The 57,671-nt window shown below is 49.2% G+C and carries 40 protein-coding genes and 3 pseudogenes (2 of these 43 running past the window's edge); 24 read left to right on the top strand and 19 right to left on the bottom strand.

The features are described from left to right. The 4 genes from CXB77_RS13165 to CXB77_RS13150 all read left to right on the top strand — a co-directional run. A protein-coding gene (locus CXB77_RS13165; RefSeq protein WP_105074268.1) for a phosphatase PAP2 family protein crosses the window boundary here: on the top strand, positions 1-282 show its final stretch. The gene continues 525 nt to the left of window position 1, outside the view; 282 of the gene's 807 nt are visible here — the last part of the coding sequence; its start codon lies off the left edge, out of view; its stop codon occupies positions 280-282. Between the two features lie 2 nt (positions 283-284). Further along, positions 285-2,963, top strand: a complete 2,679-nt coding sequence (locus tag CXB77_RS13160) for a bifunctional acetate--CoA ligase family protein/GNAT family N-acetyltransferase (RefSeq protein WP_105074267.1) — start codon at positions 285-287, stop codon at positions 2,961-2,963. Positions 2,964-3,080: 117 nt separating this feature from the next. Next, positions 3,081-9,029, top strand: a complete 5,949-nt coding sequence (locus CXB77_RS13155; RefSeq protein ID WP_105074266.1) for a Calx-beta domain-containing protein — start codon at positions 3,081-3,083, stop codon at positions 9,027-9,029. Positions 9,030-9,337: 308 nt separating this feature from the next. Continuing rightward, entirely contained in the window at positions 9,338-10,483 is a 1,146-nt protein-coding gene (locus tag CXB77_RS13150) for a DNA adenine methylase (protein WP_105074760.1), read from the top strand. Between the two features lie 148 nt (positions 10,484-10,631). Here the strand turns inward: CXB77_RS13150 and guaA are convergent, their stop codons facing one another. Continuing rightward, positions 10,632-12,206 (bottom strand): glutamine-hydrolyzing GMP synthase, encoded by a 1,575-nt coding sequence (guaA, locus tag CXB77_RS13145; RefSeq protein ID WP_105074265.1) that lies wholly within the window; start codon positions 12,204-12,206, stop codon positions 10,632-10,634. Between the two features lie 25 nt (positions 12,207-12,231). Continuing rightward, entirely contained in the window at positions 12,232-16,176 is a 3,945-nt protein-coding gene (gene mutS, locus CXB77_RS19815; protein ID WP_172452666.1) for a DNA mismatch repair protein MutS, read from the bottom strand. Between the two features lie 107 nt (positions 16,177-16,283). On the opposite strand from mutS, the gene recJ reads away from it, so the two are divergent. Next, complete coding sequence (gene recJ, locus CXB77_RS13135) at positions 16,284-17,993, top strand: single-stranded-DNA-specific exonuclease RecJ (RefSeq protein ID WP_242445705.1); 1,710 nt, start codon at positions 16,284-16,286, stop codon at positions 17,991-17,993. A 17-nt stretch (positions 17,994-18,010) separates the two neighbouring features. After that, positions 18,011-18,529 carry a ribosome biogenesis factor YjgA gene (yjgA, locus tag CXB77_RS13130; RefSeq protein ID WP_105074263.1) on the top strand — a complete coding sequence of 173 codons (519 nt, stop codon included), beginning with the start codon at positions 18,011-18,013 and terminating at the stop codon, positions 18,527-18,529. A 32-nt stretch (positions 18,530-18,561) separates the two neighbouring features. Here yjgA and argE read toward each other — a convergent pair whose 3' ends face one another. Further along, complete coding sequence (argE, locus tag CXB77_RS13125) at positions 18,562-19,716, bottom strand: acetylornithine deacetylase (protein ID WP_105074262.1); 1,155 nt, start codon at positions 19,714-19,716, stop codon at positions 18,562-18,564. 173 nt (positions 19,717-19,889) lie between these two features. Between argE and CXB77_RS13120 the strand changes: the two genes are divergently transcribed. From CXB77_RS13120 to CXB77_RS13090, 6 genes and pseudogenes are all read left to right on the top strand, one after another. Continuing rightward, a complete protein-coding gene (locus CXB77_RS13120) occupies positions 19,890-21,008 on the top strand; it encodes a GNAT family N-acetyltransferase/peptidase C39 family protein (protein WP_105074261.1) in 1,119 nt (372 codons plus the stop codon). Continuing rightward, positions 21,001-22,485: a RimK family protein gene (locus CXB77_RS13115; protein WP_105074260.1), complete on the top strand. Its 1,485-nt coding sequence runs from the start codon at positions 21,001-21,003 to the stop codon at positions 22,483-22,485. The genes CXB77_RS13120 and CXB77_RS13115 overlap by 8 nt, the downstream gene beginning before the upstream one ends. A gap of 45 nt (positions 22,486-22,530) precedes the next feature. Then, positions 22,531-24,483: a PAS domain S-box protein gene (locus CXB77_RS13110; protein WP_105074259.1), complete on the top strand. Its 1,953-nt coding sequence runs from the start codon at positions 22,531-22,533 to the stop codon at positions 24,481-24,483. Positions 24,484-24,486: 3 nt separating this feature from the next. Then, on the top strand, positions 24,487-25,809 hold the full coding sequence (locus CXB77_RS13105; RefSeq protein ID WP_105074258.1) for a transporter substrate-binding domain-containing protein: 1,323 nt from the start codon (positions 24,487-24,489) through the stop codon (positions 25,807-25,809). A 90-nt stretch (positions 25,810-25,899) separates the two neighbouring features. Continuing rightward, positions 25,900-28,412 (top strand): annotated as a pseudogene (locus CXB77_RS13100) (ATP-binding protein). Continuing rightward, positions 28,393-29,598 (top strand): exo-beta-N-acetylmuramidase NamZ family protein, encoded by a 1,206-nt coding sequence (locus CXB77_RS13090; RefSeq protein ID WP_105072435.1) that lies wholly within the window; start codon positions 28,393-28,395, stop codon positions 29,596-29,598. The pseudogene CXB77_RS13100 and the gene CXB77_RS13090 overlap by 20 nt, the downstream one beginning before the upstream one ends. Here the strand turns inward: CXB77_RS13090 and CXB77_RS13085 are convergent. Together CXB77_RS13085 and CXB77_RS13080 are read right to left on the bottom strand one after the other, a co-directional pair. After that, entirely contained in the window at positions 29,595-30,326 is a 732-nt protein-coding gene (locus CXB77_RS13085) for a tRNA threonylcarbamoyladenosine dehydratase (protein WP_105074255.1), read from the bottom strand. The two genes, CXB77_RS13090 and CXB77_RS13085, sit on opposite strands and share 4 nt — an antisense overlap. After that, complete coding sequence (locus tag CXB77_RS13080) at positions 30,323-31,099, bottom strand: TatD family hydrolase (protein ID WP_105074254.1); 777 nt, start codon at positions 31,097-31,099, stop codon at positions 30,323-30,325. The genes CXB77_RS13085 and CXB77_RS13080 overlap by 4 nt, the downstream gene beginning before the upstream one ends. 120 nt (positions 31,100-31,219) lie before the next feature. Between CXB77_RS13080 and groES the strand changes: the two genes are divergently transcribed. The 4 genes from groES (at position 31,220) to CXB77_RS13060 (ending at position 35,371) form a co-directional block, all read left to right on the top strand. After that, the gene (groES, locus tag CXB77_RS13075) at positions 31,220-31,510 is read left to right on the top strand and encodes a co-chaperone GroES (protein WP_105072442.1); all 291 of its coding nucleotides are present in this window, start codon (positions 31,220-31,222) and stop codon (positions 31,508-31,510) included. Between the two features lie 65 nt (positions 31,511-31,575). After that, a complete protein-coding gene (gene groL, locus CXB77_RS13070) occupies positions 31,576-33,225 on the top strand; it encodes a chaperonin GroEL (protein WP_105074253.1) in 1,650 nt (549 codons plus the stop codon). Between the two features lie 478 nt (positions 33,226-33,703). Beyond that, positions 33,704-34,378 carry a PEP-CTERM sorting domain-containing protein gene (locus CXB77_RS13065; protein ID WP_105074252.1) on the top strand — a complete coding sequence of 225 codons (675 nt, stop codon included), beginning with the start codon at positions 33,704-33,706 and terminating at the stop codon, positions 34,376-34,378. A 357-nt stretch (positions 34,379-34,735) separates the two neighbouring features. Beyond that, entirely contained in the window at positions 34,736-35,371 is a 636-nt protein-coding gene (locus CXB77_RS13060; RefSeq protein ID WP_146108822.1) for a hypothetical protein, read from the top strand. A gap of 198 nt (positions 35,372-35,569) precedes the next feature. Here CXB77_RS13060 and CXB77_RS13055 read toward each other — a convergent pair whose 3' ends face one another. Both CXB77_RS13055 and CXB77_RS13050 read right to left on the bottom strand, forming a co-directional pair. Then, on the bottom strand, positions 35,570-36,373 hold the full coding sequence (locus tag CXB77_RS13055) for a Rha family transcriptional regulator (protein WP_105074250.1): 804 nt from the start codon (positions 36,371-36,373) through the stop codon (positions 35,570-35,572). A 259-nt stretch (positions 36,374-36,632) separates the two neighbouring features. Continuing rightward, positions 36,633-39,602, bottom strand: a complete 2,970-nt coding sequence (locus tag CXB77_RS13050; protein ID WP_105074249.1) for a class I SAM-dependent DNA methyltransferase — start codon at positions 39,600-39,602, stop codon at positions 36,633-36,635. A gap of 373 nt (positions 39,603-39,975) precedes the next feature. On the opposite strand from CXB77_RS13050, the gene ndk reads away from it, so the two are divergent. The 8 genes from ndk to der all read left to right on the top strand — a co-directional run bounded on the left by ndk (position 39,976) and on the right by der (position 48,181). After that, positions 39,976-40,404, top strand: a complete 429-nt coding sequence (gene ndk, locus CXB77_RS13045) for a nucleoside-diphosphate kinase (RefSeq protein ID WP_105072431.1) — start codon at positions 39,976-39,978, stop codon at positions 40,402-40,404. Between the two features lie 14 nt (positions 40,405-40,418). Next, positions 40,419-41,489: a 23S rRNA (adenine(2503)-C(2))-methyltransferase RlmN gene (rlmN, locus tag CXB77_RS13040; RefSeq protein WP_197710942.1), complete on the top strand. Its 1,071-nt coding sequence runs from the start codon at positions 40,419-40,421 to the stop codon at positions 41,487-41,489. Continuing rightward, positions 41,486-42,283, top strand: coding sequence for a type IV pilus biogenesis/stability protein PilW (gene pilW, locus CXB77_RS13035; protein ID WP_105072429.1), 798 nt, complete (start codon positions 41,486-41,488; stop codon positions 42,281-42,283). Before rlmN ends, pilW begins: the two co-directional genes overlap by 4 nt. 170 nt (positions 42,284-42,453) lie before the next feature. Next, on the top strand, positions 42,454-43,578 hold the full coding sequence (locus tag CXB77_RS13030) for a helix-turn-helix domain-containing protein (RefSeq protein WP_105072428.1): 1,125 nt from the start codon (positions 42,454-42,456) through the stop codon (positions 43,576-43,578). Next, positions 43,571-44,833 carry a histidine--tRNA ligase gene (hisS, locus tag CXB77_RS13025; RefSeq protein WP_105072427.1) on the top strand — a complete coding sequence of 421 codons (1,263 nt, stop codon included), beginning with the start codon at positions 43,571-43,573 and terminating at the stop codon, positions 44,831-44,833. Before CXB77_RS13030 ends, hisS begins: the two co-directional genes overlap by 8 nt. Continuing rightward, on the top strand, positions 44,830-45,459 hold the full coding sequence (locus CXB77_RS13020) for a YfgM family protein (RefSeq protein ID WP_105072426.1): 630 nt from the start codon (positions 44,830-44,832) through the stop codon (positions 45,457-45,459). The genes hisS and CXB77_RS13020 overlap by 4 nt, the downstream gene beginning before the upstream one ends. Positions 45,460-45,463: 4 nt before the next feature. After that, positions 45,464-46,726 (top strand): outer membrane protein assembly factor BamB, encoded by a 1,263-nt coding sequence (gene bamB, locus CXB77_RS13015; protein ID WP_105074248.1) that lies wholly within the window; start codon positions 45,464-45,466, stop codon positions 46,724-46,726. A 57-nt stretch (positions 46,727-46,783) separates the two neighbouring features. After that, on the top strand, positions 46,784-48,181 hold the full coding sequence (der, locus tag CXB77_RS13010; protein ID WP_105074247.1) for a ribosome biogenesis GTPase Der: 1,398 nt from the start codon (positions 46,784-46,786) through the stop codon (positions 48,179-48,181). Here the strand turns inward: der and CXB77_RS22110 are convergent. The 12 genes and pseudogenes from CXB77_RS22110 to CXB77_RS23170 all read right to left on the bottom strand — a co-directional run. Continuing rightward, complete coding sequence (locus tag CXB77_RS22110; RefSeq protein WP_242445704.1) at positions 48,162-48,374, bottom strand: hypothetical protein; 213 nt, start codon at positions 48,372-48,374, stop codon at positions 48,162-48,164. The two genes, der and CXB77_RS22110, sit on opposite strands and share 20 nt — an antisense overlap. Beyond that, complete coding sequence (locus tag CXB77_RS13005; RefSeq protein WP_242445703.1) at positions 48,371-49,255, bottom strand: phosphotransferase enzyme family protein; 885 nt, start codon at positions 49,253-49,255, stop codon at positions 48,371-48,373. Before CXB77_RS13005 ends, CXB77_RS22110 begins: the two co-directional genes overlap by 4 nt. After that, positions 49,255-49,881: pseudogene (locus CXB77_RS13000) on the bottom strand (flavin prenyltransferase UbiX). The gene CXB77_RS13005 and the pseudogene CXB77_RS13000 overlap by 1 nt, the downstream one beginning before the upstream one ends. Positions 49,882-49,944: 63 nt before the next feature. Continuing rightward, a pseudogene (gene mpl / locus CXB77_RS12995) lies at positions 49,945-51,289 on the bottom strand (UDP-N-acetylmuramate:L-alanyl-gamma-D-glutamyl-meso-diaminopimelate ligase); the annotation flags it as partial. A 34-nt stretch (positions 51,290-51,323) separates the two neighbouring features. After that, positions 51,324-51,833 (bottom strand): hypothetical protein, encoded by a 510-nt coding sequence (locus tag CXB77_RS12990; protein WP_105074246.1) that lies wholly within the window; start codon positions 51,831-51,833, stop codon positions 51,324-51,326. A gap of 26 nt (positions 51,834-51,859) precedes the next feature. Then, complete coding sequence (gene gcvPA, locus CXB77_RS12985; protein WP_105074759.1) at positions 51,860-53,233, bottom strand: aminomethyl-transferring glycine dehydrogenase subunit GcvPA; 1,374 nt, start codon at positions 53,231-53,233, stop codon at positions 51,860-51,862. A gap of 115 nt (positions 53,234-53,348) precedes the next feature. After that, the gene (locus CXB77_RS12980; protein WP_172452665.1) at positions 53,349-55,508 is read right to left on the bottom strand and encodes a methyl-accepting chemotaxis protein; all 2,160 of its coding nucleotides are present in this window, start codon (positions 55,506-55,508) and stop codon (positions 53,349-53,351) included. A 118-nt stretch (positions 55,509-55,626) separates the two neighbouring features. Then, complete coding sequence (locus CXB77_RS12975; protein WP_197711061.1) at positions 55,627-56,487, bottom strand: methyl-accepting chemotaxis protein; 861 nt, start codon at positions 56,485-56,487, stop codon at positions 55,627-55,629. Beyond that, on the bottom strand, positions 56,484-56,606 hold the full coding sequence (locus CXB77_RS23180) for a hypothetical protein (RefSeq protein WP_277949405.1): 123 nt from the start codon (positions 56,604-56,606) through the stop codon (positions 56,484-56,486). The genes CXB77_RS12975 and CXB77_RS23180 overlap by 4 nt, the downstream gene beginning before the upstream one ends. After that, positions 56,578-56,781, bottom strand: a complete 204-nt coding sequence (locus CXB77_RS12970) for a hypothetical protein (protein ID WP_146108821.1) — start codon at positions 56,779-56,781, stop codon at positions 56,578-56,580. The genes CXB77_RS23180 and CXB77_RS12970 overlap by 29 nt, the downstream gene beginning before the upstream one ends. After that, positions 56,778-57,659 carry a Cache 3/Cache 2 fusion domain-containing protein gene (locus CXB77_RS23175; RefSeq protein ID WP_146108820.1) on the bottom strand — a complete coding sequence of 294 codons (882 nt, stop codon included), beginning with the start codon at positions 57,657-57,659 and terminating at the stop codon, positions 56,778-56,780. Before CXB77_RS23175 ends, CXB77_RS12970 begins: the two co-directional genes overlap by 4 nt. A 5-nt stretch (positions 57,660-57,664) precedes the next feature. After that, positions 57,665-57,671: the final stretch of a Cache 3/Cache 2 fusion domain-containing protein gene (locus tag CXB77_RS23170; RefSeq protein WP_105074241.1), read on the bottom strand. 590 nt of this gene lie beyond the right edge of the window; the window shows 7 of its 597 coding nt (coding positions 591-597); the start codon falls outside the window, past its right edge — the gene reads right to left on this strand; its stop codon occupies positions 57,665-57,667.

The raw sequence follows: 57,671 nt of genomic DNA, 5'->3' as shown, positions 1-57,671 counted from the left end.
AGCCGCATCGCCGTCGGTGTGCATTGGCCGGTTGATGTCGCAGCGGGATTGCTGGGCGGAACGCTGGCCGCGTGGTTGGGCTGTTGGCTGGCGCAACGCTGGCCGCAACCGGCAAGCTGGCTCGCGGTGCATTTCAGCGTTGCCGGAATTGCCACGCTCTGCGCGATCAACTTATTCATCAACGATTGCGGCTACCCACAAGCCGCGCCATTTCTGCACTTTATTGCTCTCAGCGCCCTCATCGGCGGTTTCAGCCAATTTTTCGCATTTTCAAAGAGATAATCATGCGTCTGTCCGATATTGACCAACTGTTTACTCCCAGCGCCGTCGCCGTATTTGGCGCCAGCGACAGCGCCGGCTCCATCGGCGGAATGGTGTTTCGCAACCTGCTCGCCGGTGATTTCCACGGCGCGAGTTACGCGATCAATCCGAAATACGAGCAGGTCGCCGATCAACCCTGTTATCCGAATCTAAAAGCGTTGGATAAACAAATTGATTTGGCGCTCATCGCCGCGCCCGCCGAAGCGGTTCCGGCAATTCTCGATCAATGCGGCGGTTACGGCGTCAAGGTTGCTGTCGTGCATTCCGCTGGGTTTGGCGAGCACGGCGAGCGCGGCGTCTTTCTTCAGGAAAAAATGGTGGAAGCAGCGCGGCGCAATGGGATTCGCGCACTCGGCCCGAACTGTCTCGGCGTGATGCGTCCGCAGCACGGGCTGAATGCCAGCGTCGGGCAGGATTTGCCGCATCAGGGCAACGTCGCGCTGGTGTCGCAATCGGGCGCGATTTGCACCGCGATGATCGACTGGTCGGAGCGGCGAAAAGTGGGATTTTCCGCCGTCGTGTCGCTGGGCGCAGCGGCGGATGTCGATTTTGGCGACATTCTTGATTACCTCGCGCTCGACACTCAGACCCAGTGCATTTTGTTGTATGTCGAAGGCGTGCGTCATGCGCGGCATTTTATGAGCGGATTGCGGGCGGCAGCGCGGCTCAAACCGGTGATTGTGGTGAAAGCTGGGCGGCATCCCGCTGGCACTCGCGCCATCAAATCGCACACTGGCGGTTTTGTCGGTTCGCCGGACGTATTTCGCGCCGTCACCGAGCGGGCGGGCGTGGTGCAGGTTTCCGATTTAGATCAACTGTTTGCGGCAGCGCAAGTTTTTGGAACACGGCGACGGCTGGCGGGAGATCGCATTGCCATCATCACCAACGGCGGCGGACCGGGCGTGTTGGCAGCGGATCGCATGGTGGAATTGGGTTTGACGCTGGCGCAGTTCAGCGATGCGACGCGGCAGACGCTGGAGCAGGGTTTACCCGGCTATTGGTCGCACGGCAATCCGGTTGACATCATTGGCGACGCGCCACCGGAACGGTATCGGCTGGCGCTGGATGCCTGTCTCGCCGACAGCGAAGTGGACGGCGTGTTGTGCATTCTCGCGCCGCTGGTGTTCGGCGATCCGATCACCACTGCGAACCAAATTATTGACGCCGCACACGGCAGCCGCAAGCCGGTGCTCGCGTGTTGGATGGGCGGGAAGCGCGTCGCCGAGGCGCAGGCGCTGCTGGCCGAACATGACGTGCCGCAATTCGACAGCCCGGAAGCAGCGGCGGAAGCGTTTTCCTTTCTCGCCACCCATCACCGCAATCAGAAATTGCTGATGCAGTCGCCGGCGCCGTTGTCGCACGAAGACCCGCCGGATGTGGAAGGAGCGCGGTTGATTATCGAGGGCGTGATGGCGGAGGGGCGCAAAACGCTGGGCACAGTCGAAGCGAAGGCGATTCTGGCAGCGTTTCGGATTCCGACCATGCAGGCGATTGTGACGCGCACCCCGAATGAGGCGCTGATGGCCGCCGAAGTGCTGGGTTTTCCCGTGGTGATGAAAATCAATTCGCCTGATTTAGAACACAAATCGGATGTAGACGGCGTGCGACTGAATATCGACGACGCACTGTCGGTGCGGCGCATCTTCACCGAAATCGTAGATCGTGCACGGCGACTGCGCCCGGATGCGCGGTTGGAAGGCATCACCGTTGAGCACATGGCGTCCACGCGAGCAGCGCGGGAAATGATGATCGGCGTGTTCCGCGACAAGATTTTTGGGCCTGTCATCAGCTTCGGCGCGGGCGGAACCAAGGTGGAAGTGCTGGAAGATCGGGCGCTGGGTTTGCCACCGCTCAACGCTTTCATCATCGAAACCATGATTGACCACACCCGCATCGTGCGGCTGATGGGCGCGTTTCAGCACATGCCACCGATGAACCGGCTGGCGCTGGCCAAGATTCTCCAGCGCGTTTCGGAAATGGTGTGCGAGCTGCCGGAAATCATTCGCATGGACATCAACCCATTGATTGGCAACGATAAAAACGTGATTGCCGTCGATGCGCGAATTCATGTTGATTATCGCCCGCCGCAGCAGACGATGTATGGACACATGGCGATTCATCCGTATCCGAGTCATTTAATTGAACGGGTGCAATTGCCTGATGGGAAGGATTTAGTGATTCGTCCGATTCGCCCGGAAGATGCCGAATTGGAGCAGGAATTTGTGCGCAGTTTATCGGAGCAAACGAAATACTTTCGGTTTATGCAAACGATTAAAGAGTTATCGCCAGAAATGCTGGTGCGCTTTACACAAATTGATTACGACCGTGAAATGGCGTTAATTGGCGTGGTGGAGCAAGAGGAGCATGAAGTTGAGGTTGGAGTGGCGCGATATATGTCGCGTCCGGGTGGTGAGGATTGCGAATTTGCAATTGTGGTTTCAGATAGTTGGCGCAATTTGGGAATTGGAGCGCGGTTAATGCGTTCGCTGATGCAAAATGCGCGGTCGCGGGGTTTTCGCGTGATGGACGGTGAAGTATTAACAGCGAATACGCGAATGCTGGCGCTGGTGAAATCGCTGGGTTTTCGGATTGAAAGCGATCCGCAGGATTTGGCGATTAAGTTGGTGAGCAAGGTATTATAACTCGTCGCTTGCGAAATGATCGCAATGAAATTTTGTTGATCAATTCGAAAATAGTCTAAAATTGCTGCATCAACATCGTTGGCTGTATAACATCCTCAACACCATCGGAGGCTCATCATGTTTGCATCCCGTGCCCACGCTGTTCTTATCACTGATGCGCAACTTCAAGACCTCGATCAACTGCTTGCTGGTTTGGATGCAGACGTTGAGCCTTGGCTCGTTGCATCCAATCAAGACGCAATGCCATTGATTTTCAAAGCGTTGGCGCATCCGGATTTAACCCAACTACACCTGCTCGCACATGGCGCACCTGGTGAAATTCGACTTGGTGAGCGAGCACTAACTGCTGCCGATTTCCGCCAGTATCTCAACGGCGCTGCCATGCGTGATTTATCAATTAATTTCTGGTCGTGTCATACCGGCGCGGGTGAAATGGGTACTGAATTTACTCACGCGGTGGCGGCAGCAACCGGAGCGCGGGTGTTAGCGGCAGAGGGATTGATTGGAGCAGCGAATAAACAGGGCTCTTGGGAATTGAACGGCATTACTGCGCCGTTTAGTGAGACGGCGCGAGCGGGTTATGCGAATGTACTTGCCGTCCGAGATCGCTTCGAGGACAACGACACGGCAGCAACTGCAACCAACCTCGGCACCATCACCAGTACGCGAACCGAAACCGGACTCAGCATCGAAACAAATGATCCTGACTGGTTCCAGTTCACGCTAGGTTCCACCGGCACTTCCGCTTCCAATGTTGCAATTGATTTCAGCAACGCATTGGGAGACTTAGATATTTTTCTTTATGATGCTGCTGGGAATGCACTTCAGGGTACTTATGGCAGTAATGATCACGAGCAGATTAGTTTGTCTGGTCTTGCGGCTGGTAGTTATTTGATCAAGGTACGCGATTGGACATCTTTAGATGGTGGAGAAAACCCTAATTACACGTTAACCCTGATTGGTTCAGGCGAAGTTTCTCCGACAGTTTCTTATCCAACGCTTGATTATATGCCAGATTTGACCTCTTCCCAGATGTCGGGAGCTCGTTCACTAACATTTGCCCCCTATACGTCTACATCTTGGGACAGCAAAGCTGGTGCTTACGGCAGTGAGAGTGGTGCAAGTTCACACTCAATTTACACAATAACTGCCACTGCGGGTCAAGTTTATGATTTGTATTCAGTGAGCTATTTTGACCCATATAGCCTTACTGTTTATGACAGTCTTGGTAATGCCATCGTAACAAATGCGGAATCGGATGACCCTGCTGATTATAATTTGGGCGATGCTTATTATGGAGTCGACTGGCTCAATGACTGGACTGCGCCTTATTCGGGTACTTACTACGTTGATGCGAGTTGGCATCAAGGGAGTTACTTCACTTTTTACGACTTGATGATTTATAAAAACAAGTCAACAACAGTATTACCAACGCTTTCACTGTCATCGCTCAGTCCTTCCTCGGTTTCCGAAGGCAACAGCGGTTCCACATCAATGATGGTCAACGTCACTCGCACTGGTGATCTCAGCAGCACCTCAAGTGCAAGTTGGTCAGTGGTGGGTGCTGCCGCTACTGCCTCTGATTTTCTCAGCGGCGTATTGCCAACGGGTACCGTGAATTTTGCTGCTGGTCAAGCGAGTGCCACCGCCACAATTAATATCGCTGGCGACACTACAATCGAGTCAGATGAAAATTTTACTGTAACGCTATCCAATCCTGTTAGTGCGACACTGGACATCAGTAGTGCAACTGGAACAATTGTCAATGATGATGTTTCTCCTCCAGTTCCCTATCCAACACTTGATTATATTCCTGATTTAAAATCTTCTCAGATGTATGAGGCAGACCTTTTAGCTTTTTTGCCCGTTACATCATCTGTATATTACGACATGGAGGCATATGACTATGGTCTTACTAGCAACGCTAGTTTGCATTCACTTTATCAGTTTAATGCTACCACTGGAGTTCTTTACGATATTTACTCCATCAGCTATTTAGATCCCACGGAGTTGACCATTTATGATCAATTCGGTAACGCCATTGCGATAAATAACGAATCGGACGACCCTGATAATTCTACTTTGAGTTGGGTAGACGATGGTGGTAGTTACAGTTTTGACGCAATTTGGGAGTGGTCAGCACCTTACTCAGGGACTTTTTATGTTGATTCTGGTTGGAATCAGGGCAGCTTTTTCACTTACTGGGACGTGAGTGTTTACCGAAATAAATCGACAACACCATCGCTTCCAACGCTTTCACTGTCATCACTCACTCCAACCTCGATTTCTGAAGGCAACAGCGGCTACACTCCCATCACTTTTACCGTCAACCGTGACGGTGATTTGAGCGGCACGTCCCGCGTATTTTTCGCGGTAACTGGCACCGGTACGAACCCAGTGAATGCTGCCGATTTTCGTGATGGTGTTCTGCCTTCGGACTGGATTGACTTTGACTCTGGAGCGGTGAGTGCCACTATCACCAGCTATGTCGTGGCGGGTGATACCACGCCGGAGCCGAATGAAAACTTCACCGTGACGTTGAGTAGTCCCACTGGTGCCACGCTGGGAACCAGCACTAGCGTAATTGGTACGATTACCAACGATGATAGTTTGCCCTTACCCACAATTTCGTTATCACCATTAAGTCCTTCAATTATAACGGAAGGCCATAGCGGCTACACTCCCGTGAATATCGTCGTGACACGCGGCGGTGATCTTAGCAGCACATCTTCTGCAACTTGGACTGTAGTCGGCACGGGCGTGGCTCCTGTCACTGCCGATGATTTTGGCGGCTTCCTGCCTTCGGGCATCATTAGCTTGGCTGCTGGAGTGGCAACTGCTACCGTTTCCATCAATATCCTTGGTGATACCACAGTTGAATCGAATGAAGATTTTACTGTGATGCTGTCAAATCCTAGCGGCGCAACGCTGATTCCTAACACAGTAACGGGCACGATCACTAATGACGATGTGATTTTACCCACGCTTTCGTTGGCGTCGTTAACTCCGTCGATTATTATGGAAGGGAATAGCGGCTTTACGCCCATGACTGTCACTATCACCCGCAGCGGCGATTTATCGGGAACATCTGCTGCAAATTGGTCAGTTATAGGTGCGGGCGCTACTGCTGATGATTTCATCGGCGGTGTTTTGCCTTCAGGCACCATTTCTTTTCCTGCTTGGCAAGCAACGACTACCGCAACAATCAATATCTTTGGCGATACCCTCGTTGAATCCAACGAAAATTTCAGTGTAGTGCTGGCTGCTCCAGTCGGTGCAACGCTGGGAACCAGCACAAGCGCGATGGGAACGATCAATAATGATGACACCTTGCCCACGATAAATGTTGCGCCAGTGTATGCTATTACTGAAGGCAATAGCGGTTCTACCACAGTGAATGTCACCGTTAATCGAACGGGCGATTTATCAACTGCCTCCAGTGCGAATTGGTCAGTTGCCGGAAGCGGTACTACTCCAGCGATTGGTGCTGATTTCACCGGCGGCGTATTACCGACGGGAACGGTGAACTTTGCTGCTGGGATAGCCACTGCCAGCATTGCCATTAACGTTGCTGGTGATACGGTATTTGAGCAGAATGAAAACTTTACTGTGAGCTTGAATACGCCCGTGAATGCAACGCTGGGCGCTAGTGTGAATACTACGGGCACGATCAATAATGATGACACCTTGCCTGTGCTAAATGTTGCGCCAGTGTTAGCTATTACTGAAGGCAATAGCGGTTCTACCGCCGTGAATATCACCGTTAATCGAACGGGCGATTTATCCACTGCCTCCAGTACGAATTGGTCAGTCGCAGGTAGTGGCACTAATCCGGTGATTGGCGCAGATTTCACGGGTGGCGTATTGCCGACGGGAACAGTGAACTTTGCTGCTGGAGTAGCAACCGCCACCATTGCCATTAACGTTGCTGGCGATACAACATTTGAGCCGAATGAAGATTTCACTGTGAGCTTGAATACACCCGTGAATGCAACACTGGACGCCAGTGTGAATACTACGGGCACGATCAATAATGATGACACCTTGCCTGTGCTAAATGTTGCGCCAGTGTTAGCTATTACTGAAGGCAATAGCGGTTCTACCGCCGTGAATGTCACCGTTAATCGAACGGGCGATTTATCCACTGCTTCTAGTGCAAATTGGTCAGTCGCAGGTAGTGGCACTAATCCGGTGATTGGTGCGGATTTCATGGGTGGTGTATTGCCGATGGGCACGGTGAATTTTGCTGCTGGATTGGCAACCGCCACCATTGCCATTAACGTTGCTGGCGATACAACATTTGAGCCGAATGAAGATTTCACTGTGAGCTTGAATACACCCGTGAATGCAACACTGGACGCCAGTGTGAATACTACGGGCACGATCAATAATGATGACACCTTGCCTGTGCTAAATGTTGCGCCAGTGTTAGCTATTACTGAAGGCAATAGCGGTTCTACCGCCGTGAATGTCACCGTTAATCGAACGGGCGATTTATCAACTGCCTCCAGTGCGAATTGGTCAGTTGCCGGAAGCGGTACTAATCCAGCGATTGGTGCTGATTTCACCGGCGGCGTATTACCGACGGGTATGGTGAATTTTGCTGCTGGGATAGCCACTGCCAGCATTGCCATTAACGTTGCTGGTGATACGGTATTTGAGCAGAATGAAAACTTTACTGTAAGCTTGAATACGCCCGTGAATGCAACGCTGGGCAGCAGTGTGAATACTACGGGCACGATCAATAATGATGACACCTTGCCTGTGCTAAATGTTGCGCCAGTGTTAGCTATTACTGAAGGCAATAGCGGTTCTACCGCCGTGAATATCACTGTTAATAGAACAGGTGATTTATCCACTGCCTCCAGTGCGAATTGGTCAGTCGCAGGTAGTGGCACTAATCCGGTGATTGGCGCAGATTTCACGGGTGGCGTATTGCCGACGGGAACAGTGAACTTTGCTGCTGGAGTGGCAACCGCTACCATTGCCATTAACGTCGCTGGTGATACGTTATTTGAGCAGAACGAAAACTTTACCGTAAGCTTGAATACGCCCGTGAATGCGACTCTGGGAACCAGCACAAGCGCAATGGGAACAATCAATAATGATGATTCAATCGCTATTGTTGGCACGAGTAACAACGATCGTTTAAAAGGAACTATTAAGAGCGACCAACTTGATGGTTTGGCAGGCGACGATTACTTTTTTGGTCTTGGTGGTAATGACACTCTTAATGGTGGTGCGGGCAATGATACGATGCGAGGTGGAACTGGTCTTGATAGTATGATTGGCGGGGATGGCAATGATCTCTACTATGTTGAAGAAATTGGAGATATTGTTGTTGAAACAGCAACGGGTGGAATTGATACTGTCAACAGCAGCCTCAATAATTATATGCTCAACGCGGCAGTTGAAAATGGGCGCATTTCTATTCCCGGAACTGCTAGTATTACCGGTAACGATCTGGATAATATATTGTTTGCTGGAGTTGGAAATAACACCATTGATGGTGGCACAGGTACAGATACGGTAGTTTATTCCGCTCTGAAAACTAGTGTTGGTTCAACACTGGGAGTGAAAGTGAATCTGATGAACACTGCCATTCAAATAACTGGCAGTTCTGGAAGTGATTTATTGCTCTCAATTGAGAATCTCACTGGCTCGAACAAAAACGACACTCTTGGTGGCAACAGTGCGGCGAACGTATTAAATGGCGGGCTAGGAAACGACATCCTTACTGGCGGCGCAGGGAAAGACGTGTTTGTTTTTGATACTGCTTTGAATAGAAACGTCGATCAGATTAAGGATTTTAGTGTCGTTGATGATACGATCCAGCTTGAAAATTCAGTGTTCAAACAGCTTTCCAGTACCGGATCACTAAAGGCAAGTTATTTCGTGAAGAATACGACCGGAAAAGCTAATGATACCGATGATTTCATCATTTATGATACCGACAGCGGAGCATTATTTTATGACGCAGATGGATCAGGAGCGGGCGCAGCAGTGCAGTTTGCAATTGTTAGCATTGGCGTAGTGTTAACGGCAGCGGATTTCATCGTGAGTTAACGCGATTTAGGTGCGTATTAAAGAATGCGCACCTGTTCATTAAATCAATATCACGTCATATTGCTCTTTTGTATACAGCGCCTCTGCTTTCAGTCGAATATCTATAAAATTAGCATCATAAATTAGGTTGCCAACAGTGGTGCGATTGCGTTGGTAAAATCGCTGGGTTTTCGGATTGAAAGCGATCCGCAGGATTTGGCGATTAAGTTGGTGAGTAAGGTGTTATAAAGCGTTCTAATCCATAACACAGTCAATCGTCGAGAACACACCGCGATGATTGATTGTTTTTGTTGTTAAATAAACTTAAAATGAATACACAGCAACTGCCTTTATTTTCCGTACCTGATCGTCAAGAACATCCCGCTTTTCTCACCACGCAGCTCATCACTTACCTCGGCAATAAACGCGCATTACTGCCGTTTATTGGTGCTGCCTTTTGCACTATTCAACAGCGGATCGGTCAATCACAGCTTTCTATTGTGGATATGTTTTCAGGGACTGGAATTGTTGCGCGTTATTGCAAACAATTCGCCTCTCATTTATACGTTAACGATTTAGAAGCCTACAGCGCCATCACCAACCGCTGCTATCTTTCCAATACGTCAGCAGTGAATCATACGCAACTGAATAAACTATTCCACGAACTTCACGCAACGATTCATGCTAACTTCAGCCCCGGTTTAATTACTGAGCTTTATTCGCCGCATGATGAAAACGATATTAAAACTAACGACCGCGTTTTTTATACACGCCGCAACGCAATCTATTTAGATACAGCCCGGCGTTGTATTGCACAACTGCCCGAATCAGAGCAATGTTATTTTTTAGCACCGCTGCTCGCGCAGGCTTCCGTTCACGCCAACACATCGGGCATATTCAAAGGTTTTTATAAAAATAAGCAGGGTATTGGTCAATACGGCGGCACTGGTAAAGATGCACTCACACGCATTCTCGGCGACATTGAAATTCAATTGCCATACTTTTCCAATTTTGAATGCGATTACACTGTTTATCAAGAAGATGCCAATCAATTGGTAGATACAATGCCGGCAGTGGATGTTGCTTATTTTGATCCGCCATACAATCAACATCCGTATGGCTCCAACTATTTCATGCTGAATTTGTTGGTGGATTATCAGCGTCCAGTTGCAATGAGTAAGGTTTCCGGTATTCCGACAAATTGGAACCGTTCGCAATATAATCAGCGAGCAGCAGCAGAATCTGCGTTATTCGAGTTAATTGCGAAATGCCCAGCGCGGTTTGTATTGATTTCGTATAATTCTGAGGGATTTATTAAACATGATGTCTTTCTAAAACAGCTTGCTGCGTTGGGAAAATACACAGTTTGCGAAGTGCAATACAATACTTTTCGCGGTAGTCGCAATCTATGTCATCGCGCTTTACATGTTAAAGAGTATTTGTATTTGTTGGAAAAACATTCACGTTATTCTTAAAATAACCGTAGGTTGGGTTGCTGCTGTTGGCAACCCAACAACTTACGCCGACATCACGACGATTGAATTATCATTGCACAAACGAGGTTGTTTTTTCATGTTTTGCAGTTGGGTTGACTGCATCAACCCAACCTACGATTACTATCAATCATTCCCATTCAATTGTGCCCGGCGGCTTTCCGGTAATATCATAAACTACCCGCGATACACCCGGCACTTCATTCACAATACGCCGACAGACTAAATCAAGAAACTCATACGGCAAATGCGCCCAGCGTGCCGTCATAAAATCAATTGTTTCAACTGCGCGTAACGCAATAACATGCGCGTATTGACGATTGTCACCCACCACACCAACTGAGCGCACGGGTAAAAACACAGCGAATGCTTGTGAAACCTGATCGTATAAATCAGCGCGGCGCAATTCTTCAATGAAAATGTAATCGGCACGGCGCAGTGTTTCAGCATCTTCTCTGTGCACTTCACCAAGAATCCGCACACCGAGACCAGGACCCGGAAATGGATGGCGATAGACCATTTCCGCTGGCAATCCCAATTCAATCCCAATGCGCCGTACTTCATCTTTGAATAATTCGCGCAGCGGCTCTACCAGTTTAAGCCGCATGTGCTCCGGCAATCCGCCAACGTTGTGATGCGATTTAATCACTTTTGCTTTACCGCTTTTAGCGCCAGCAGATTCAATCACATCCGGGTAAATTGTGCCCTGCGCCAACCAATTCACTGCATTGATTTTATTCGCTTCTATATCGAAGACTTCAATAAAAGTATTGCCGATGATTTTGCGTTTTTGCTCTGGGTCACTCACACCCTGCAACCGGTCTAAAAATAGCGCCTCAGCATCAACACGAATGACCGTTACGCCCATGTGTCGCGCAAAGGTTGCCATCACTTGATCGCCTTCACCTAAACGCAACAATCCATTATCAACAAAGACGCAAATCAATTGTTCACCAATAGCGCGATGCAATAATGCTGCAACCACACTGGAATCAACGCCGCCAGATAAACCAAGCAATACTTTATCATTGCCAACCTGAGCACGAATTGTATTGATGCTATCCGCAATGATATTGTCTGGTGTCCATAGTCTCCCGCAGCAGCAAATCTCGTGCACAAACCGCTCAATAATACGTTGACCTTGACGGGTATGCGTCACTTCTGGATGAAATTGCAAGCCATAAAAACGCCGCATTTCATCGGCAATTCCCGCAAGTGGTGCATTTGGCGTTTCGGCAATTACAATAAAACCTGGTGGCAACGTTTCCACCCGGTCGCCGTGACTCATCCACACATCCAATAGACCAAACCCATCGACGCTGGCGTGATCTTCGATATTACGCAATAGCCGTGAATGACCTCGCGCTCGCACTTGTGCATAACCGTATTCGCGGTGCGTTGCCGAAATAACCGTACCGCCTAATTGCGCAGTCATGGTTTGTAAACCATAACAAATACCCAATACCGGAACGCCTAATTCAAATACTAGCGAATTAGCACGCGGCGTATCAGTTTCATGCACCGATTGCGGACCACCAGAGAGAATAATTCCACTCGGTGCGAACTCGCGGATTGCAGTAGCATTCATATCATACGGATGCAATTCACAATACACGCCAGCTTCACGTACTCGGCGAGCAATCAATTGGGTATATTGGGAACCAAAATCGAGAATTAAAATACGGTCAGCGTGAATGTTGTTCATGGTTTTTAGTTTTTTCAATAGTTCATTAGGGTTGTGATGGCAAAACGTTATTTTCAATCAATTCACGCAACCGGTATAGCGCCTCCAGCGCCTCGCGGGGCGTTAATTGATTCGGATCAAGATCGCGCAATGCCGCGTATACCGGATGTTCTGGTAATAGTGGCGCAGATTCAGATTCTAAACGCGGCGCAAATAACGACAATTGCCCGCGCTCCAATTCAACATGATGCCGCGCTGTTGCTTCCAATTCACGCAAGCGCGTTCGTGCTCGCGCAATCACTGCTTTAGGCACTCCGGCAAGTGCAGCAACCGCTAATCCATAACTTTGATTCGCTGCGCCATGATGAACGCGATGTAAAAATACAATTGAATGCCCGTGTTCCACTGCATCTAAATGTACATTTGCAATGCCGGGATATTCATCTGGCAATGCGGTTAATTCAAAATAATGCGTTGAAAATAGGCTAAATGCACCAATTCGTGTTGCTAATTCTACTGCACATGCCCACGCCAATGATAACCCATCAAAGGTACTCGTACCGCGTCCAATTTCATCCATTAAAATCAAACTCTGCGCAGTTGCATTATTTAAGATATTTGCAGTTTCTTCCATTTCAACCATGAATGTAGAACGTCCACCAGCCAAATCATCGGATGCACCAATCCGCGAGAAAATCCGATCCACTGTGCCAATAATTGCGGTTTGTGCAGGAACGAAACTGCCGCTGTATGCTAATAATACAATTAACGCTGTTTGGCGCATGTAAGTTGAGTTGTGACTGACGAAACCATTTGCAATATAAGCCTGTTCTTGTGTCACACTTAAATCAAACACTTCGGCATCTTGTGCAGTTAAATTAACAATTTTATCATAAAAATAGTTGTTTTTATAAAGGACTTCCAGCTCTAAGCAAGGGATATTATTAGCATGGCAATACTCGATTAGTGCCGCGAGTGTTTGATATGAAATGTTAGCTTTTTTAGGCAAAAAAGTATAAAAAATACTGGCAATTTTTTTGTTCTTTTTTAATGACTGTGCTTTATGCTTGTTAGCAACAATTCTATTTTGAATTTCTTTTAAAATTGTGTGTAGGCACGGTATACCATAGTTAGGATGGCGTATGGTAGATGCTAACGCTGCCCGTTCCCTTTTTCGAGTCAAGCGAAACCCTACCTGCTGATGAAAAAGAATCGCATTTTCACCATCAATGCAAATAATCCAATTTGGATGACAAACTGTTTTTTTCATTCTCAACGCAGCAACGATACCAAAATTTAACAACACCAGCTGTACCTGCGTTGCCATTCGATAAGAAGATGTAGAGAGTTCAACGTTGCCATAACGATTTTCTACTGTTCCATCTATATCAAATAAGCCTTGCAGAAAAGCGATGATGATTTCCTTTGGTGCAATCAAAATACTCTCTGGAATTTTTTTATGCAGCGACTTAACATAATCCAAACCTAGTTGCGCAAAAAATGTTCTGATTTGCAAACTGCAAAGTCGATACCGATATTTCGGCGTTTCAACGACAGTATAATGAAATAAATCTGCACAAATTTTCGTAAAGGCGTGTGTAATTTCAGCATCAACATTTGTGAAATCCAGATAATTTTTATAAGTCAATGAACCATCGCCAACCAGTAAACCCATTAAATAAGCTAAATCAACACTCAATCTTTTTGGCAGCGGATATTGTTTTTTGAGATTGCGAATCTTGGGTAACGCAGGAATAGCAACGGTATTGCCCCATAAGTCGATATGACGATCAATAACGACGATTTCGTTGCCCTGTAACTCACCCAAACAACACCACTGTTCATCGCCATTTTCAGTTTTAATCCGTATTCTATGCTCGGCAGTTCCTTCTAAACTAAAACCATATCCAGTGGTGATTTTGATGGTTTTTTGAATTCCGCCAGAATAAAAATGGGTGGCAGTTTGTTGCGTGTGTAAACTTTTAACAACAATTTTTTCCGATAAGGGTGCAAACTCATGCGCCGCTGAACAATGCGGTTTTAATGCTGCGAGTGAAATCAATCCTTGTGAAGTAAAAATTAAGGTGTTAGCAGCTAAACATTTTCCTCCCATATTCGGTCCGGTAACAATCAGCATTCGTTGCGTATCATCTAAACGCAAATCATTGGCTACAAATGGATTGTCAATCACACGTTCCACGACGGGATGCCGCCCATCATTAATTTCAATGCGCATCGCAGCAGTGAGTTCTGGGCAATGCCAATTGAGTATTGCGGCGCGTTCGGCAAAATTAGCGAGTACATCAAGCTGGGCAATGGCAGCAGCAGTAATTTGTAATTCCGGCAATACGGTTGTTAATTGCACCAGCAATTGTTCATACAACATTTTTTCCCGCGCCAGCGCCCGTTCGCGGCTACTTAATACCTTATCTTCAAATGCTTTTAATTCTGGCGTGATATAGCGTTCGGTGCCTTTAAGCGTTTGGCGGCGCACATAATCAATTGGCACTTGTTCTGCTTTGGCGCGACCCAATTCAATATAATAACCGTGAACGCGGTTATAACCGACTTTAAGACTCACTAAACCGGTGCGCTCACGTTCGCGGCGTTCCAAATCTAATAAAAAACGGTCGGCATTATTAGATAATTCGCGCAATTCATCCAATTCGGCATCGTAGCCCGGCGCAATGACGCCACCATCACGAATTAACAGCGGCGGTTGTTCAAGAATTGCCTGCGTTAATAACAAATGAATTGCGGGATAATTGCTGATTTCAATTGCCAATTGCGCCAGCAGCGGATCGTCCCAAGTCGCCAATTGCTCGCCCAGCGGCGGCAATAGCGCCAGCGAATCGCGTAAACCAGCGAGATCTCGCGGTCGCGCCGTGCCCAACGCAATTCGTGCCAGAATTCGCTCTAAATCACTGATTCTACGCAAATTACTGTGTAATTCGGTCAGGGTCTGCTCGACAGCCAGCAGCGTGGTCAACGCCTGATGACGTTGGCGCACTGCGTCTTGATCGCGCAGCGGGCGATGGAGCCAGCGCCGCAATAACCGGCTGCCCATCGCAGTGGCGGTGCGATCCAGAATGCTCGCCAGCGTGTGCGCGTTGTGTCCGCTCAGGCTCTCGGTTAATTCCAAATTGCGCCGCGTCGCTGCATCTAAAATTAGTGCGTCGTCGCGTTGTTCCGTGGTCAGACCGCGCAAATGCGGCAGCGCAGCAAATTGGGTGTCGCGGACGTATTGCAGCAAACAGCCCGCCGCACCGATCGCCAGCCGCAATTCGGCGCAGCCAAAACCGGTGAGATCGCGGGTTCCGAATTGCGCACACAGCAGCCGCTCGCCGCTGTCGGAGTCGAAATGCCACGACGGACGCCGCGTGATGCCGCGCTCCAGTTGCAGCTCGGTCGGCAACCGGCTGTTTTCATCAAGCAGAATTTCCGCTGGTTGCAGCCGCTCCAATTCACTGGTCAACGCCTCGCTGCTGGCGAGTTCGAGCACCGCAAACCGTCCGCTGGATAATTCCAGAAATGCCAGCCCAAAGCCTTGTTTTCCCTCAGCAATTGCTGCCAGCAAATTCTCGCGGCGTTCCTCCAGCAGCGCCTCATCGGTCAGTGTGCCGGGCGTAACGACGCGAGTGACGCGCCGCTCCATCGGGCCTTTGCCGGCAATCGGATCGCCAACTTGTTCGCAAATCGCCGCCGAAACGCCCTTGCGCACCAGTTTGGCGAGATAACTTTCCAGCGCGTGATAGGGCACGCCCGCCATCGGAATCGCTCGCCCAGCGGATTGCCCGCGTTTGGTCAACGTAATATCCAGCAACTGCGCCGCTCGCTCGGCATCCTCAAAAAACAATTCATAAAAATCGCCCATGCGATAAAACAGCAGCAACTGCGGATATTCAGCTTTGAGCCGCAAATAGTGCTGCATCACCGGCGTGTGCGCAGCGAGCGAATCAGCATCAGGAAAAGGTAGAGAAGGGCGTTTCATTCGCAGTTAAATCAGTGATATTTAATGATTGCTTTCAATAATGAGCTATTCGTTTTACAGTGACGATATCTTCATTTAATCCATTGCGTATTCAAATCTCAATGTCCATGCACATTCGTCGTCTGCCGCATCATGCCGCAATTGCTGCCGCCACCACGCCAGCGGCATTACTCAATGCAGTTTATGCCAATCGCGGAGTCACCGCCGACACTGAGGTCACGCCCGGGCTGTCGGCGCTGGAACCGGCGCAGCAATTGCGCGGACTGGATGCCGCAGTTTCCCTGTTAGAACAACAGGTTCGCGCTGGTGGGCATATTCTCATCATCGGCGATTACGATGCCGACGGCGCGACCGGCAGCGCCTTGGCCGTGCGCGGATTGCGGGCGCTCGGCGCAGCGCAAGTGTCTTATTTAGTCCCCAGCCGTTTCGCGTTTGGTTACGGATTAACGCCGGCAGTGGTCGATGTCGCAGCAAAACAACAGCCTGCGTTAATCGTCACCGTTGACAATGGCATTTCCAGTGCCGCAGCGGTCACACGAGCGCACGAACTGGGAATTCCGGTGCTGATTACCGATCATCATCTGACCGGACGACAACTGCCCGACGCAGCTGCTATCGTCAATCCCAATCAGCCGGGCTGTGATTTTCCTAGCAAATTTCTATCCGGCGTCGGCGTGATGTTTTATCTGCTCGCCGCGCTGCGGAGTCGATTGCGCGAAACGGGCTGGTTTACCGCCAAACGTCCAGAGCCAAATCTGACGGATTTTTTAGATTTGGTCGCGCTGGGCACGGTCGCCGACGTGGTGCCGTTGGATCGCAACAATCGCATTTTGGTTGAACAAGGTTTGCGGCGAATTCGTGCCGGACGCGCTTGTCCGGGAGTGCTGGCGCTGTTTCAAATTGCTGGGCGCGACATTAAACGTGCAAATGCGGCTGATTTAGGATTTTTCATTGCTCCGCGTTTGAATGCAGCGGGGCGTTTAGAAGAAATGTCGCTCGGTGTCGAATGTTTATTAACAGATGATCCAGCTCGCGCACAGATTTTCGCACAGGATTTAGATCAACTCAATCGCCGTCGTCATACGATTGAAAGCGAAATGAAACAGCAAGCAGAATTGCATTTAGATTCACTGAATTTGAATGATGCAACATTACCGCCCGCATTTTGCTTATATGGTGACGATTGGCATCAAGGCGTATTGGGTATTATTGCGGCGCGGATTCGTGAACGTTATCACCGTCCGGTCATTGCCTTTGCAGATAGCGGCGATGGAAAAATACGTGGTTCTGGACGCTCCATTGACGCCGTGCATTTACGTGATGCAGTGGCACAAGTTGCCCACAATGCGCCGGGATTAATTGAGCATTTTGGCGGTCACGCGATGGCAGTAGGATTGACATTGCGGATTGAAGATTTTCCACGTTTTCAAACATTATTTCATTCCGCAGTCGCCGCTCAACTTGGGACAACGACGCCGGAACCCGAAATACTTTCTGATGGAGCATTACCGCCACAGTTATTGACTTTAGAAACCGCAGAATTGCTGCATTTAGCGCAACCTTGGGGGCGCAATTTTCCCACACCCTGTTTTGATGATTGCTTTAATATGGAGCAGGCGCGTATTGTAGGCGAGCATCATTTAAAATTGCGTGTCACCACTGCGGCTGGACAGTCAATTGACGCGATTGGATTTAATTTAGCGGAAGATTTACCGCTGGCACAAGGACAGGTGCAATTGGCATATCAATTAGGCGTCAATGATTATCGTGGTGTGCGTTCAGTGCAATTGCTGGTGCAAACCATTCAATCCATTTAAAAACGAGTTTATTTGAGATGACTGAATACGCAGAAGAGTTTGAAGAAGAAGAATTTTCAGGGCCAAGCAAAAGCCAAATCAAGCGCGATAAATTGGCACTGCAAGCATTGGCGGAGCGATTGGCGCTAATGCCGCGCCGTGAATTGGAACGCTTAAATCTTAGCGCCGCAACGTGGATCGCTATTGATGAAACACCACGCATTAAAGACCAACGGGCGCGTGGTCGTCATTGGAAACGCATTGCTAATTTATTAGAACGCGAAGATATGGACGCTGTTCATGCTTTAATAGACGATAGCGGAACGCACGAGCGCGAACAAATTGCGCAGCATCATGCCATTGAACGCTGGCGCGAGCAGTTAATGAATGAAGGCGACGCTGCGTTAGCAGATTTTATTGCGCAATATCCACATGTAGAACGGCAACCATTACGGACATTAATTCGCGCTGCGCAACGCGATGCAGAACGCGGCAAACCCGATGCCCCGCGCAAATTATTTCGGTTATTGCGCGAGACCTTGGAAACACTGGAATAGAAATGATTTGTTTTGTGCTGAATGAACGGCATTTAAACGGAACAACAAAACTGTTTAATCAATCTCTGTAAAATATCGAGCATTGGCGGAATTCGCTCCAGCGCCAGATACTCATCCGGTTGATGTGCTTGCGCAATATCGCCGGGACCGAAGATGACGGTATCCATTCCCAATTGATTAAAAAACGGTGCTTCAGTGCCAAAACTCACTGCTTCTGCTGCATGACCACTGAGGGCTTCACAAGTACGAACAATTGCGGAATCTGCTGGCGTTTCTGCTGGAGGAATCGGTGCAAACAATGGTTCTACTGACCATTGCAAACCACGCACTTCAGCAATTACACTGACGCGCCGCGCTAATTCGCTGCGCAATTCGGCAGGATCAAGTCCTGGCAATACGCGCAAATCCACATGTAATTCACATTCACCACAGATGCGATTCGGATTATCTCCGCCGTGAATATGACCCAAATTGAGCGTTGGATAGGGCACTGGAAATGCTGGATGTCGATACGTTTGTTGCAATTCTTCTCGCCATTTTAATAGCGCAGTCATGACCGTATTCATGCCATCAAGGGCACTATTTCCAAAACGTGGATCGCTAGCGTGACCACTGCGTCCAATTAAACGCACTACTTCACCCATAACGCCTTTATGCAATCGCACCGGACGTAAATTAGTCGGTTCACCAATCAGCGCATAACGACCAAATGAACGCCCAGATGCCGCAAGTGCCCGTGCTCCATGCATTGCTGATTCTTCATCAGCAGTAGCTAAAATCATTAACGGCGCTGTGAGATCAGTAGCAGTTAATCCTCGTGCTGCTTCTAATGCCAAAGCAAAAAACGACTTCATATCCGCCGTACCTAATCCATAATAACGTTCATTCGCTTTTGTGAGAATGAGCGGATCGTAAGTCCAACGCGCTGCATCGAATGGAACGGTATCGGTATGACCCGCTAACACCAATCCACCAGTACCGCTCCCTAGCGTACCCAATAAATTGAATTTTCCAGTGTGATTCGGAATTGGCAGTATTTCAATGCGAAATCCTGCCGCAGTGAGCCATTCCGCAAGCAAATCAATCAGCGGTCGATTGCTATTATCAAACGCAGAGTTAACACTACTAACGGACATTGTTGCAATGAGATGTTGCAACATCTCAGCGAGGGAAGGAACTTTTTTCATTATGGCGTTACTCGTAAAAAAGATTTGTTAGGAGATGTAAAGTTTCTGGCAATTCGCCGTGCAGTTTGGAATTTCTACGTTAATTATGCTTGTATTTTTTAATTTGCGCTGTAAATTGATGCAAAATTCACGCTGCCAGTGTTCATCACTCCCTGACCTCCTCGACCTTAACTATGTTATCAATTCGCGATGCAGTCTTAACCGATCTTAATGCTTTATTATCCTTAGAAAAAGATTGTTTTGAAGGCGATCGCATCAACCGCCGTCAGTTTCGTTATTTGCTTATTCGCAACTCGGCAAGAACACTTGTTGCCGAAGACGAAAGTGGATTGTTGGGCTATGTATTACTATTGTTTAGTCGCGCAACTTCTGTGGCGCGATTGTATTCAATTGCCGTGGCACAACGCGCCCGCGGTCAAGGTATTGGACGTGCATTAGTTGCTGCAGCAGAAAATGCTGCTTGGCAACGTAAACGCGCTTATTTGCGTTTAGAAATTCGCCGCGACAACCTTGCTTCACAACATTTATTTGAGCATTCCGATTATCGCCGATTTGGAATACTTTCTGACTATTATGCCGATCACATGGCAGCATTTCGGTATGAAAAAACCCTTTCTCCTGATTTCAAACCAGAATTAAAACGAGTACCATTTTATCAGCAAACACTTGATTTTACCTGCGGATCATCATCGTTAATGATGGCTATGCAGGCATTGCGTCCTAATTTAGAACTTAATCGAACATTAGAATTGCGTATTTGGCGTGAATCAACCACCATATTTATGACTTCAGGGCATGGCGGTTGCGGACCATTAGGATTGGCACTCGCAGCACACCATCGTGATTTTGGTGTTGCTGTTTTTGTGAATGATCCTGGCGTACCACTCATTGATTCGGTGCGGAGTTTAGAAAAGAAAGAAGTAATGCGTTTAGTGCATGAAGAAATGTTAACAGAAGTTGAACGTCTTGGTATTCCGATGACTTACGGCACACTCAGTTTAGATAAATTGCAACAGCGTTGGGATAATGGCGCAGTGCCCTTAGTTCTCATTAGCTCTTATCGAATTTATCAAGAAAAATTTCCCCACTGGGTGGTTATTACTGGCTTTGATGAATACTTTGTTTATGTCCATGATCCTTATGTTGATATTGCCAATGGTGAAACGCCATTAGACTCGATTGATATGCCAATTCAGCGCGATGAATTTGCGCGAATGGTACGTTATGGAAAAGTAGGTTTACAAGCGGTCGTTTTAGTATGGGCGACGCCGCAAATGGTGGAACATGGCTGAACATTTATTATTGGTTGAACAACCTGAAGATTGGTTGCCGGAATTTCCACGTTTTCCAGTGGTTACAGCACGAGATTATTTAGCTGATGGAGAATTAGCAGCAAAACATGATTTGCGCGTGATTAATTTATGCCGCAGTAATCGTTATCTATCAGTTGGTTATTATTGTTCGCTCTTAGCAGAAGCACGCGGACATAAAGTGATTCCATCAGTACGCACCATTCAGGAGTTATCTAGCCGCGAAATTTATAGTTTAGAAACAGAAGAATTAGATGCGCTGGCGCAACGACTATTAGCACGGCGTAAAGCAACCGCATTAATGCCCACTGCTTATGAATTAACCATTTGTTTTGGTCAATGCAGCGTCAAAAGTTTGCAACCACTCGCACGGCAAATTTTTGAAACTTTTCGCTGTCCAATATTGCGCATTGAATTTCGTAAACAAGGTAGTTGGCGTATTGGCGCAATTACGGCACTACCATTGGTGGCGGTGACAGGTGACGTACAAACGATGTTATTCACAGCATTGACCGGGTATTTATCGCAACGCTGGCGGCAACCGAGAACACGATTGGCGTATCGCTACGATCTCGCAATGCTCCACGATCCTAATGAAAAAATGCCACCATCAGATGCAAAAGCATTAGCAAAATTTGTGAAAGCAGGAAAAACATTGGGTGTTAATGTTGAGCTAATTCAACGCAAAGATTATGGACGATTAGCTGAATACGATGCGCTATTTATTCGTGAAACCACTCATATTGGTCATCACACATTCAAATTTGCCAAAAAAGCCGATAGCGAAGGAATGGTGGTGATTGATGATCCCGATTCAATTATGCGTTGTACAAATAAGGTTTATCTCGCTGAATTACTGGCAGCACATCGCATTCCACGTCCAAAAACGTTAATTTTACGCCGTGAAAATTTCATGGACGCAGAAGCAAAAATTGGTTATCCAATTGTGTTGAAAATTCCAGAAGGTTCATTTTCGCGTGGTGTGTTTAAAGCTGAAAATCGTACTGGATTAACACAAATTGTCACGCAGTTATTTAAACAGTCTGATTTGATTTTAGCGCAGGAGTATCTATACACAACATTTGATTGGCGAATTGGTATTCTCAATGGTAAACCATTATATGCGTGTAAGTATTTAATGAGCGCCAATCATTGGCAGGTTGTTAAACATGATAGCGATGGTAGTTATCAAGAAGGTGATTCGGAAACACTTGATGTAGCTCAGGTGCCAATCGCAGTGCTAAAAACTGCATTGCGAGCCGCAGATTTAATTGGCAACGGATTGTATGGTGTTGATTTGAAAGAAACGGCAAATGGTCCTGTGGTCATTGAAGTTAACGACAATCCAAGCCTAGATTCAGGAATCGAAGACCAAGTACTTGGCGATCAGTTGTATACTCATATCATTAGTGAATTTGTGGCGCGGCTGGAGCGATTACGCGGCGGAAAGTGTCGTTAATATCGCCTAATTTTTTAAAAATCTAATCCTGGAGTTGTAATATAAATGAGTACTCTAAGTGGCAAATCAATTTTGATTGTTGATGATCATATTGAGAACCTTAATTTGTTATCGAGTGTTCTTAAAGCACACTATCGTATTCGAGTAGCAACGAATGGGCGTGATGCGTTTGGATTGGCATTGGCAACGCCTTCACCCGATTTAATTTTGCTTGATATTATGATGCCTGATCTCGATGGTTATGCAGTTTGCGCAAGACTTAAAGCAAATCCGCAAACCAAAGAAATTCCGGTTATCTTTATGACTGCCCGCACTCAAACTGAAGATGAAGCACGGGGTTTTGCCGTTGGTGCAATTGATTATTTAACCAAACCAGTTCATCCACAACTTTTGCTGGCGCGAGTACGCGCACAATTGGGATTATCAGAATTGCTACGAAAAGCACGCCAACAATGCCAAGCGACTGGTGAACAGGTACTTCAAATCACCCGCGAACGTGACGAACATTTGGCTTATTCCGAGCATTTGACCCGCGAAATTTTTCGGCGAGAATCAGCAGAAGCAGCGTTACGTGAAAGTCAGGCGCGATTTGATCGTTTAACCGACCGCCTTAAAGATCAAGTTATCTTTTTCAGCCATTCATTGCAGGGCGAATTATTATATTGTAGCGCGGGAGTTCAATTACTTGGTATCAAGTTATCGCCTGAGCAAGCAATTGGGCAAAATTGGGTTAGCATTGTGAATTGGACACCAGAATCTCTGCAGCGCAGTGAATATGATCGACAACTGATTGCAGGAGAAAAGCAAGTTATTGATTTTGAAATTTCTTTTCGGCATTCCGACGGCACTCTGCGTTATTTCATGGTTCATGAATACCTCATCCACGACTATGCACGGAACATAGATTTAATTGAAGGGATTTTAGTTGATATCACTGCTCAAAAAGCGCAGGAAGCGCAGTTACGTACACTGGTACAAGCAGTCGAACAGGCACAGGCATCAATCGTTATTTCTGATGCAGAAGGCATAGTACTTTACGTCAATCCATATTTTTCTGAAATCACTGGCTATACAAAAGAAGAGGTTATAGGGAATAACCCGCGTGTTCTCAAATCCGGTCAGCACGATGCGACTTTTTATGAAACGATGTGGAAAACACTTGCCAGTGGTCAATCGTGGCGCGGTGAAATTGTGAATCGGAAAAAAGATGGCAGTCTGTTTTGGGAATCTGCCGCTATTTCACCGATTGTTGATGCGACAGGACACATTGTGAACTATGTGGCGGTTAAAGAGGATATTGGTGATCGCAAAAATTTAGAACGTATTAAAGAAGACGTTGAGCAAATCATGCGCCATGATCTTAAATCGCCGCTCAATGCAATTATCGGAATGCCACAGGTATTAGAATTGGATCATAATTTAACACCAATTCAGCGCGAGATGATCGGTTTAATTCGGGAATCAGGTTTGAACATGCTCGATATGATTAACCTTTCGCTCGATCTTTTTAAGATTGAAACCGGACGTTATCAGTATCAACCTCAGCCTGTTGATTTATTGGCGTTGTTGGCACGTCTGATCCATACGTTTGAGAATAAAATCACGCGCAAACAGGTGACAATTCAGCTCAATTTCAATGGCGTTTGTCCGCCACAACAAATGCAATTTTTTATTGCTGCTGATGAACGGTTACTGTTTTCAATGCTATCAAATTTGCTCATTAATGCCATTGAAGCATCTAACTCGGGTACGTCAATTGCTGTTAACCTAGAACACCAACAGCAGACAATTTTAACTATTTGTAATTCAGGAACTGTACCGGTAGCAGTGCGCACTGATTTTTTTGAGAAATATAAAACTTACGGTAAACAAGGTGGCACTGGTTTGGGTACTTATTCGGCCAAATTGATGGCAGATGCTATGGGTTTTAAGATTGGAATGGAAACATCAGATATTGAGCATAGCACTCAGGTTTGGCTACACATTCCTTTGGGTTAAGCAATGTTATTCATTTCACAACTCAATTCTATTTTAATATTTTCATTTTTTAATGAAAGGTTAAGGCGTTTTTTTTGCTTAATGTTGTATTGCTGGTTGTTACTGTACGGGCAGTACGGCATGGCGGCGGATTCTTCTGCATCAAATTCTTCTACACCCAATGCACCAAAAGTTTTATTGAGTACCGCTGAACGTAATTGGTTAATCGCGCATCCCGACATCGTGTTAGGCATGTCGGATCAGTTTCCACCTGCATTAATTCGTGCTGCCAATGGTAGTTTATCCGGTATAGTAGTAGATTATTTAGAACTTATTAATCACTATTTGAACACTAAAATTCGGTTAGATGTAGGATCATCGTTGCAGGTTATCGGCGAGCGTGCAATACGCCATGAAATCGATGGATTAGCCGCTGCCGCAGCAAACCCATATTGGGATACTGCGCTGACATTAACGACTATTTATTTAAACACATATTACTATTTTTATATTCGCCAAGATGACACCTTAAAGAAGACGACGCTAATTGATCTCGTAGGAAAACGAGTTGGTATTATGAAAGGCAATCAACATATTCGGTTTATACTACAACAGTATCCGTCGATTCAGGTGAATGAATTCGATGATAATCTCGCTTTAGCTGTAGCCTTGGTAGATAATAATGTCGATTTGTTATTAGCGGAAAATACGTTGGAATGGTGGCGCAAAAATAATACTAGTCTAGCATTCAAAATTGGCGGATTACTGGAAGGCGAGCATAAGGAAGTATCTATTGCAATTCGTAAAGATTGGCCAGAATTGATCGTAATTATTAACAAGGCATTAGCTGCCATCACGCCTGAAGAACGTGCTCAGATTAATAATCGCTGGCTAAGTAATTCATCGTTCAATAACGCCGAACCAACGGTAGTATTAACCGCTGCTGAACGTGCTTGGATCATCGCGCATCCTGACATCGTATTGGGAACAGATCGTCAATGGACGCCGAATGTACAAATGACACAAAATGGCATTGTTGGCATCGAACCCGATTTACTATCCCGTATTAACGCATTAACTGGTGCGCATATTCGTCTTGAATTAGGCGATTGGACTGATATGGTAGCGCGGGCAGAACAGGGTGATTTATATGGGTTGGCGCTTTCTGTTGCGCATCCTGAACGTGCTTCGACGTTTTTATTCACGAATAGTCTTTACGGTGCAACCCGTTATATTTTTACTCGCAACGATCAGAAGCCATCCCTGCATAAAATGAGCGATCTTGTTGGTAAAAAAGTTGGGTTGTTACGTGACAATTTGTCAGATAAAAAAATTTTAGCAAAATGACCAGGGATTATCACGCTTGAAGATAACTATCAGGCACTGATAGGTCAATTATTAAACAATAAAATTGACGCCATTATTTCTGGTTTAGCGATGTTGCCAGCACTACGCAAACAATTAGTGCCTAATATCCAAGCAGCCTTTCCTGTTCCCAATAGTAACATTGATCTTTGTTATTCAATTCGCCGTGAATACCCTGAACTACATAGTTTAATGAACAAGGCAATGGCGGCGATTTCGCCGCAAGAAATGCAACATATTTTAAGCCGTTGGATATCACCGAATATCACTGAAAACACCATTAATTTAAGTTCCGATGAACGTATTTGGCTATCGAAACATTCAACGATTCGTTATGCCGTTAATCCTGACTGGGCGCCAATTCAATACATCAATCATGATAATCAGCCTAATGGGATTAGCCCTGATTATTTGGATCATATCTCCGCATTGATTGGCGTGCACTTTGAGCCAGTTAATTTGCCCAATTGGACAGAAAGTTTGCGCCAACTTGAGAGCGGTCAAATTGATCTGCTGCCGGCAATCGCTCAAACATTAGAACGCTCACAACAATTTCATTTTACTGCACCTTATTTGAGTTTTCCTGTAGCTATCTTTGCGCCCATCAATGCCCCTTTTTATGGCAATCTTGATGCGCTTTCTAACAAGCGGGTCGCGGTGATTGAAAATCATGCGATTGCGAATTGGTTACAAAAAGATCATTCCAAAATCACACTGCTGCCTTTTACAGACATGCAGCAAGCATTGCAGGCACTAGATGCGCGAAAAATAGATGCGTTTGTTGATAGTTTAGTGACCACAAGCTATACCCTAAGCCGCGAAGGGTTGGTACAGATTCGCATGGCCGGTACTACGCCTTATGAGATGTCATTAGGAATGGCAGTGCGTCAAGATTGGCCACAATTGGCGAGTATTTTAGATCGCGCAATTGCGACAATTTCGATGCGAGAGCGTGATAGTATTCAAAGTCGTTGGATGCAAACATCACCGTCGCCGCATATTGATTACACCTTATTATGGCAAGTAATCGGTGGTTCAGTTTTAGTTTTAGTTCTGATTTTGTATTGGAATTGGACATTAACACGAGAAGTGCAAAAACGTCAGCGGGCAGAGCAAGTATTGATCCGCAGTGATGCGTTATTACGCGCAACACAAACCGAAATGCAGATTTTAATTGAGCGGTCGCCAATTGCAATGTTGGTTGCTGAAGATTTAGAAGAGCGTATTGTGATGATTAACCAACGCTTTTCTGAGTTGATTGGATATTCTATCGCAGAAATCCCCGATATGACGCATTGGTGGTTGTTGGCAAATACAGATTCAGCGTATCGCGCCGAAATGCTGGCGCAGTGGTATATCCGTATTAAAAATGCGAGCTGCTGCGGTGGCAGTATTGAACCAATGGAAGTGCATGTGAACTGCCGCGACGGTCAAGCGCGAACTTTTCAAATTCATGCAACCACATTGGGTAAACGTTATTTAGTCGTATTTGTTGATTTAACTGAACAACGTGCTGCCGTGATACAGCTACAGCAGGCACAAGAGAAAGCAGAAAAAGCCAATCGCGCAAAAAGCGAGTTTTTAGCCACGATGAGCCATGAAATTCGCACTCCGATGAATGCTGTTTTAGGAATGCTTCATCTTTGTTTAGCAACTGCCCTCAATAATGAACAACGCGATTATTTAGAGCGTGCTCACGCAGCATCAAAATCATTGTTAATGTTGCTTAATGATTTATTGGATTTTGCCAAAATTGAAGCCGGGCGTTTGATATTAGAGAAAAACAATTTTGATTTAGATACGGTTGTTAATCAGGTGGTGGCAGTAATTGGTCACTCAGCAGAAATTAAAGGCTTGGGGTTACAAATTATGCGAGCATCGGATTTGCCACGGGTGTTAATTGGCGATCCGTTGCGTTTGGAGCAAATTTTGACCAATCTCAGTAGCAATGCGGTTAAATTTACTGAATCAGGCAGCATTGAAATTGTGATTCGTAAATTGAATGAAACAGCAGATCGAGTGCATATCGAATTTCGGGTGCGTGATACCGGCATGGGTTGAAGAAAGAACAAACGAGTCTATTGTTTCAGCGATTTACCCAAGCAGATAGTTCAATTACACGTCGTTATGGTGGCACTGGATTAGGATTATCTATTTGTCGGCATTTGGTTAGCATGATGGGCGGTGAAATCAGCGTTGAAAGTCGATACGGTATTGGCAGCACCTTTTCTTTTAATGCTTGGTTTGGTATTGCAGAAAGGTCAGCCTTATCACCCAAATTAGTACCGGAAATGGTATTGAATCGTGCACCTGCAATGCCGCTAGAAGTTGTAGCGGTAAATGATCCTGAATTCAAATCCATATTGCTTGAATTGCGTCGTCTTGCGCGTGAACACGATCCAACTGCGGAGGATTTTTTGCGTGAAAAACAGTTGCAGTGTGCAGCAGGATTATCCGCGCCAGTGCTTGCCGCGCTCAAAGGGCATTTAGAAATGTATCGGTTTGTTAAGGCAGTCGCATTACTTGACGGTTTAATTGGTGAATCCGAAACACTGGAAATGAATAATGATAATGCTTGGTATTGATCGTCTTTTAATTAACCCAACACTGCGCCAGCCATTGCATGGGCGGCGCGTCGCATTATTGGGACATCCAGCGTCATTCACCGCAGCAGGTCAGCACAGTTTGGATGCGTTAATGGCGCTGAATGAATTGAATATCGTCGCTGCATTTGGACCGCAACACGGAATGCGCGGTGATAAACAAGACAATATGATTGAGACGCCAGATGCAATTGATGTGCATCACGGTATTCCGGTGTTTAGTCTTTATGGAACGGTGCGCGAACCGACGCCCGCAATGCTCGATTGTTTTGATGTGTTGCTCATTGATTTACAGGATATTGGGACGCGAATTTATACCTATGTGACCACGCTAATTTATCTCCTCGAAGCCTGCGCTGCGCACAGTAAAACGGTATGGGTTTTAGATCGTCCCAATCCAATTGGGCGACCGCTGGAAGGCACAATTTTAGAATTAGGTTGGGAAAGTTTTGTCGGTGCTGGACCGTTGCTGATGCGTCACGGTTTAACATTTGGTGAATTGGCGCGATGGTTTGTGAACTCGCAGAAACTGGATATTGATTTACATATTATTGAAATGGAAAATTATCAGCCAAATGCAGCGCCCGGTTTTGGTTGGCCGGTTAATCAATTGCCGTGGGTGAATCCCAGTCCGAATGCGTCAAGTTTGAACATGGCGCGATGTTTTCCCGGAACCGTGTTATTAGAAGGAACGACGTTATCGGAAGGACGCGGAACGACGGTTGCGTTGGAAATCGTTGGCGCACCCGATCTTGATATGACGCAGATATTAGCGCGAATGCAGCGCGAATGCCCGAATTGGCTTAATGGTGTGTTGATTCGTCCTTGCTGGTTTGAGCCGACATTTCATAAACATGCAGGTCAACTTTGCGCTGGGTTTCAATTGCACACCGATACTGCTGCGTATCAACATTATCAATTCCGTCCGTATCGCTTGATGGCGCTGTTTTTCAAATGTCTGCGCTGGGAATATCCTGATTATCCACTGTGGCGACAATTCGCGTATGAATACGAAACTGAGCGGCTGGCGATTGATTTATTGACCGGCAGCAGTTTTTTCCGTGAATGGGTGGATGATTCCGCTGCGTTGCCAGAAGATTTCGAGCAACGGCTCTGCGCTGATGAACAACAATGGGCAGAAATTAGCGCACCTTTTCATCGTTATTAAGCCGTTGTTAATAACCGTTGCACCGTAATTCCCGCCAGCATTAAACCGAATAGCGACGGCAAATAACTAATGCTGCCATTCACAGCTCGCGGTCGTCCGCGCCCAGTCTCCTCCGGCGGCTGCGCGGGATGCGGTTGTTCATCCGACCAAACAACGGTTAAACCGGCGGTGATTCCGCGTCGCCGCAGCCGTTGCCGCACTTCCCGCGCCAGTGGGCAAATGCGCGTTTCCGCAATATCGCCGACCCGCACCCGCGTTGGATCAAGCCGCCCGCCCGCGCCCATGCTGCTGACAATCGGAATGCCGCGCTGCAACGCAGTTTCCAACAGCGCCAGCTTGCTATTCAGGCTATCAATTGCGTCGATGATGTGATCGAAGTGATTGGGAATTAACAGATTTTCTATGTCGCCAGCCGCGAGAAATTCGTCAATTCGCGTTACCTGACAAGCCGGATTGATGTCAACGATGCGCTCGGCCATGACCGCAGTTTTGCGCTGCGCCAGCGTCGAATGGAGCGCGACCAGTTGGCGGTTGAGATTTGAGGCAGCAACGTGATCGTGATCGGCGAGCGTCAACGCGCCCACGCCGGCACGGGCGAGTGCCTCGGCAGCAAATGCGCCCACTCCGCCTAATCCGGCGATAAGTACGCGACTGCTGCGCAGGCGTTCAATGCCGGCGTCGCCGACAAGAATGCGGGTGCGTTCATAAAGTGGTTCGTGGTTGGTCATGGCAAATGCAATACGGCGCGAGCGTTGGCGGTCGTCGCAGCGGCGAGTGTCGCTGCATCGGTGTGGCGGAGTGCGGCGAGCGTGGCGAGCACTTCCGGCAGATATTCCGGGCTGTTGCGTTCGCCGCGATGTGCAGCACCAGCCATATCGGGGGCATCGGTTTCTAACACGAGGGCATCCAGCGGCAATTCGGCAGCAAGTCGGCGCAATTTGCTGGCGCGTTCAAACGTCAACGCTCCGCCAAAACCGAGTTTGAAACCCCGCGCCAGATAGTGCGCTGCCTGCTGCGGGCTGCCGTTGAACGCATGAACGATGCCAGTCACCTGTGGAAACCGCCGCAATGTCAATAAAGCTGCATCGTGGGCGCGGCGCACATGCAGCAGCACTGGCAAATTCGCCTCCTGCGCGATGGCTAATTGCGCAGCAAATAACGCTTGCTGGCGCGGCGGATCGCAGTCTGCGTTATAGAAATCCAAACCAATTTCTCCGATGGCGATGAGCGGTTGCTGGCGCACGGCGCGGGCGAGTGCGGCGAGATCAACTGGCTGATGTTGCGCTAAAAATAGCGGGTGCAAACCGAGTGCGGGATGCAGCATTGGTCGATTCATTTTTGCGTCAGCGCACAGCGCCAGCAGTTTTGCCCAGCCAGCGGCGCTAATGCCCGGCACGACAATATCGGTCACGCCCGCTGCCGCGCTGCGCTGCATGACGGCAGTGCGATCTGCGTCAAACACGGCAACATCTAAATGACAATGGGTATCAATCAGTGGCATGGCACAGTTTGATCCAAGGCTTGACACTCGAGGATTTGCCCCTACTATTGGCACTCGTTATCGGTGAGTGCTAACAGCACCCTCATTTTCACTTTCAAATCTAATCAGGAGCACTGTTTTATGACGATTCGTCCTCTGCACGACCGCGTAGTTATCCGCCGCATGGATGAGGAACGCACCACTGCTGGTGGGATCGTGATTCCCGATTCCGCAACCGAGAAGCCGATTCAAGGCGAAGTCATCGCTGCTGGCAACGGCAAGATTTTGGAGAACGGCACAGTGCGTCCGCTGGATGTCAAAGTCGGCGACCGCGTGTTGTTTGGCAAGTATTCCGGCACGGAAGTCAAGATCGACGGCAAAGACTTTTTGGTGATGCGCGAAGAAGACATCATGGGTGTCGTTGAGGGCTAAACCTCCGCTCCAGTGTTTTTTTCAGTCAATTCAACTTTCTAATTAACTTTTCAGGAATGTAAACGATGAGCGCAAAAGACGTGAAGTTTGGTGGTGATGCCCGTGCCCGCATGATGGAAGGCGTGAACATTTTGGCCAATGCGGTCAAGGTGACGCTCGGTCCAAAAGGTCGCAACGTGGTGTTGGAAAAATCCTACGGTGCTCCGACCGTGACCAAGGACGGCGTTTCGGTCGCCAAAGAAATCGAGCTGAGAGACAAGTTCGAGAACATGGGCGCACAGATGGTCAAGGAAGTTGCGTCCAAAACTTCTGACATCGCTGGCGACGGTACGACCACTGCAACGGTGCTGGCGCAGGCGATGGTGCGTGAAGGTTTGAAAGCCGTTGCTGCCGGCATGAATCCAATGGATTTGAAGCGCGGCATGGATAAAGCCGTTGAAGCAGCAGTCGCTGAACTCAAGACCATTTCCAAGCCTTGCACGAATAACAAGGAAATCGCGCAGGTCGGCACGATTTCCGCCAATTCCGATGAATCCATCGGCAACATCATTGCTGAGGCGATGGAAAAGGTCGGTAAGGAAGGCGTCATCACCGTTGAAGATGGCACTTCGCTGAACAACGAATTGGATGTAGTTGAAGGGATGCAGTTTGATCGCGGCTATTTGTCGCCCTACTTCATTAACAATCAGCAGAGCCAGAGCGCCGAGCTGGATAATCCGTATATCTTGTTGCACGACAAGAAGATTTCCAACATCCGCGAATTGCTGCCAGTGCTGGAAGCAGTCGCCAAAGCGGGTCGTCCGCTGCTGATCGTCGCTGAAGATGTCGAAGGCGAGGCGCTGGCAACGTTGGTCGTTAACACGCTGCGCGGCATTGTGAAAGTCTGCGCAGTCAAGGCTCCCGGTTTCGGTGATCGCCGCAAAGCGATGTTGCAGGACATCGCAGTGCTGACTGGCGCGACCGTGATTGCTGAGGAAGTTGGGCTGTCCCTTGAGAAAGCGACCATTAACGAGCTGGGTACGGCCAAGCGCGTTCAGGTTGCCAAGGATGAAACCACCATCATTGATGGCTCCGGTTCTGAGATCGACATCAAGGCACGTTGCGAGCAGATTCGCGCTCAGGTTGAGGAAACCAGTTCCGATTACGACCGCGAGAAGTTGCAGGAACGGTTGGCGAAGCTGGCTGGCGGCGTGGCCGTCATTAAGGTCGGCGCAGCGACTGAAATGGAAATGAAAGAGAAGAAGGCGCGGGTTGAAGATGCGCTTCATGCGACTCGTGCTGCGGTTGAAGAAGGCATCGTCCCCGGCGGCGGCGTCGCATTGGTTCGCGCTCAGGCAGCAGTCAAGAGCTTGACTGGTGCGAATCACGATCAAGATGTAGGCATCAAGATCGCATGTCGGGCGATGGAAGAGCCGCTGCGTCAAATCGTCGCCAACGCTGGCGAAGAGCCGTCGGTCATTCTGCACAAAGTCGTTGAAGGTTCTGGCAATTTTGGCTACAACGCAGCCAATGGCGAATACGGCGACATGGTAGCGATGGGCATTTTGGATCCGACCAAAGTCACACGCTCGGCGCTGCAAAACGCGGCTTCGGTTGCCGGTCTGATGATTACCACCGAGGCGATGATTGCCGAAGAGCCAAAGGATGATGCGCCAATGGCTGGCGGTGATATGGGTGGCATGGGCGGCATGGGTGGAATGAGCGGAATGATGTAGTTGCCCAGCGCACTGCGCTTGTGAATGAAAAAAGCCCCGTGAATGCGGGGCTTTTTTGTGTCTGTACATTCAATGCCGACCGTTGTCGCAACTGAATGTGCGGCAAAATGGAACGCCTGCTGTCAACTTTTTTTACAACTCCATCTCCAAGACTATCCACAACAACACTTGAAACAAGCGAATAGCTGTCGAGTTTTTTTACAAAGCGGCGAACACACGGTTATTTTTGGAAACGGATAAAAACATATCGCCTTGATTTAAGATCAAAATTTATCTTTGGAATTATTTTTGCTTTAGATAGGCGTGTTTTCGTTTTCACTCTGTTAGTTAATGAAATTAAACGGATAGGCGTTGCGCAGTTGGATTCCTAAATGTCTCATTTCATTGACATTTGGTTTGTGCAGTGCACAATCGCGTTTTCATAAATCAACGACCTCACTTTCAACTGCATAACGCCTAACAAAGAAGGAATTCTTCGATGCGTAAAAAATACTTGGCGATGTTGTTATTCATCGCAACACCTATTGTTTTTGCCAGCCCTATCGTTTTTATCAACGAAATTCATTATGACAACATAAGTACTGATACGGGCGAGGCCATCGAATTATTTGGCACTGCCGGTACTGATCTCACGGGTTGGTCATTGGTGCTTTATAATGGAGCTGATAGCGAACTGTATGACATAAATAGCACGAAATTGCTTTTGGGTACATTTGGTAATCAAAATAACAGTGGCTTTGGTACACTAGTATTTAATTACCCACAAGACGGAATTCAAAATGGCGCTCCTGACGGCATTGCGCTGGTGAATAATTTGAATACAGTTGTGCAATTTCTCAGCTATGAAGGTTCTTTCACGGCGGTCGGTGGTTCAGCCAATGGTTTGCCCAGCACCAACATCGATGTTTCTGAATCGAATGCAACACCAGTAGGTCATTCACTGCAATTAACCGGAACCGGCAATCAATACAGTGACTTCATTTGGGCGAGCAGTGGCGCATCAACGTTTGGCAGCTTCAATACTGGGCAAACAGTAGTTGCAGCTAACACCACCAATACTCCAGACAACGCAATACCCGAACCCACTGCCCTCACCCTACTTGGTATTGGTTTTGCTGGTTTGGGCGCAGCGCGGCGGCGTCAAGCGGCTTAATTAAACGGGTCGGTTGCGGTCAATAACCATTCGCACTCACTACTGCATCACGTCGATCAATTGAAATGAAAAGCCCCGTGAATGCGGGGCTTTTTTTGTGTCTGTACTTTGCACTTCAGCGATGCCTATCAGCTTTTTTTACAATGCAGTTTCAAAGACAATCTGCAATCACGTCTGAAACCAGCGAATAACTGTCGAGTTTTTTTACAAAGCGGCGAACACACGGTTATTTTTGGAAACGGATAAAAACATATCGCCTTGATTTAAGATTAAAATTTATCTTTGGAATTATTTTTGCTTAAAGTTCTGCGCTTGTATTCATGGCGCATTTTGGCTAGTCAACTAAAGAGGTATCAGATGTTCAATAACATGACCAAATCGTTGCTCGGATTGGGATTAACGCTTGCAGTGTTTGGAACTGCTCAGGCTTATCCGGTGAGTGCTCAACTTGAGATTACTGGTAGCTCTGAGGTCGGTATTACCGGTCACACCTTAAATGTTTCTGGGTGGACGCTATCCAATCTAGCGAGTTCCAGTCTTGATATTATTGGTTTTGATTTCACGATTGGAGACACTACTCGGCATTTTGATAACAAGGATAGTACTTATCCAACGAGCGGCAACAAGACCATAACGCTAAACAGCGGAAGCACTGACCGAGTTGACAACATTAGTTTGTCGTTCAGCGGATTTAATCGCACAGAAGCGTATCTATTTGCAGTTGATATTGATTCTGATTCACTCTTTAACCAGTGGGAAGCATTTAACACTGTCCTTTTTAACAACGGCAGTGCAGCAAACTCCGTATTCAAAGTAACCTTTGCTGGCGGTGGCATCCTTTCAATGACTTTGCCAGAAACTCCAGTGGCAGTGGTTAATGGCAAGATAAGCACTTACACGTTCACATTAACTGGCGAAGTCCCAGTACCCGGCACACTGTTGTTATTAGCAGCCGGCATGATTGGCTTTAGAACTCGATTGCTGAAAGCATAGTTATCTTAATGGTGACGACTGAATAACGATACGGTCGTTACCATTTATAACAGCAATTTATTCACCCCCGACAATCAATAATTGCCTCGCGCAGTGCGCTTAAAAAAGCCCCGTGAATGCGGGGCTTTTTTTGTGTCTGCGTTTATTCAAAAAATCCCATCAGAAAAAACCCCCTTTGAAAAAGGGGGGTTGGGGGATTTAAAGCGGCAAGGATTGTGGATTGATATACGCATCCAATCGCGCTAATAACTCAGGAAAACGCTCCACGAAAAACAGCGGCTGCGTCTCGCGGGGATTATTCGGACTGGTTTCATTGCGCCCGTATTTCAAACCCTCCTCGGTCAAACTCCAGAACCATTTAATCTTGTTGCCGGTGCTCTTGCGGGAAAGATGTTCCAGAATGCCCATTGCTTCCAATGCGGGATTGACCGTCTTGGCAACGTGCTGCGCGAGTGGATGTCCGATCCCTTTCAATAGCGGCGTGATCGCTCTGACCAGTGGTTCATCGACATAATCCGGTAGAAAAGCAGAATTGATTTCTTTGTTTTTACAAACCTCAGCATACATCCGAATCACGCTGGTATCTGATATGCGCAATGTGCGAGCAGCAGATTCAATAATCTGAATCTCAATAATTGGCTGATAAGGCAACGTATAAGCATAAGATTGAATGGATGGTTGTTGCAGAGTTGATGCAGCAGCGGCTTCAAGTTCTTGCCAGCGGTCTACCAATTTAGCGGTGAACTCTGGTGAAAGCTGGGCAACTACAATGAAAGTGTCGCGCTTGTGGGCGTGAGTGAAAACGTACATCTCGCGCTTAACTGAAAACCCTAAGTTGTTGATTTCCTCGAAAACCTCAATTTGAGGAAGCCGGATAGTGCCGCGTTCAGCGAGCGTCTCGATGGTACGCTTAACGTTGTCGTGGCGCTTTTCAACAAGATCAGCGATCTCGCGGGAAGTCATGGTGAGTGGTAATGCGGAAAGAGTGTTGCAAGTTTTCATTATGGAGACCTCTGTATTTGCTTTGATGTAAAGCCTCGAATTAGATTCGAGGCAGTCGGGAGGATCAAAACGGCTACAGGCACCGCGTAGTTATTCCTGATTATTCAGTTATTCACCACCGCTCCCGACGGATTACTATTATAAATAGTGCGGGCAAAAAAATACCGCCTGTCTATCGGGGGCGTTTCCGCCTGTACGAGGTTTTGACTCCTCTTGGGACATAGCAAAACACGCCAACAAACCAATGTCAACTACTAAATCAATCTGCTTTTCCCCGCGCCAGATTCAACGCTAATAATCGCTGCAAAATCTCTGCTTCATTCAATTCCGCTGCGTTATTTTCCCAGCCATAAGCTGCGGCGACTGCCTGATCTAATTTGACATGCGCATTCACCAACCACGCTGGGCGCTTATTATACAAGTTGGTCAGAGTGCGCTGTTTTAATTGCGCAGCAAATGCGGGTTTAGCAATGATGCGTTCAGGATAGCCAGCGACAATTTCCGGCTGGCGTTCAATCCATTCTGGCGGATTTAACCAATTCTCACGCAATTGATTGAGTTGAAATGCTGCCTCCGCAATAGCGATTGCATGATCTCGATATTCTGCTGCAACCGTCGGAATAATTGCGCCGCTGTCTAAAGTTTCAATTGCGCCGTTCGTATCCGCTGGCGTTAAACCCATTGGAAATGGAAAGGTTTCAAATGTGATGCTTGGTCTATAACATGGCGTTAATCCTAAACTAGCTCCTGTTCGCAATGCCCATATTTCATGGAAATGGGAATTCAAAATACCAAAAATAACATCATCGGCACGAGCGATAATAATCAATCTTTTATCTGGTAAAATAGCAGCATTAAGCCAAGAAAAAATACGATGTTTGGCTACTTCAGATGTAGCAATATAACGCGGCAAATCTTTTAATGCACTGCGCATCGCTGGTTGTGGATCACCGTGACGCCACCAGTATTTTGCACGCACTGCACGATTATTTTTAATGCGCTCAGGTTTGACATGTGTCACGACATAATCAAACGGCACTTCATAAAAAGCTGCTTCCATTTCTGGCATTTTCACGCCGAAATCAATAATCCAACCATCACGCGGGCGGCGCGTAACATCTAATCCATTCCAGCTCGGTTTTAATACATTGCTATTTGGTTTTCCGTGCGGATTAGGTAACGTCAACCATTCCCGCGCCAAATCACCTGAAATATCAAAAGCGCCGATTTTTTGCGATCCCTGAAAACTTGCGCCAGCATTTTCAACTAACGACTTTGCTGTAGTTAAATCCGATGTCACTTCATTATTACCAGCCGTCAAATCTGCATAAATTGCTGCAACTTCTGCATTATTCAAAACTGGCTTTAATTTCGTATTCCCAAAGCAAATCAAACTGACGCGCACTGCTGCGCCGCTGTTAATCCACGGCTCATCTGACCACGCATTAAAAATAGTCGTCGTCTCACAAATGCGCTCCAATACCTGACGATTTGCGCCGCCACGAATTGAATTGGTTGACACCAAACCAGCAGCGTTAGATTTTCCCATTTCAATTTGCATTCGCGCCTTTTCAAACCAATACGTCACCAAATCCGCACCTGCGGGAATGCGTCCAGAATAAATCGTTTCCAATGCCGTAAAATAATCATCACCCAATATACTGCGCTTTTTACTTCCACCTAAAAACGGCGGATTACCGACAATCACATCAGCGGCTGGCCAATTCGGTTCGCTGCCGTCTGCATTCACCACTGCATCACGTTGGTCAATGATATGAATTGTTTTCAAAATTGGATTTTTTGCCAATGAAAAACCGTGATTCAACATCCATTGAATTTCACCAATCCACACCGTCACTCGCGCCAATTCTGCTGCATAGGAATTTAATTCAATGCCCAGCACATTTTCTGGTCCGACCGCTATAAAGCTGCGCGGCAATCCTAAACGCTCAGATTCTAAAATCACCTCGTGTTCCAAATTTTTCAATCCGCGCAATGCCAATAATAAAAAGTTTCCCGAACCGCAAGCAGGATCAAGGACGCGGAAATTTTGCAGCCGATTGAAAAAATCCCGAAAAATGTTTTCAATTTGATTTTGTGTTTTAGTGTTAAAAGACAGTGCCGCTTTCAAAGCCTTTTCTGCTGCCTTTTTTGCTTTTGTTGTGACCTGACTTTTGCTTAATTCATCGGCTTCCTGCTGCTGCTGAGTGCTTTTTTCAAGCAATTGATGAATGGTTAATTTTGCAGCAGCCCATTCTTCGCGCAATGGATCAAGCACCACCGGATTGACCAGCCGCATAATGGATGCCGGATCAGTGTAATGCGCACCGAGTTGTTCACGTTGATTTGGATCCAATCCGCGCTCAAATAACGTGCCGAAAATACTGGGTTCAATCGCTGACCAATTCAACTCCGCCAATTTCCGCAATTTTTGCACATCAGTTCCGGTTAATGGCAACGGCGCAGCAGCATCAAATAACCCGCTATTAAACCAATCAACCGGATCATTCCCAAAGAATCCACCAGTTGCCATTGTATTAAATAAATTGGTGAGCGTTTGCGGCAAATGTTCCAAACGCTTCTGCCCGTTTTTCAATAATTCACTAAACAGTTTATTTGGCAATAAACCAATATCTTCAGCGAAAAAACAAAACAGCATTTGCTGGCAAAAATGCGCGACCTGTTGGGTATCGTGACCACGTTCACATAATGTTTGTGCCAATTGACCAAATTGTCGCGCTGCATCTTCCGTTAATGCCGCTGTGGTGAGCGTGGGGCGCAAACGCTCCGGTTCAGAAAATGCCCATTTTAATAATTGCAATCTGGCGGGAATGCGTAAATCATCCAACTGCAACACATGTTCTTTAGAAACCGTCCCATTAAATGCGGTATGAATAATAATCCGTTCCATATCGGAAACAATTAACAACGGCGGATTTTCTAATGCGGGAGCGTAGCGATGCAGTTGGACAAAGGCTTCATTCAAGTTTTTGCGTTTGCCTTTGTATTCCCAGCCAAAGCAATTGCGTTTCCACACATCCGCCCAGCCATCGCTGCCCGTGGTTTTTTTCGCTCCGCGTTCAAAGCAATAACACGCGCCAACTGGATCAATTTCCGCTGGCGTTGGCTCATTTAATAATCGACACAAATCAATAAAATGCTCCTGCGATCCAGAGCTTTCTTTCAAGGTGGAGATTTGCCATTTGGCAATAAATTGTTCGGGTGTCATTAATATAATACTCTGGAATAAAATAGTCGATTTGGTTGCCGCTGTTGGCAACCCAACAACTTACGCCAACATCACTGCAATTGAATTGCATCGTTATCGCACAAGCGCAGGTTTTCATGCTTTGCAGTTGGGTTGACTGCGTCAACCTAACCTACGATTGCTGCTTATAAATAAGGAAATAAAGTCTTATTCTGCGCACATTTCACCCCGTTCTCTGTTTAGCTCCACGCATCAGCATTGCCTCAGATCAACCGATACCGCTAAACTTAGCGGCTCGCTTGACTGGTAAACACAATGCACCAGCTTGAGTAAATCCCTGTCGAATCCCGACACTTCCACGCTATTTCAACGTCTCATCGCGGAATTTATCGAAATGACCACCGAACGCACCCTATCAATTATCAAACCCAATGCCGTCGCTAAAAATGCTATCGGTGCCATTCTCGGTCGCTTTGAAGCCGCTGGATTGCACGTCGTGGCAGCGCGGATGCTGCATCTGAGCCGTGAACAGGCGTCAGCGTTTTATGCTATTCATCAAGGCAAGCCATTTTTTGAAGAATTGGTTGGTTTTATGACTTCGGGCCCAGTCATGGTGCAGGTATTAGAAGGCGATGATGCTGTTGCCAAAAACCGTGACATCATGGGTGCAACCAATCCCGCCAACGCTGCGCCCGGCACGATTCGCGCTGATTTTGCTGATTCTTTCACCGAAAATGCGGCGCATGGTTCCGACGCTCCCGAAACTGCGGAAATCGAAATCGCCTTCTTTTTCCCGGAAGGCGTGTGCCCACGCACCCGCTGATGCTCCAGCCATCCATGAGCGATACCCGCGCCAATTTGTTTGATCTCAGCCTTGCCGAGTGCGAGGCGCTGGCTGTGGAAATGGGCGTCAAAACGTTTCATGGACGCAATCTTTTCAAATGGTTGCACAAACATGGCATCACTGATTTCGATGCCATGACCGACCTGCCCAAAGCCTTGCGCGACCGACTGCGCGACACGGTGCGCGTGGAATTGCCGCGCATTGTCGCCACGCATCCGTCTGCCGATGGCACCATTAAATGGGTGATGGCGCTGCATGACGGGCAACGCATTGAAACCGTGTGCATTCCTGAAGGAAAACGCCGCACGATTTGCGTGTCCTCGCAGGTCGGCTGCGCGTTGGAATGTGCGTTTTGTGCGACAGCGCGGCAGGGTTTTAACCGCAATTTGACCGTCAGCGAAATCATCGGACAGGTTTGGCACGCCGCCCGCGAGCTGGCGCAACCGCCGACCAATGTTGTGATGATGGGCATGGGCGAACCACTGGCGAACTTTGATGCAGTGGTGAAAGCGATGGATATCATGCAGGATGATTTGGCATATATGCTTGCTAAACAGCGCGTTACCCTCAGCACTTCCGGCATTGTCCCAAACATTTACCGGCTCCGCGCAGTCAGTGATGTCTCGCTGGCGGTGTCGCTCCACGCACCGAATGATGCGCTGCGTGATCAATTGGTTCCGATCAATCAAAAATACCCGCTGGCTGAATTGATTCCAGCGTGTAAAGCCTATATTGGCCATGACAAGCGCCGTAAAATTACTTGGGAATACGTCATGCTTGATGGCGTGAATGACAGCCTAATTCATGCAAAACAACTCATTCGTTTATTAGAAGGCGTACCGTCTAAACTCAATTTAATTCCGTTTAATCCATTTACAGGTAGCGATTTTTGCACTTCACCAATGGAACGCATTGAGGCTTTTCGATTACGATTGACTGGCGCGGGAATTTTTGCGATGACCCGTAAAACTCGAGGCGATGAAATCGCTGCTGCTTGCGGGCAATTGGTTGGGCGCGTTGAAGACCGCACGCGCCGTATTGGTCTACCGGTGACGCAATCATGAATAAACAGTTACAACGCCATCTTGTGATCAGCGGATTCTGTGTTGTGCTCGCCGCTTGTGGCAGTAAACACAATATCCAAAAAACGGATGAAGCACTGGGATTAGACCCGGAAGATAGCCCAGCAGAACTTTATGTCCGTATGGCTGAAGAGTATTACAATCGAGGTCAAACTGATGTTGCATTTCGCCGTGCACAACAAGCATTAGAAGCAGATAATAAATATCCGCGTGCCCACGTTTGGGCAGCGTTTTTATATGAACAAATTGGTCAGGCAGCGGAAGCGCAGAAACATTACGAACGGGCAATTAAACTTGCGCCTAATAATTCTGATGTGCGTCACGCTTATGGTGCTTATGAATGCCGCCAGAAGCATTACGCTGAAGCCGATACGCAATTCAAAAAAGCACTTGAAAATCCAATGTATACGACGCCTTGGGTGGCAATGGTGAATGCTGGTCAATGCGCCGAACAAGCGAATGATGTCACCAAAGCCACGACCTATTACCGTGATGCGCTCACTGCCAATGCAGCATTCGGTCCAGCACTCGTTAAATTAGCCGAACTTGCGCATAAACGCGGTGATACCGCAACGGCAAAAAGCTATCTGGATCGCTATTTCGAGCCAAGTACGATTCGCACTTCAGCAACGGCGTATAGCGCATTAACGCTGGGTGTTACTGTAGAGCGTCAGCTAGGCAATCGCAAACGCGCCAGCGATTATGAAAAAATGCTGCAAAAGAATTTTTCTGAACCCAATAAAACTAACGCCACTTTATTAAAACCAAATTCTTAAGATTAGGCGTTAACGATTGAAATAAGTTGTCAGTGTTTCCTGCCGTCAACTGCCAGCTAAATCAATCGTTTTCGTTTATCTCACATCATTTTGTCAAAGCATGACCGTGAATTAAGTCATGCGCATCACCCATAAAATTAAGCTGTCAACAGCTTGTTCCAGAGGAATCAATGAATCAATCACAGATGATCGATGCTGATACGCCAGCCGGCGTCGATCTTGTCGGAAGTCCCGGCCAGCAGTTGCGGGCGCAGCGTCAAGCCCGTGGCATCGAGATCGAACGCATCGCCAGCCAGCTACATCTGCGCAAGGATGTGATAGAGGCGCTGGAGCAGGATCGTTATGAGGTGCTGCCTGCGACGGTCTATGTCGTCGGTTATTTGCGTAACTATGCGCGATTGCTTGATCTTGATTCTGTTCCATTTATTCAGGCTTATCACGCTGCGTTGCCACACAGCGCCGCTGTTACAATTGCGGCTGCACCGGAAGTGACGCCTGCGGTTGCGCCAGCGAATTCCATCTCGTTTGAATCTGTTGCTACGGAAAAGGTGATTGCGCCTGCGCCAGCCACTGAACCGACTGCGGCAACGCTATCATCATCAGAATTAACGCCATTTCCTAAATCTGCGGCGGCGCTTGCGCATCAACGTCATCTCGTAAGGTGGCTGATTAGCGCTGGTGTGCTTGGTACTGCGCTGGCGCTGGGTTGGATTTATCGTGCTGATTTAACTGTGTTCTTTGTGCCACCAGCACCGACGATAGAAGAGTCTGCTGCGTTAAATCTCAGCGCATCAACCGCAGAAACGGAACCGCCCATCACTGACACTTCAGCGCCATCATTTGAAGTAGAACCGGAAAACGTTCCAGCAACGACACCACCGGTGTTGCCACCAGCAGAAACGCCAGCAGCCATTCCTGCGAGCATTGCCACACCGCCCGCCATCGCTGAACCAGTCGCAGCCACATCTGATAGCACTGCCGCCGCAACGACTGCGCCACCAGAGGTAGTGGTGGAAGCTGTACGTTCAGCACGAATTCGGGTCACGGGCGCAGATGGACAAAAAGTGTTGAGAGTCAGACTACAAGCGGGTGAACGGCGCGTGTTAAGCGGAACGCCGCCGTATAAATTCGTCATTAGCAAAGCCAACGCGATTAAAGTCACGGTCGGCGGTCAACCTTTTGATGTGATGACACATGCGCAGGGCAATGCAACGCGGTTTTCGTTAGACCCAGCGACGTTTTTATCCACCACTTCAGCGCCTACTGACGCAGCGGCAGCTCCCGACGATGAGTAAACAATTGCAAGCAATTCGTGGAATGCACGACATCCTGCCGACGCAAATCGCGTTATGGCAGCGATTGGAAGACACCGTGCGCGGAGTGCTCGACAGCTACGGCTACACTGAAATTCGCACTCCGCTCGTCGAAGTGACCGAGCTGTTCAAACGTTCCATCGGCGAAGTCACTGACATCGTTGAAAAAGAGATGTACAGCTTTGACGACCGCAACGGCGACAGTCTGAGTTTGCGCCCGGAAGGAACGGCGAGCTGCGTCCGCGCTGCCATTGAACACGGGCTGCTGGCGCAACCGCAGCGGCTGTGGTATCGCGGCGCGATGTTCCGGTACGAACGCCCGCAGCGCGGACGTTATCGGCAGTTTCATCAGATCGGCGTGGAGACTTTCGGGCTGGCTGATCCAGAGATTGATCTGGAATTGATTTTGCTCACGGCGCGACTGTGGCGGCTGCTCGGTCTCAACGATTTTCGGTTAGAAATCAATTCGCTCGGCGATCCAGACGAACGCGCAGCGTATCGAACGCAACTGGTCGCCTATCTCAGCGCCCACGCCGCGCAACTGGACGCCGACAGCCAGCGCCGGTTGACCACCAATCCGCTGCGGGTGCTGGATTCCAAACATCCGCACACCCAGCAGATTGTCGCTGGCGCACCGGCGCTGATGGATTATTTGGGCGACGACACGCGCCGCCATTTCGAGCGCGTTTGTCACGGGCTGGATGCAGCGGGCGTGACTTATCGCATCAATCCGCGTCTGGTGCGCGGGTTGGATTATTACAACCGCACGGTGTTTGAATGGATCACGGACAATCTCGGCGCTCAGGGCACGGTGTGCGCAGGCGGGCGTTATGACGGTCTGGTGGAGCAACTGGGTGGCAAATCAGTTCCCGCCGTGGGTTTCGCCATGGGCTTGGAGCGGCTGGTGGAATTGCTGGAACTTGCCGGTCACGTCGCCGCGCCGCCGGTCGATGTTTATCTCGTCGCAGTCGGCGAAGCAGCGCAGCAGGTCGCGCCAATCGTGGCGGAACGGCTGCGCGATGCAGTGCCACGATTGCGCGTGCTCACGCATTGCGGCGGCGGCAATTTCAAGAATCAATTCAAAAAAGCGGACAAAAGTGGAGCGCGGTTTGCGCTGGTGCTCGGCGAATCAGAACTGGAACAGGGCTTGTTTAGCCTCAAACCGTTGCGCGACGAAGGCGAGCAGCAGTTATTGACGTTTGAGGCGCTGGCGACGTTTTTGGGAGAGCAGTTGTGAGTTACGAAACCGACGAAGAAAAAGTTGAAGCCATTAAAAAATGGTGGAAAGAGAATGGTTTATCGGTCGTTGCTGGTACGGTGCTGGGTTTAGGTGCGATTTCCGGCTGGCAAGCATGGATTGATTATCAACAGCGCGTTGCTGGCGAAGCGTCGAGCGCATTTGAGCAACTGTTAAGCAGCGCCCCGACCGAAAAATCCGAGGTCATCGTCAAGCAGGCAGCAGCATTAACAGATGATTTCGGATCAACCACTTATGCCAAATTAAGCGGCTTGGTGACGGCAAAGGCGCTGTATCAAGCGGGCGATGCAGCGGCTGCCATGACTGCGTTGCAGGCAGTGATTGCCGACGCGCCAGACCCAGCATTTGCCAGCATTGCGGCGTTGCGGCTAGCGCGGATTCAAGTGGCGGAAAATCAATTCGATGCAGCAGCAGCGACCATCGCTGCCCACGATCATAGCCCAGCATTTGCCGGTGAATTTGCGGCAGTGCGCGGCGATCTCGCTGCCGGGCGCGGTGATTTCGCCGCTGCGCGGGCAGCGTATGAGCAGGCGCTGGCGCAGGATTGCGGACTCGCGCCATTGGTGCGGCTCAAACGCGATAACTTGCCGCCAGCGCGGAGTTAGGCAAATGGGCGCGGTGCTGATGCGAATCGGAATGCTGGGATTGATCGGGCTGTTAACCGGCTGTGAATCAATGCCGTGGTTCGGTCAGGATAAAAATCCGACGCCGCCCACCGAACTGACCAAACTCGTCGCCGAAGTGACCATCACGCCGCGCTGGTCGGTGCGTCCGACGCAAGGCGCTGAAGGACGACATCTGTATTTGGTTCCGGCATTTGCTGCTGGGCGAATTTATGTCGCAGATGCCACTGGGCGCGTGGTTGCAGTGGACGCCGACAGCGGCAAAACCCTGTGGCAACGCGACACTGGATTGAGTTTCAGCGGTGGACCCGCGTTGGAAACGGATCGCCTCGTGCTCGGCACCAGTCAGGGCGAACTGGTGGCGCTTGCCGCAGCAGATGGACGCGAACAATGGCGCAGTCGGCTCGGCAGCGAAGTGTTATCCGTGCCGCGTTTCACCGGCGATGGTTTGATCGTGGTGCACACGCTCGACGACACGCTAACCGGCATTGACGCTGCGACCGGTAAAGAACGCTGGCATGTCGCGTATCCCGCGCCGGTGTTGACGCTGCGCGGCAGCAGTACGCCGACCTTGACGCCCAGCGGCGTGGTGGTCGGACTCTCCGGCGGCAAACTAGTCAAACTGGATACCCACGACGGAGCGCCGCTGTGGGAAGTGGTGATTTCGCGCCCCAGCGGACGTTCCGAGCTGGCGCGAATCGCTGACATCGACGCGGATCCGCTGCTGGTCGATCACCAAATTTACGTTGGTTCTTATCATGGCGATTTGGCTGCCGTGGATGTAGCGACCGGCGAAGTGCGCTGGCGGCGCGAGTTGTCGGCATACGCTGGGCTGGCTACTGCGGATGACAGTTTGTTTATCACCGATTCGCAGGATCAAGTCTGGAGTGCGGATTTGAACACCGGCGCGGGGCGCTGGAAGCAAGATGCGCTGCGTTATCGCCAACTGACTGCGCCGACCGTGCTGGGTCAATGGCTGTTAGTTGGTGATTTAGAAGGTTATGTGCATGTACTCAATCAAGCCGACGGTCGTCTGGTCGGGCGGATTCAGATCACCAAAAAAGATGGCATCACCGCCCGCCCGCTGCTGGTGGATGGTCGTCTGTATGTTTACGCGAAAGACGGCACGCTCACGGCGTTGACCGTTGGCGCAATGTCGTCGCCAAAATCCCCCCCGCCCCCCCTTTTGCAAAGGGGGGAGACGAAAAGCTCCGCTTTGCAAAAAGGGGAGATGAAAAGCCCCCCTTAGAAAAAGGGGGGTTGGGGGGATTTATCTTTTCTTAATTCGCCACCGAGCCACACGCCCATGCTTCCCGTGATTACTCTGATTGGCCGTCCGAATGTCGGCAAATCAACGCTATTCAATCGCTTAACCCGCACTCGTGACGCGCTGGTCGCCGACTTTCCGGGCTTGACCCGTGATCGGCAATACGGCGTCGGTCAAGGCGGCCCCGCACCCTACGTCATCGTCGATACCGGCGGCATTGGGACTGCGCCTGAAGGTATTGAGGCACTGATGGAGCGGCAAGTTTTACGCGCCATCGAAGATGCCGATCATCTGCTGTTTTTGGTCGATGCCCGCGACGGTTGCACGCCGGAAGACCTCGAAATTGCTCAACGGCTGCGGCGGCTGGGCAAACCCATCACGCTGGTGGTCAATAAAAGTGATTCCACTAACTCCACGCTGGTGACTGCCGAATTTCATCGGCTCGGTCTCGGCGATCCGCATCCGGTGTCATCGACGCAGGGACACGGCGTCCGCGAGCTGCTGGAACTGGTGTTTGCGCAATTGCCGGATACTGAAGATGACGACGCGACTGATGCGCCCGAAGAAGGGATTCGCGTGGCGGTAATTGGTCGTCCTAACGCCGGAAAATCCACGTTAATCAATCGGTTGCTGGGTGAAGAGCGGCTCGTCACTTGCGATCTGCCGGGCACGACCCGCGACAGCATTTTCATTCCGTTTGAACGGCTCGGTCGCCATTACACCCTGATTGACACGGCGGGCCTGCGGCGGCGAGCGCGAGTGCAGGATGTAATTGAAAAATTCAGTGTCATCAAAACGTTGCAGGCGCTAGCGGCTGCGAATGTGGTGATTTTGGTGATTGACGCGCATCAGGGCATCGGCGAGCAGGATGCAACGCTGGCGGGTCACATCATCGAAAGCGGACGGGCGCTGGTGGTGGCGATCAATAAATGGGACGGCATGACGGTTGAAGAGCGCGAGCGGATCAAGAGCGAATTTGCGCGGAAGTTGGCGTTTCTCGATTTTGCCAAACTGCATTTGATTTCGGCGCTGCATGGCAGCGGCGTTGGGCTGCTGCTGGATGAGGTGGAACGCGCTTTTGCCAGCGCGACCCGCGATCTCGGAACGCCGGTATTAACGCGGTTGTTGGAAAGTGCGGTGCAGGAACATCAACCGCCGCTGGTGCACGGTCGCCGCATCAAACTGCGTTATGCGCATCAGGGCGGGCGCAATCCGCCGATCATCGTTATTCACGGCAATCAAACTGAATTGGTTCCAGAAACTTATCGGCGTTATCTTATTAATCGGTTTCGCAAGGAACTCAATCTGTTAGGAACGCCGCTGCGCTTGGAATTCAAAACCAGTTCCAATCCGTTTGAAGGGCGGAAAAACAAGCTCACGCCGCACCAAATCAAGAAGCGCCAGCGCCTCAAAGATTTCACGACGCGCAAGAAATAAAGCGTTCGGCAATCAGCGCCTGCAATGGCTGGCGCTGGCGCTCGATGTCGGCAACGAGCGCAAATTGGCGCTGGGCGCGGTGGAGATTTTGCCCAGTGTGCGTGACGCGAAAATAACGGTCGCCTTCCAAATGATCGGTTAAAAACCGCATTCCCAATTCAAACGGCAGCAGCCGAATTGCTTCGTAAATCAACGCGATGTCGCAGCAGTGAGCACAGCGCGGGTTTCCTCGGCATAGCCAGCGAGAATGTCGGCGCAGATCGCCAAATTGAAAATCCCCCCCAGCCCCCCTTTTTCAAAGTGGGGAGAAACCTCCGCATTTTCGCCACTTTGGTTGCAGCACGAGCGCACACAGTCGCCGAGATCGTGTTGCAGCAGACCGGGTTGCACAGTGTCCAAATCAATCAACGCCAGCGCCTGCTGCTTATTCTGTTGAAACAGGATGTTATCGAGTTTCGGGTCGCCGTGTGTCACGCGCTGCGTAATGTGTCCAGTGCGCTGGGCAGTGTCGAGTACCGCAGCCAATTTGCGGCGAGCGGTGACAAATTCGAGACAGGCGTGAATTTTATCGCATTGATTCGCTTGATCATTTTTCGCAGCAACGGTTAATAATCGCTGCAAATACAACGGCGTCGCGTGAAAGTCGGGCAGCGTGACGGCGAGCTGTTCCAACGGCAGCGTCGCCGTCGCACGATGAAAACGTCCGAGCAGTGCGCCAACTTCTCGCGCTTGCGCCGTCGTGGTCAGTTGCGGCAGCGTGACGGAATCTTCAATCCATTCAAGCATTCGCCAATAATTTCCCGCTGCATCGCGCACAAAATCGCTGCCGTCGTGGGTTGGAATCAGCGCCGGAATTCGCAGCCGACAATCATTGTTTTTCGCAAGATGACCAGCGAGCACGCGCCAATTCGCCATGATGCGTTCTGGTGCGGGGAACACCGTCGCGTTGATGCGCTGCAACACAAATCGCTGGTTGCCCGCTTTGAGGCTAAACGTCTCGTTAATCAAACCGTTACCCAGCGGCGCGATGGCGCTGATGGGCGTGGGAATAGCAAATTTTGCGGTAATATTCATCATTCGGTCGGCAGTGATTTGCCCCAGCGCGTCATCAATTCATGCGGGACGCGGAGCTGATCCAAAATCCGCGCCACCATGAAATCAACGAGATCGTCGATGCTGGTCGGCTGGTGATAAAACCCCGGCATCGCGGGCAGCAGCAGTGCTCCGGCTTGCGCCAGCCGCAACATGTTTTCCAAATGAATCGTGGTTAATGGCGTTTCGCGCAGCACCACAATCAGCGGACGGCGTTCTTTCAAGGTCACATCCGCTGCCCGTTCAATCAGCGAACCAGAAAGCCCGGCGGCAATGCGTCCCAGCGTTCCCGCCGTGCATGGGCAAATCACCATCGCATCCACCGGATTGCTGCCGCTGGCGACCGGCGCAGTCCATTCTTGCCGCCCAAACACGCGCAATTGCTCCGGTGATGCGCCGAAATGCGTGTGCAAAAACGTTCCGCCTCGCTGGGACGAGCGGGAATTTCCAGCCCAGCTTCCAATTTCAACACGACCTGCGCTGCCTGTGAAATCAACAGGTAAACGCGAATCTCAGCGCGAAGCAGGCATTCGATCAAACGCAAACCGTAGCAAGCCGGATGCGCCGGTGAGTGCGACGTGATGGTGCGCATCATTGAAATCCCCCAACCCCCCTTTTTCCAAGGAGGGCTTTTCTTTCTCCCCCCTTTGTAAAAGGGGGGCAGGGGGGGATTTCAGCGCCGCCAATAATTTCTGATGAATGCCGCCAAAACCGCCGTTGCTCATCACTAAAATTTGATCGCCGGAGCACGTTTCGGCGGTAATGTTGGCGACGATGGCGTCAATTGCCGGCAAAATCGTCACGCGCTCGCCCAGTCCGGCAAACACTGCGCCAGCATCCCAGCCCAAATCCGCTGGCGCGAATACGAAAACGCGATCTGCATCCGCCAGCGCAGCTGCCAATTCCGCGTTATGCACACCGAGCCGCATCGTATTTGACGCGGTTCCAACACCGCCACGATGCGCTGGGTTCCGACTTGCTGGCGCAGCCCGTGCAACGTGGTCGCAATTGCCGTGGGATGGTGTGCGAAATCGTCGAACACGCGCACACCGTTGATTTCGCCACACAATTCCATCCGTCGCTTCACGCCTTGAAACCGCGCCAGCGCCGCAATCCCCACCGCAACCGGCACGCCGACATGCGCGCTGCCGCGAGCACTGCCAGCGCATTGTTGATGTTATGCAGCCCAGTGTGATTCCAGCGCACCGTTCCGACAATTGCGCCGTTAATCAACACGTTAAACGCTGAACCATCCGCCGCGAGCAATTCCGTTCTCCATTCGCCGCCAGCGCCGAATCGCTCGCACGGCGTCCAACAACCCATCTTTAGCACCGTGTCCAGTGCTGCATCCGCGCCCGGATGCACGATCAACCCGCTGCCGGGAACGGTGCGCACCAGATGATGAAATTGCCGTTGAATCTGCGCGAGATCGTCGAAAATGTCGGCGTGATCGAATTCCAAATTGTTCAAAATCAAGGTGCGCGGCGCGTAATGCACGAATTTGGAACGTTTATCAAAAAAGGCGGTGTCGTATTCGTCGGCCTCGACCACGAAAAACGGCGTCGAACCCAGCCGCGCTGAAACGCCGAAATTAATGGGAATTCCGCCGATTAAAAACCCGGGATTCAATCCGGCATCTTCTAACACCCACGCCAACATGCTCGCGGTCGTGGTTTTGCCGTGCGTGCCGGCGACCGCTAACACCCAGCGATCGTGCAGCAAATTGTCGTGCAACCACTGCGGGCCGGAGCAGTAACGCAGCCCGCGATCCAACATGAATTCCACTGCCGGAATGCCGCGCCGCATCGCATTTCCAACCACCACCACATCTGGCGCGGAATCGAGTTGCGCGGCAGCGTAGCCTTCGGTCAGGTCAATGCCCGCTGCTTCCAGTTGGGTGCTCATCGGTGGATAAACGTTGGCATCTGAGCCAGTGACGCGATGACCGAGCGCACGCGCGAGCAGCGCGATGCCGCCCATGAAGGTGCCGCAGATGCCGAGGATATGAAGGTGCATGAATGGACTCAAAAAAACCGCGATGAAATAGAGATCAACCGAAGATGCCAGTGACCACAATCACGCTGACAACTTCCAGCGCAATGCCAATCAGAATGCCTTGACCAAGGCTGATGTCGAAGGTGTGGCGCAAAATGTGCCCAGTGACGACGATGCCCCAAATCACCAAACCCAGCAGTAGCAACGCGCCAATCAGTGCCAAATCGGTGAACGTCCCCTGACCTACGCTGAAACTTAGCGGCAACAGTGCCGCCAATCCGAGCAACGCACTGCTGCCAAATAACGCAGTGGCGGATTGCTGAAATCGGGCGGAACGCTTGAACAGCGCCAGCGCGACGTACAGCGCCAATAGCGTCGCGGCAATTTCAATGCCGCCTTGCAACAGACTCATCCACCACGCCGCGCCCGCCGTGATGCCGACCAACATGCCGACCAGCCAATCTGCTGCTGCGGTGATCCCCAGCAAAAACAACGATGCCGGTAAATCTTGCGGCGCACGGCGCAAGGCGCAGAGTTCAATAAAAAAGCGAATTAACAGTTGCACGGTAGCTTCCGATGAAAATGAGCGATTTATTGCGCATTGGCGGTGAGCAACTGCGCCAGCGTCGTGGCGTAATGCTGCATCTCGTCTGCGGTGCGCAATTCGGTCGCGCAGGTTAACAGCGCCGAAGGCAATTCAGGATAATCCGCGCTGAGATCAACGCCGCCGAGAATGCCGTGCTCCGCCAATTGGTGCAGAATTTCAGCCGCTGGCGCAGGCAGTTGCAACGCCTGTTCGTGAAATGTTGGGCGATCAAACAGCGGCGCAATGCCGGGAATTGTGCACAGCAGCGCAGTCAATTTCTGCGTGTTGGCGTGACAGGCAGCGGCGACCCGCTCCAAACCTTCCGCGCCCAACAGTGCCAGATGAATAGTCGCTGCCGTCACCAGCAAACCCTGATTGGTGCAGATGTTGGAAGTTGCCTTGCCTCGCCGAATGTGTTGCTCGCGGGCTTGCAGCGTCAACGTAAATCCCGGTTTGCCATCGGCATCCAGCGTTTTTCCGACGATGCGCCCGGGCAGCTGGCGCACTAATTCCTGTTTACAACACAGAAATCCGGCATACGGACCACCGGAAGACAGCGGCATTCCCAGCGGCTGCGCTTCGCCGCAGGCAATATCTGCGCCCGCTACGCCCCATTCGCCGGGCGGTGATAACAACGCCAGCGCAATCGGATTAACCACGCCAATCACCAGTGCGCGATGTGCGTGTGCCCAATCGGTCAGAGCTGCGACATCTTCCATGACGCCGAAAAAGTTGGGCTGATTGATGACCACCGCAGCGATGTCTTGACCGTTCGCAGCTGCTTCCAATTGCGCAACCGGCGTATTTCCGCCAGTCCGGTCAAACGGAACCGTCACCAATTTAATGCCTTGCGCTGCAACAATCGTTTGCACCGTGCGCCGATACGCCGGATGCAGCGCCGCCGGAATTAACACGCGCATCGACTTGGTTTTGCGATTGGCGCGTACCGCCATCAACACCGCTTCCGCCAGCCCCGATGCGCCGTCATACAACGAGGCATTTGAAACATCCAACGCAGTCAGCGCCGTCATCATCGACTGGAATTCGTACAGCACCTGCAACGTGCCCTGACTGGCTTCGGCCTGATACGGCGTGTAGGCGCTATAAAATTCGCCGCGTCCGACGAGCTGCCACACGGCAGCGGGAATGTGATGGTCATACGCACCCGCGCCGATAAAACACAGCGGCTGGCCGTCGGCGCTGGCGCGAGCGGACATCAGCCGTGCAATCTCCATTTCTGCGAGCGCGGGCGGAATTGCCGCGCAGTCGCCGCTGCGCAACTCCGCCGGAATTTCATCAAACAAATCGTCAATAGAATTAACACCGATGGTTGCGAGCATTGCGCTAATGTCATCGGCGGTGTGGGGAATAAACGGCATAGCAAAAAATTCCTTGCGAATTAAAAGTGATTGAGTCAATTCCGAATTAGCATAACAAAAATGCAATCGCTTATGATGATTGCACCGCGCGTTTTAATCCGTTTTTAAATTTAATCTAACTGCGAAATACCGCAACAGTTTTACGCAATTCTCGCGCTTGATCTTCCAAACTTTCTGCCGCAGCCGCGCCCTGTTCGACCAGCGCAGCATTGCGCTGCGTAGTTTCGTCCATTTGTTCAATAGAATTGGTTACTTGCGTGATACTTATGCCCTGATTGCGACTCGCTTCAGCAATTTCAACCACGAGACCGAGTACCTGTTGGAAGGAGTCAACAATCGCTCGCATCGTCTGTCCGGTATCTTTAACCAACTGCACTCCCGCATCCACTTGCATCACCGAATCAGCAATTAACTCCTTGATTTCCTTAGCAGAATTCGCGGAACGTTGCGCCAAATTGCGCACTTCAGCAGCGACGACGGCGAAACCGCGTCCCTGCTCGCCAGCGCGTGCCGCCTCAACTGCCGCATTAAGCGCCAAGATATTAGTTTGAAATGCAATACTATCAATCACGCTAATAATATCAGCGATGTTTTTACTGGCAGTTTGAATTGCACCCATCGTATCTACAACGCGAGTCACGAGTTGACCGCCAACCATTGCTTGATCATTAGCATTGCGGGCAAAAGTGCTGGCACGTTTAGCATTGTCGGCCGTGTATTCAATGGATAATTTAAATTCATTCAGCACCCGCGCTGTATTTTTTAAACTATTGACCTGTTCTTCAGTGCGCTGCGACAAATCTGTATTCCCAGCCGCAATCTCTCTGGCAACGATATTAATCGTATTCGTCACTGCGCTGATTTGCCCAACCACACCGCGCAATCGTTCTATGGTGGCATTGGTATCAGTTTTGAGATCAGCAAACCGTCCCTGATATACAGATTCAATAGTACAAGTTAAATCAGCTTGCGCCAGTGCTTTTAATACATGAGCAAGATCATCAAACATTTGGGCGACGATTTCGGTGAGTTTATTCATACCCACAGCAATATCACAGAAAAATCCGTGCTTGCCATCCAAACTTAAACGTTGATTAAAATCACCCTGCGCGACCGCAGTTAACAGTGCATCTAATTCGCGCTCGGCAGCAACTTCGGCGGTGCGATCTGACCATTCTACAACTGTGCCCAAGCGTGCGCCGATGCGATTGAATACGGGATTAGCAATCAAATTAAAATGCCGTCCACCGGTCACTATTGATGCAGTATAGGTATCGCTTACATCTGTTAATAAATGTTCGTGATGTAGCTGATTATAGATATCGTTTAAACGCCGTCCCAGCACAGTATTGGCATCAAAATCAGGCACTTCTTGACGTAAATCGTTTTGCGCAATCTGCATCATGTGCGTGAATGCAGTATTAATATAAATAATACTGTTATCGCCATCAGTGACCATGATACTAGTGGATGCTTTATCCAGCGCACTGGTAATACGCCGCATTGCATCGGATGCGGCTTGCTCGGCAATGGTGCGTTCACTGAGATTGTGCTGCATCATATCCAGCGCCCGCAGCAGTGTACCGATTTCGTCGCAGCGAAAACTGTCGATGCGATTGGTATAATCGCCTTCACCAATGCGTTCAAATATCTGTACCACATTTAATAGCGGTTGCGCTACCATGCGCCGCGTGATGACTAATAACACCATCGTTCCAATAACAAACGATATACCAGCAATCAATAATCGATTCAGCAACGTCTCAAATAAAATTTCGTCGATTCCCGCTAACGATATATCAACGCCAATGACATATTCAATGCCATCACTTGATTGAGCAGGAACAAAGATGGAGCGAAAATCACCCCATTGATCGCTATATTGATCGTAGTGTATTTGCTCATCAGTAAAAGTGGCTTTTAAGCCAGCGCTGGCATCATCATAAGGATCAAGAAAATTGGTTATTTCTCCGCTTTCTTTTTCTTCTTTGGTATAGCTTGATGCAGTGAATAAGATGTTTTGTTCTTGTTCTATAATTGTATAGACATAAACTACTTTTGCTTGCTCGGCAAATACTGATAACCGACCAATAAACGCTTGATAAACTTCCGACGTAATAGCGTCAGGATGCGCCACTTGATTGTGATACGCATCACCAACTAAGCGTACTCCTTCAGCACTGGCTAACAGCTTGGCATCAATACCTTCAAGAATGGTGCGCTTTTGTTCTTGATAGGTATACATCAAGAACACTGTTAGGATGATAAAACTCATTATCATCATGGCTAATAATAGTTTTGATGATAATCCCAGTCGGTGATAACAACGCAACGTGTTCATTATGGGTTAAAACTCAAGTTATCAATGTGCGTTGCTATTCAACGCGCATTAATTAAGCGGATTCCATTTGAAATACCGCAACCGTTTTGTGTAATTCTCGCGCTTGATCTTCCAAACTTTCCGCCGCCGCCGCAGCCTGTTCCACCAGCGCGGCGTTGCGCTGCGTGGTTTCGTCCATTTGTCCAATAGAATGCTTCACTTGCGCTACATCGGCACTTTGTTCACGGCTGGCTTCGGCGATCTCGGCAACCAGACTGACCACCTGCTGAAAGGAGTCAACGATGGTGTGCATCGTTTGTCCGGTGTTTTCTACGAGCTGCACTCCAGCATCCACTCGCGTGACGGAATCACCAATTAACGCTTTGATTTCTTTGGCAGCATTCGCAGAACGTTGCGCTAAATTGCGCACTTCAGCCGCGACGACGGCAAAACCGCGTCCCTGTTCGCCAGCACGCGCTGCTTCAACTGCGGCGTTGAGTGCCAAGATGTTGGTTTGAAAAGCGATTCCATCAATCACGCCAATAATATCGGCAATGTTTTTGCTGGCGGTTTGGATTGCGGCCATCGTCTCTACCACGCGAGCGACGAGTTGACCGCCCGCTTGCGCCTGATGATTGGCGTCGTGCGCGAGGGCGCTGGCGCGTTTGGCATTGGTCGCAGTGTGTTGAATCGAAAGGTTAAAACTTTCGATAGCGCCCGCAGTTTTTTCCAAGCTGCTGGCTTGCTCTTCAGTGCGCTGGGATAAATCCGCATTACCGGCAGCGATTTCGCTGGCAGCAGTGTTAATCGCGTCCGTTGTACTGATCTGGCTGATCTGGCTGACCAAGCTGCGCAGTCGCTCAACGGTGGCGTTGGTGTCCGTTTTGAGCGTAGCAAACTGTCCCTGATATTCAGATTCAATCGTCTGCGTCAAATCGCTTGTGCCAATGCTTTCAATACTTTAGCGAGATCATCGAGCATTTGCGCGACGATTTCAGTCAATTTGTTCATGCTGATGGCGAGATCACGGAAAAATCCCTGTTTGCCGTCCATTTTCAGCGCTGACTGAAATCGCCCTGCGCGACCGCATTAATAGCGCATCTAATTCACGTTCGGCTGCAACTTCGGCGGTGCGATCTAGCCATTCAACAACCGTGCCCAGTCGTTCGCCATCGCTATTAAATACGGGATTAGCAACGAGTTGAAAATTGTGTCCGCCAGCGGTCATGGGTGCGCTGTAGGTTTGGCGCAGATTTGCCAACAAACGGCGCTGATGTTCTGGATTGCGATGAAAATCATTGAGTCGCGCCCAATTAAATCAGTCGCATTGAAATTGGGTAATTCGCGGCGCAAATCATTTTCGGCGAGCTGCATCATCTGCGTGAATGCTGCATTAACGTAAATCAATGCGCCATTTTGATCAGCAACCATCATGCTAGTCGAGGCTTTATCGAGGGCGCTGGTAATACGGCGCATGGCATTAGACGCAGTTTGTTCCGCAATAGTGCGCTCGGCGAGATGGTGCTGCATCGTATCTAAACCGCGCAGTAAAATACCGATTTCATCGCCGCGATTACTATCAATGCGCTGGCTGTAGTCGCCATTGCCGATTTGCGTAAATACCTGCACCACCCGCAATAGTGGTCGTGCCACCATTTGCCGCGAAACAAAAAACAATAATCCGCCAATTGCCAGCAGCAATAATCCTGATACTGCCAGCGTCGTATTGCGCAGCGTGGTGGCATCACGAGAAAATTCTTCTAAATAAGCGCCACCGCCAATCACCCAACCCCAATTTGAATACTGATTGTAAGCGGCAATTTTTAAGCGTGGTACAGTTTCATTTAATTCTTTATTCGACCATGGATATTGAATAACACCGTCCTTGTGTTCGAGTATTTCGCGGATGAATTCGCGTCCATCAGCATCTTTCGCAGCCGCAATGTTTTGACCTTCTTTTGCTGGATGCACGATTAATGTCCCGTAATTCTTACCGGGTTTAGCATCCAACACATAAAAATAACCCGTTTCACCAATTTTAAATGTGCGGAGTTGTTGTTTGAGTGCCGCCAATCCTTCCGTGAAATCAACGCCAATAAATAACACACCAATCACCCG

The organism is Chromatium okenii (assembly GCF_002958735.1).
Taxonomy (GTDB): domain Bacteria; phylum Pseudomonadota; class Gammaproteobacteria; order Chromatiales; family Chromatiaceae; genus Chromatium; species Chromatium okenii_A.
The sequence above is the reverse complement of the archived record's forward strand: the minus strand, read 5'-3'. Positions and strand labels throughout refer to the sequence as shown.

Bases quoted from the DNA above. Each gene is read 5' to 3' on its own strand.
- CXB77_RS13160 (WP_105074267.1), top strand. From the start codon at position 285: ATGCGTCTGTCCGATATTGACCAACTGTTTACTCCCAGCGCCGTCGCC.
- CXB77_RS13155 (WP_105074266.1), top strand. From the start codon at position 3,081: ATGTTTGCATCCCGTGCCCACGCTGTTCTTATCACTGATGCGCAACTT.
- CXB77_RS13150 (WP_105074760.1), top strand. From the start codon at position 9,338: ATGAATACACAGCAACTGCCTTTATTTTCCGTACCTGATCGTCAAGAA.
- guaA (WP_105074265.1), bottom strand. From the start codon at position 12,206: ATGAACAACATTCACGCTGACCGTATTTTAATTCTCGATTTTGGTTCC.
- mutS (WP_172452666.1), bottom strand. From the start codon at position 16,176: ATGAAACGCCCTTCTCTACCTTTTCCTGATGCTGATTCGCTCGCTGCG.
- recJ (WP_242445705.1), top strand. From the start codon at position 16,284: ATGCACATTCGTCGTCTGCCGCATCATGCCGCAATTGCTGCCGCCACC.
- yjgA (WP_105074263.1), top strand. From the start codon at position 18,011: ATGACTGAATACGCAGAAGAGTTTGAAGAAGAAGAATTTTCAGGGCCA.
- argE (WP_105074262.1), bottom strand. From the start codon at position 19,716: ATGAAAAAAGTTCCTTCCCTCGCTGAGATGTTGCAACATCTCATTGCA.
- CXB77_RS13120 (WP_105074261.1), top strand. From the start codon at position 19,890: ATGTTATCAATTCGCGATGCAGTCTTAACCGATCTTAATGCTTTATTA.
- CXB77_RS13115 (WP_105074260.1), top strand. From the start codon at position 21,001: ATGGCTGAACATTTATTATTGGTTGAACAACCTGAAGATTGGTTGCCG.
- CXB77_RS13110 (WP_105074259.1), top strand. From the start codon at position 22,531: ATGAGTACTCTAAGTGGCAAATCAATTTTGATTGTTGATGATCATATT.
- CXB77_RS13105 (WP_105074258.1), top strand. From the start codon at position 24,487: ATGTTATTCATTTCACAACTCAATTCTATTTTAATATTTTCATTTTTT.
- CXB77_RS13090 (WP_105072435.1), top strand. From the start codon at position 28,393: ATGATAATGCTTGGTATTGATCGTCTTTTAATTAACCCAACACTGCGC.
- CXB77_RS13085 (WP_105074255.1), bottom strand. From the start codon at position 30,326: ATGACCAACCACGAACCACTTTATGAACGCACCCGCATTCTTGTCGGC.
- CXB77_RS13080 (WP_105074254.1), bottom strand. From the start codon at position 31,099: ATGCCACTGATTGATACCCATTGTCATTTAGATGTTGCCGTGTTTGAC.
- groES (WP_105072442.1), top strand. From the start codon at position 31,220: ATGACGATTCGTCCTCTGCACGACCGCGTAGTTATCCGCCGCATGGAT.
- groL (WP_105074253.1), top strand. From the start codon at position 31,576: ATGAGCGCAAAAGACGTGAAGTTTGGTGGTGATGCCCGTGCCCGCATG.
- CXB77_RS13065 (WP_105074252.1), top strand. From the start codon at position 33,704: ATGCGTAAAAAATACTTGGCGATGTTGTTATTCATCGCAACACCTATT.
- CXB77_RS13060 (WP_146108822.1), top strand. From the start codon at position 34,736: ATGTTCAATAACATGACCAAATCGTTGCTCGGATTGGGATTAACGCTT.
- CXB77_RS13055 (WP_105074250.1), bottom strand. From the start codon at position 36,373: ATGAAAACTTGCAACACTCTTTCCGCATTACCACTCACCATGACTTCC.
- CXB77_RS13050 (WP_105074249.1), bottom strand. From the start codon at position 39,602: ATGACACCCGAACAATTTATTGCCAAATGGCAAATCTCCACCTTGAAA.
- ndk (WP_105072431.1), top strand. From the start codon at position 39,976: ATGACCACCGAACGCACCCTATCAATTATCAAACCCAATGCCGTCGCT.
- rlmN (WP_197710942.1), top strand. From the start codon at position 40,419: ATGAGCGATACCCGCGCCAATTTGTTTGATCTCAGCCTTGCCGAGTGC.
- pilW (WP_105072429.1), top strand. From the start codon at position 41,486: ATGAATAAACAGTTACAACGCCATCTTGTGATCAGCGGATTCTGTGTT.
- CXB77_RS13030 (WP_105072428.1), top strand. From the start codon at position 42,454: ATGAATCAATCACAGATGATCGATGCTGATACGCCAGCCGGCGTCGAT.
- hisS (WP_105072427.1), top strand. From the start codon at position 43,571: ATGAGTAAACAATTGCAAGCAATTCGTGGAATGCACGACATCCTGCCG.
- bamB (WP_105074248.1), top strand. From the start codon at position 45,464: ATGGGCGCGGTGCTGATGCGAATCGGAATGCTGGGATTGATCGGGCTG.
- der (WP_105074247.1), top strand. From the start codon at position 46,784: ATGCTTCCCGTGATTACTCTGATTGGCCGTCCGAATGTCGGCAAATCA.
- CXB77_RS13005 (WP_242445703.1), bottom strand. From the start codon at position 49,255: ATGAATATTACCGCAAAATTTGCTATTCCCACGCCCATCAGCGCCATC.
- gcvPA (WP_105074759.1), bottom strand. From the start codon at position 53,233: ATGCCGTTTATTCCCCACACCGCCGATGACATTAGCGCAATGCTCGCA.
- CXB77_RS12980 (WP_172452665.1), bottom strand. From the start codon at position 55,508: ATGAGTTTTATCATCCTAACAGTGTTCTTGATGTATACCTATCAAGAA.
- CXB77_RS23180 (WP_277949405.1), bottom strand. From the start codon at position 56,606: ATGGACGGCAAACAGGGATTTTTCCGTGATCTCGCCATCAGCATGAAC.
- CXB77_RS12970 (WP_146108821.1), bottom strand. From the start codon at position 56,781: ATGACCGCTGGCGGACACAATTTTCAACTCGTTGCTAATCCCGTATTT.